This is a genomic window from Advenella mandrilli, assembly GCF_016595155.1.
In the GTDB taxonomy this organism is placed as follows: Bacteria; Pseudomonadota; Gammaproteobacteria; order Burkholderiales; family Burkholderiaceae_B; genus Advenella; species Advenella mandrilli.
In genome coordinates this window covers 57672-110424 of the sequence record NZ_JAENGP010000014.1, presented here as the reverse complement: position 1 = coordinate 110424, position 52753 = coordinate 57672, and the positions used below count along the sequence as shown (strand labels likewise).

Genomic DNA, 52753 nt, shown 5'->3' with positions numbered 1-52753 from the left:
GCGTACCTGTGTCATGTGCTGTCGGTGATTGCTGACTATCCGGTTAATCGCGTAGACGAGTTATTGCCCTGGCGAGTGCAGCTGTAAAAAACAAGTTTTAAGCTGTCAATACGGTATGGGGCGGAGCATTACATTGATTTTGCCACACATGACAACCGGTTTATCCCCGTGCATACGGGGAACACTTGTTGCGCATGGCATTGATGGATGTCGTGGCCGGTTTATCCCCGTGCATACGGGGAACACTTATGTGCATGTTCCTATAACAGCAGGGCAGGCGGTTTATCCCCGTGCATACGGGGAACACACGCCCTCCGGTTGTTGCCTGCCCAGTTCTCGCGGTTTATCCCCGTGCATACGGGGAACACAATTTCTTCATTATCAAATTCAGTCAAATCTACGGTTTATCCCCGTGCATACGGGGAACACATATCGTTGGGCTCATTGCATGAAGGGCAAGGCGGTTTATCCCCGTGCATACGGGGAACACGTCATTACACCCTATCATATCCTCAATGATGCCGGTTTATCCCCGTGCATACGGGGAACACCCACGTGGAACATTCGGGGTACTACTTGTTAACGGTTTATCCCCGTGCATACGGGGAACACTTGGTTGCACCGGCTAGGTCTTGCAAAAACTTCGGTTTATCCCCGTGCATACGGGGAACACTAGAAATTTTGGCAAATAATAAAATCAATAAACGGTTTATCCCCGTGCATACGGGGAACACCTGCATTCGCAAATATTCCTTTTCCGTTGCTGCGGTTTATCCCCGTGCATACGGGGAACACTTCCCGTGGGTCCCCCTGTGTCAGACTAGTTGGAACCTCAACCGATGTTAGAATTTAACTCATCCTAAGATGGGGGCAAAGAAAAGGTTCCTATGAAATACTCACCCGAACGCCGAGAAGCGATACTGGCCAAATTAATGGCTCCCCATAACCGAACGGTTGCTGAATTAGCCCAGGAAGAAGGCATTTCCGAAGCGACGCTTTACAACTGGCGTAAACAGGCACGTGATCAAGGCCGGTTATTACCAAACCAAGCCAGCACACCGGAAGGTTGGAGCTCGGCAGAAAAATTCAATGCCGTCCTGGAAACGGCAGCCTTATCCGAAACGGAACTGGCCGAATATTGTCGCCGTCGTGGCCTGTATGTTGAGCAAATACGTCGGTGGCGCAGCAGTTGTGAACAAGCCAATGACGTCAGTGCCAAAGCATCCGCACAGCAAGCAGAAATCACTAAAGCAGAACGTAAACGCATCAAGGAACTGGAGCGTGAACTGCGTCGTAAAGATGCCGCCTTGGCTGAAACGGCGGCCATCTTGGCCTTGCGAAAAAAAGTCCAGGCGATCTGGGGGGACGAGGAAAAATGACCAATGCCACAGATCGCCGCCAAATTGTTGAATTGGTCAATGAAGCACGGATGGCTGGCGCCCGACTGCAACGCATTTGCCAGGAGCTGGGTATTGGCCTGAATACTTACCGCCGCTGGTCAACAGGCACAGAGGATCAACGCCGGCATGCGGTGCATCCTTTACCTGCCCATGCGCTGACACCAGAAGAGCGTCAGACCATTCTGGATACCTGTCACCGTCCCGAGTTTGCCAGTCTGCCACCTGCGCAAATCGTGGCCCGGTTACTGGATGAAGAACAATGTTATCTGGCTTCAGAGTCCAGCTTCTACCGCGTCCTGCGTCAGGCGGGTGAACAGCATCGCCGTGGACGCGCGGCAGCACCACGCCATAAAGGTCCGCCCCGTCGTCATTGTGCCGATGAACCCAATGCTTGCTGGAGTTGGGATGTGACGTATTTGCCAACCTCAATACGGGGCCTATCCTTTTATCTGTACCTGATTATGGATATTTACAGCCGCAAAATCGTGGGCCACGAAGTCTTCGAGGCAGAAAACATGAATAACAGCGCCACCCTGATTCAGCGGGCCGTACTGCGTGAAAAATGTGCGCATAAGCCGCTGGTATTGCACGCGGACAATGGTTCGGCCATGAAAGGTTCCACCCTGTATGCCAAGCTGGACAGCCTGGGTATTACGCCGTCACACAGTCGACCTCGTGTATCCAATGATAATGCGTATTCAGAATCGCTCTTCCGTACCTGCAAATATCATCCACGGTTTCCAACCAATGGCTTTAACCAGATTGAAGATGCCCGCCAATGGGTTCATCACTTTGTGCGATGGTATAACGAAGAACATCGTCATAGCCAAATCCGCTATGTCACACCGGCTCAGCGCCATGCTGGCCAGGATGAGAATATCCTACGGGCTCGCCACGAACTGTACCAACAGGCCCAACGTGCCAATCCCGCCCGCTGGTCAGGTCAGACACGTAACTGGCAACCGATTGGAGAAGTCTGGCTCAATCCCGATAAAAACCTGAAGATCATTCAACAGGAAAAAACGTTAGAGGCGGCATGATTCACGTTCCAACTACCTTGACAAACACCGCGCCGGAGGAATTCCTAATAGTTCTGACACATCTGTCGTAAATTTCTCATTGGCTTCAAGCAATGCTTTCGCTGTCGCTACCACATCTAAGCAATGATAAGGCAACAAGTGATAATTAGCATTTTTTGATTTTCCCCGATCTAATTTACCTATATACCTATAGTAGCTTTTATCCATTTATAAAAAGTCGCTTCTTAAATTAATAATGCGATCCTATAATTTAGTTAATGTGGTTATTAGATTCTATCTTGAAACATATTTTACTTACAAGATTAAAAAAATTTAATATTTTTTTAACTTTTAGTAAATTCTCAAAATCCACCTAAAAATTCAATCACCATCAACCCTTGCCTTAACTGTGTGATTCATAGACATCATTTCAATATAATGGGTATTTATGAATAGAGAAATACAGCAGTGATTACAGTGGATTAGGTCATACAACGTGAGCAGCGATGCAGGCTTGGTATGTCGTCGTCGCTACATATCCAGTTCTACCTTAAGGAAATGGTGGCGACGCTATCAACAAAATGACATAAATGCCCTGATTAACAAAAGCAGACGCCCTAAAAGCTCACCTACAACTATGGTTGCTAATATTGAAGAGCAATTAATTTTATCTATGCTCTGTTCTCACAACCTTTGCGCCAGGAGAATTCAACGCAAATTCAGTCGCCTGCATGGAATCACTCTTGGAACTGCAACTCTTCATAACATTTTGACGAGAAATGAAGTAATAATGGCCATTGACACGTACGGCCTGCCTACGTTGATTGACGACCAGCTTGTTGGGGATGAAACGACATTCTATTGACATACCCGCGTCAGCAGTCATAGTGAATTTATTCAGAAATCGCGGGTATGTAATTATTTGGACTGACCCGCTTCAAGCCTCAAATTTGCTGTCGACATGCATGACAACCATCCGACTTGAATACAAAATCTCAATCTTCTCCAAATCAAACAACCAGTCATCAAAACACATCATTTCCCAAAACCCGCCGGTGGAAGGGTCTATCAGTTTAGACAGATCTGATTGATCCACTTGCTTGCCGGGTACGCCGCCTCCGGGCAACCCCACAACTTCTATCCGCCACGCAGGTCCGGCAAGATCATTATCAGCACGGTTTACAAACAAGTTGTGATATTCCCGCTGCGAACGCCATTCAAAATTATGTTTGGGTGGCATTATTATTCCTTATAAAAATTTCATTTACGTTATATGCATACTGTTACATCCATCATACCACTGGAGCGGCACAAAGTATCATTAACAAATGAAAACCGTCCCAACCTTGCTACATTGCATGGTACTTACAACCAGCGCCGTACTTTAGCCTTGTAATCCCTGTATTCCTGCCCAAACAGTTTTTCCATTGCCCGCTCTTCGGGAATAATCTGGAAACGGGTGATATACAGCACGTATGCCACTATACCCAACAAAGACCAGGCAGACGCCAGGTAAATGGCCCACGCCAGCAACAACAAAGCCATACCCAGGTACATCGGGTTGCGTGAATACTTATAAATACCCGTACACACCAAGGCCGATGATTTTTCAGGGCTCATGGGGTTCACCGTGGTTTTTACTTTCCGGAATGAAACAGCCCCCAAAAAATCGCATGTCAGGCCAATAAATGCCACGATGCCGGCAATACTCTGGCGTATCAGGGCGCCCTCTTCAATCCTCATAGCCGCCGGGCTCAATTGCCACATCAGAAGCCCGATGACAATCACAATGAGCGGTGGAGGAATTCTGGTTTCCAGCTTGTTCATGACAATATCCTTAATAAACTGCCCTCAGCAATGGCGCGATCTACTGCGCAAACCCTGGCCTTGAATTATTGTTTGTTTATGCATAAGCAAATAAAAACATGCCTGCCCAGGCAAAGGGTAACAAAAAACCCGCACTACCATAAGCAGTGCGGGTTTTTGCAAACAAGTTATTGCTTAAAGCAATAAAGCAGCTTACATGTTTTCGATCATTACCTGACCAAAGCCAGAGCAGCTAACCTGTGTTGCACCTTCTAGCAAACGGGCAAAGTCATAGGTTACTTTTTTGGACAGGATTGATTTTTCCATAGAAGAAATAATCAGGTCTGCCGCTTCAGTCCAACCCATGTGACGCAGCATCATTTCTGCAGACAGGATTTCTGAACCTGGGTTCACGTAGTCTTTACCTGCATATTTAGGTGCGGTACCGTGAGTAGCTTCAAACATGGCGATAGAGTCAGACAGGTTGGCACCAGGAGCGATACCAATACCACCAACTTGAGCAGCCAATGCGTCAGACACATAGTCACCGTTCAGGTTCAATGTGGCAATGACAGAGTACTCGGCAGGACGCAACAGAATTTGTTGCAAGAATGCATCAGCGATAGAATCCTTAACGATAATGTCTTTACCTGTTTTAGGATTCTTGAATTTGCACCATGGGCCGCCATCAATCAATTCAGCGCCAAATTCTTTTTGTGCCAATTCATAGGCCCAATCACGGAAACCACCTTCGGTGTATTTCATGATGTTGCCTTTATGAACGATGGTAACGCTTGGTTTGTCGTTATCAATCGCGTATTGAATGGCTTTGCGAACCAAACGCTGTGTACCTTCACGTGATACGGGTTTGATACCGATACCTGAAGTATTAGGGAAGCGGATTTTGGAAACGCCCAATTCGTTTTGCAGGAAAGCGATCAGTTTTTGAGTCTGTTCGGATTCAGCCGGGAACTCGATACCTGCATAGATATCTTCCGAGTTTTCACGGAAAATAACCATGTCTGTTTTTTCTGGCTCACGTACAGGTGAAGGAACACCTTTGAAGTAACGTACAGGACGCAAACATACGTACAGATCCAGCTGTTGACGCAATGCCACGTTCAGTGAGCGAATACCGCCACCAACGGGTGTAGTCAAGGGGCCTTTAATGGAAACAACGTAATCTTTAACGACTTCCATGGTTTCTTCTGGCAGCCAAACGTCTGGGCCATATACTTTTGTTGATTTTTCACCGGCATAAACTTCCATCCAGTGAATTTTACGTTTACCGTCGTACGCTTTGGCAACCGCAGCATCAACCACTTTCAACATGACTGGCGTGATGTCTGCACCAGTACCGTCACCCTCAATGAAAGGAATGATTGGTTGATCTGGTACATTCAGAGAGAAGTCGGCGTTAACCGTGATTTTTTCGCCCGCTGCCGGGACTTTAATATGTTGATAAGACATGTTGGCTCCGTAACCCACAATAAGACAATGAACCTAAAACCTGCAGCACGATAGGATATGGAACGCCGCAGGTCTTATATAAGACCTATAGTTTAACTGAAAAAGTTTACACCGTTTTAAAACATTCGCGATTTTTCAGAAATATTTCCTGATTCGGACAATTCTGAGGCAAAATAGCCTATAACCTATATTTTTTACCTTCACTATACCCCTATGTTCAACCCTTCCCGTGACCAGGTCAGAGACTTCTTTATAGATACCTGGAGCAAACACCAGAAAAAGCAAATTCTTACCCCTCTGGAGTCTATTGCCCTAAACTGGATACAGCAACACCCCGAATATCACCACATACTTGAAAACCCCGACGCCAAAAGCAGGGACTTTTCAGTCGACCAAGGTCAGGTCAACCCGTTTTTACACCTGTCCATGCACTTGGCCATCGAAGAGCAAATATCCATCAACAGCCCTCCGGGAATCAGGGATGTTTTCCAGGCTTTGGCTGCCCGCAGCAGCACGCACGATGCCGCCCACGAAATCATGGAATGCCTGGGAACCGTGTTGTGGGAAGCCCAGCGCCTGGGCAAACCCCTTGACAACGAGCATTATCTTGAGCTGCTAAAGCAGCGCGTGCATCGTCATTAATGCAGTGACTGATGTAATTATTGCCGCCGGTGGCTTAGCACACTGGGCAAGGTGGCCAGCCAGGCAGAAATATTGTCAATGTCGGCAGGCGTCAGGTTCTGAACCTGAAGCGCCATAATTGGATTTTTCCTGATATTGGCAGAAGGCGGTGCATTACGCGCCCCCCTGACATAGGCCATTAGGGCATGCTTCAAATAATCATCGTGCTGCCCGGCCAGAATGGGATACATGGGTGCCACCGAAGTAGCAGCATCGGCACCATGACAGGCCACGCATCCCTTTGTCTCAAACGCCGCTTTCCCGGCCTTCAGATCGGCCGCGTGCACAGTCCCTGACAGGGCCAGAACCATGCCCGACAACATTACATTTACCCGTTTCATGACAATGTCTCCGACTATTTGAGTTGTGCGTAATAGGCCGCCAGATCAAGCATGTCCTGTTCAGACAGGCTATGAGCAACGGCAATCATTGAAGGAAAAGTACGGGCGCCAGACTGGTATTCTTTCAGGGCAGCAACAATATACTCGGCATTCTGGCCTGCAATTTTAGGAACCCGGTACACCTCGGGAAAACTGGCCCGGTACCCCTCTATACCATGACAGCCAATACACATGAATATTTTGCCTTTTCCTGCCTCTATGTCTCCGACAGGGGCAGCCTGCTGCGCAAATGCCTGCGACACCGTTATACTGCAGGCCATAATGGCCAACAAATTTATGGTACGCTTTAACGATTGCTTCGTCATATATTGCTCTTTTGGGTGATTGTTAAAAATTTTAATTAAAAACAACGGATAGAGCTGCAATTGATTGATTTTACGATTCGTCCTATCAATTCAGTTTAGTATTAAGCCTTAATGTATTGAACCCCTATTTTTATGTTGCAGGATGGAAATGAATATACCTATAAACCCTAATGACTCAACAAAATTCTCAGGAACAGACCGTTATATCGCCACCGAAGACCTTAAGCTGGCGGTTAATGCCGCCCTTACTTTACAGCGTCCGCTGTTAATCAAGGGCGAGCCCGGCACAGGTAAAACCATGCTGGCCGAAGAGGTAGCACGGGCATTGGGACGCGACTTATTGCAATGGCATATCAAGTCTACCACCAAAGCCCATCAGGGGCTGTACGAGTATGATGCCGTATCCCGCCTGCGTGACTCCCAACTGGGTGATGAACGGGTCAAGGATATCCGCAACTACATTAACAAAGGCGTGCTGTGGCAGGCTTTTGAGTCAGAAAAACCCTGCGTTGTCCTGATTGATGAAATTGACAAGGCCGACATCGAGTTCCCCAACGATTTATTGCGCGAACTGGACCAAATGGAGTTTCATGTATACGAAACCCAACAAACCATTGTGGCCAAACACCGCCCTCTGGTCATTATTACCTCAAACAATGAAAAAGAACTACCCGACGCTTTCCTGCGCCGCTGTTTTTTCCACTACATCCAGTTCCCCGACCGTGCCACTCTAAAAGACATTGTCCATGTGCACTTCCCCGATATCAAGGCCGAAGTTTTGCGAGCCGCCCTTGATCATTTCTTCACCCTGCGCGAAGCACCCGGCCTGAAAAAGAAACCCTCCACGTCCGAATTTCTTGACTGGCTGTCGCTCTTGATTGCCGAAGACATCAGCGCCGGTAAAATTGATGCCCACGCGGCTACCGCGATTCCCATCATGGCAGGCGCCCTCTTGAAAAACGAACAGGACCTGAGCCTGCTGGAACGACTTTCCGCGATGGCCCAGAATATGCGTCGCTCATAAATCAGGCTACCCATGTTTATCAATTTCTTCTATCACCTTCGCAATCACAAGCTGCCGGTCTCCGTCAAAGAATACCTCACACTGCTCGAGGTCTTGCGTGAACAGGTCATGGCACCCACGTTGCATGACTTCTATCTGCTGTCACGCATGACCCTGGTTAAAGATGAAACGCTGTTTGACCGCTTCGACCAGGCTTTCTCCCTCTTTGCAAAAGGCGTCGAAGCCCAGTTGGCCGACAGCCAGGAAATCCCCCTGGAATGGCTGATGAACGAATTGCAAAATTCACTCACGCCAGAAGAAAAAGCAGCCATCGAAAAACATGGCTGGGAAAAGCTCATGGAGCTGTTCAAACAACGCCTTGAAGAACAGCAAGAGCGACATGCCGGCGGCAACAAATGGATCGGCACAGGCGGCACCTCGGCCTTTGGTAATAGTGGCTATCACCCGGAAGGCATTCGCGTGGGCGGAGAGTCCGCCGGCCACCGCACCGCCATCAAGGTATGGGATGAACGCCTGTTCCAGGAGTATGATGACCAGCAGGAACTGGGCACCCGCAACTTCAAGGTTGCCCTAAGACGCCTGCGCCGCTTTGCCCGCGAAGGAGCCGCCGAAGAGCTTGATCTTGATGACACCATCCGCAGTACAGCCCGCAATGCCGGCTACCTGGATGTCAAAATGGTTCCCGAGCGTCACAATAACGTTAAGGTCCTGATGCTGCTTGATGTGGGTGGCAGCATGGATGACCACATTGCCCGCGTAGAAGAACTGTTTTCGGCTGCCAGCAGCGAATTCCATCATCTGGACGTTTATTATTTCCATAACTGCGTTTACGAACGCGTCTGGCGCTATAACAGTAACGGGCGCCGCAACTACATGGACACCTGGGAATTACTTAGAAAATACAATGCCGACTGGCGTCTGATCCTGGTGGGCGATGCCACTATGAGCCCTTACGAAATCATGCATCCGGGTGGTTCGGTAGAGCACTACAATAAGGAAACCGGTGCCGCCTGGCTGCAGCGTCTTATAGAGCATTGGCCCAAATCCATCTGGCTCAATCCCGAACCCACCAGTTACTGGCCCTACCGGCAATCCATCGAGCTTATCCGCAATATTGTGCAAGACCGCATGTACGGGGTCACGGTTGCCGGCCTGGAAGAAGGGATGCGGTTCTTGTCCAAATAAGTCACTTCATTGTTAAAGCATCATCTGCCCAATCATTCAACTTGCCATGAGACATCGTCAGCCACTTTCGCTTTACTTTACTTTTTTATTACTGTCTTTTTTCCTTTTTATGTCATCACCCATTCCCGCCACAGGCGCCCCCACCCAACCGGTACAAATCCATAGTATCGAAGGCATTACCGAATACGAACTGGATAACGGTTTACGGGTTCTGCTGGCACCCGATCAATCCAAGCCCACCACCACGGTTAACATGACTTATCTGGTGGGTTCCCGCCACGAACAATACGGGCGTACGGGCATGGCTCACCTGCTTGAGCATTTAATGTTCAGGGGAACACCAGACACCCCCAATGCATTGGCCGAATTTTCAAAAAGGGGCTTGCATGCCAATGGCTCCACCTCGGCTGACCGCACCAACTATTACGCCAGCTTTGCCAGCAACCCCGAAACCCTGAAATGGTATTTGTCCTGGCAGGCCGATGCCATGCGACATGCAGCCATCCAGGAAGACGACCTGAATGCCGAGCGCGGCATCGTACTGAACGAACTTGAGCGCGGAGAAAACAGCCCTTTCCGGACCCTGACCGAAAAAATGCGTTCAACGGCCTACCAATGGCACAATTACCGCAACAGCACCATTGGTGCCCGCAGTGATCTTGAAGGCATGCAGGCCAGCGAACTGCGTGACTTTTACGACCGCTACTACCAGCCCGATAATGCGGTCCTGGTGGTGGCTGGCCAGTTTGACCCAGAACAAACGCTAAGCGAAATTAACCAGCTGTTTGGTTCCATTCCCAAACCCGAACGCACCCTGACCGAAGCGCCCACCGTAGAGCCCCAGCAGGACGGCGAACGCCAGATCATTCTTGAGCGCAGTGGCGGCATGCCTTTTATAGCCGCCACTTACCATATCCCGGCGTCTTCCAGTGAGCAATATATTTTGCTGGACCTGGCCGCCAATATTCTGGCCGACAGCCCATCAGGCCCGCTTTACAAGGAATTGGTAGAAAACAACCTGGCCACCGGCGTATTTGGCTTTGCCATGGCACACCATCATCCCGGACTGATCTTTTTTGGTGCCCAGCTTAATGACACCATGGACATTGCCAAAGCACAACAAACCCTGCATGAAGTGCTTGAACAAAGCGCCAAATACCCAATTACCCAAGCGCAGCTGGACCGGGCCAAAAACAATTGGCTAACCCAATGGGATGAGCTGTATGCCAGTACCGAGCAAATGGCAATTGGCCTTTCAGAAGCCATTGCCTCGGGTGACTGGCGGCTTTTCTTTCTGGAACGCGACCGGGTCAAAAACATCAGCCTGGAAGACGTCCAGCAAGCCATACACACTTATTTACTGGCCAGCAACCGCACCAGCGGACGTTACAAACCAACCGACAACCCGCAACGGGCACCCTTTGAAACCGTCCCCGATATTACGCAATTGCTCAACGAATACAAAGGTGATCCAACCTTTACACAAACCGACGCCTTCGACTCTTCGCCGGAAAACATCGACAAGCTGACTCAGCGTGAAGTGATCAAGCTGCCCAATGGCACCATTAGCACCGCCATGCTGGTCAAGCCAACCCGGGGCAATCGCGTCCAGGCCGATTATAAAATCCAGTTTGCCAATGCCCAGGCCATGAACGATATGGCCAGCCTGTCTGCGGCAGCGGCTTCATTAATACTTAACGGGACTGCCACCCTGTCACGCCAGGAAATCCAGGACCGCATAGACGCCTTGCAGGGCAACCTTCATTTCGGTATCAGTGGCAATCGCCTGATGGTGTCGGTTTCCACCCACAAAAAGCACTTTGCCGATTTGCTGCAATTTAGCCTTGAGCTTATCCAGCAAGCCAACTATCCCGTGAAAGAGGTTGATGAATACAAAGAACGGGTCATCACTTCTATCAGGAACGCCATGACCGAACCCGGTGCACTGGCCAACAACACCCTTAGCCGCCACGGCGATATCTGGCCCAAGGGCGATATCCGCTATGTTCCCACTTATGAGGAACTCATCAAAAACATCCAGGCCATTAATCCCAAAGCCCTGCGTGAGTTTCAAAACAATTTCTTTGGTGCGGGTGATATTGATATAGCCATCGTGGGCGACTTTGAGCCACAGCAAATCAACACCGTTCTTGAAGACAGGCTTAAAAGCTGGAAGCAGGCGCCAAACTATGAACGCATAGACATGCCCTACCATGCCGTAAAACCAGCCACCTTCACCATTGAGACCCCTGACAAGGCCAATGCGGTATATATAGCCAGGTTACCCATCGAACTGCAAAATGACCATCCGGATTATCCGGCCCTGTTCATGGCCAACTACCTGCTGGGCGCCACCGAAACGTCCCGCCTATGGACCCGTATCCGTACTCAGGAAGGGCTGTCTTACAGTATCCGCAGTTCACTGAATGTTTCCTCTTTCGAGCCATCGGGCGCCTGGTCATTACAGGCTATTTATTCGCCCGCTGAAAAGGAACGCGTCAAATCCCTGATTGATGAAACTATCCAGACCACATTGAAAGACGGTTTTACCGAAGAGGAACTGGCAGATGGCATCCGTTCGGCCCTTAACCTGCGTTCATTGGCCCGTTCACAGGATAGCGTCCTGTCTTCTACCTGGTTGAAATACCTCTCACTGGACCGCAGCTTTGAATGGAACCAGAAGTTTGAAGAAGCGATTCAAAACCTGACCACGGCACAGGTTCATCAGGCCATGAAGACCTACCTGAAACCAGACAACATATCTGAAGCCTTTGCCGGTGATTTTGCCGGTAAGGCAGACTGACGTTTCTGGCAAGACCTGTTCCATTACCCCCTCCTAAGGGGGGTGTTTACAGCAAGTATTGATAAAAAAATGCACGTTATGACAACGTGCATTTTTTATTAACAGCAGCCGTTTTCTTTACCGCTGCCTAACTGAAAAACTTCTTGACCCGATCAGTCCAGGACTTGTTTTGGGGTGAGTGACGGTCACCACCATCATTAAGTGCTGTCTCGAATTTACGTAACAGGTCTTTCTGCTCTTCGTTCAGGCGTACTGGTGTTTCAACAATCACGTGGCAGTACAGGTCGCCGGGATAATTGGAACGAACGCCCTTGATCCCTTTGCCACGCAAACGGAATGTCTTGCCGGTTTGGGTGCCTTCGGGAATCGTAATTTCACCTTTTCCGCCCAAGGTTGGCACTTCAAGGTTTCCACCCAGGGTAGCAGTCACAAAGGGCAAAGGTACCTGACAGTGCAAGTCATCGCCATCACGCTCGAAAATACTGTGTTCTTTCAGGTGAATTTCTACATACAAATCACCGGAAGGGCCACCATTAACACCTGGTTCACCATTACCGGCCGAACGGATGCGCATTCCTTCATCAATACCGGCAGGAATCTTGACCTGCAGGGTTTTATTCTTGCGTTTGCGGCCTACGCCATCACATGCCGTGCAGGGATCTTTAATTTCCTGACCGGAACCGTGACAGGTTGGGCAAGTTTGCTGAACGCTGAAAAAGCCCTGTTGCATGCGAACCGCGCCACTACCGCCACAAGTATGACAAGTCGTAGGCTTGGTACCTGCCTTGGCACCACTGCCATGACAAACATCACAATGCTCCCAGCTGGGCACACGAATTTCGGTATCAAAGCCTTGGGCAGCCTGCTCAAGGGTAATTTCAAGGCTGTAACGCAAATCGGCGCCACGGTAAACTTGTGGACCACCGCCGCGACGGCCACCACCAGCACCACCAAAGATATCACCAAAAATATCACCGAAGACATCACCAAAATTGCCGGCACCCGCCCCCATTCCTGCATTGGGATCTACACCTGCATGGCCATAGCGGTCATAAGCTTCCCGTTTCTCGGGATCTGAAAGCATCTCATAGGCTTCCTTGATCTCTTTGAATTTATCTTCGGCCTCTTTGCTATCCGGATTGCGGTCAGGATGGTACTTCATTGCCAGCTTACGGTAAGCTTTCTTGATTTCCTCATCCGTGGCGTTTTTGGCGACACCCAGAGATTCATAATAATCACGCTTTGCCATTATTTATACGCCTTTATAACTCTTTAAATTTTCCATATATTAAAAAACAATACCCGGTTAAGCCTTTTAAGACAGAAACCGGGTATACGTGCTCACATTAATGCGATCACTTATGCGTCACGCTTGACTTCTTTAAAGTCGGCATCAACCACATTTTCATCAGCGGGCTGGGCACCTTCAGGTGCCTGGCCAGCCTGGGCCTGCATGTCTGCGTACATTTTTTCACCCAATTTCTGGGAGGCAGTCATGAGGGCCTCTGTTTTGGCATCAATCGCTTCCTTGTCACCATCCTGCAGTGTTGCTTCAAGATCTTTGATCGCTGTTTCAATGGCTTCTTTTTCAGCTTCTTCCAACTTGTCACCGTATTCAGTTAGTGATTTGCGGGTAGAGTGAATCAGGCCATCAGCCTGGTTGCGTGCCTGTGCCAGTTCAGCAATACGGTGATCTTCTTCGGCGTTGGCTTCCGCATCTTTAACCATGCGTTCGATTTCTTCCTCGGACAAGCCTGAGTTGGCCTTAATGGTAATTTTGTTTTCTTTGCCCGTGCCTTTGTCTTTGGCAGACACGTGCAAAATACCATTGGCGTCAATATCGAACGTGACTTCAATTTGCGGCACACCACGTGGTGCTGGTGGAATGCCTTCCAGATTAAATTCGCCCAAGCCCTTGTTACCCGCCGCGATTTCACGTTCTCCCTGGAATACCTTGATGGTTACTGCAGGCTGGTTATCGTCGGCAGTAGAGAAAACCTGTGAAAAACGGGTAGGAATCGTGGTGTTTTTCTGGATCATCTTGGTCATTACACCGCCCATGGTCTCAATACCCAGAGACAATGGGGTAACGTCAAGCAGCAACACGTCGGTACGGTCGCCAGACAGGACTGAACCCTGAATGGCCGCACCAGCGGCAACCGCTTCGTCGGGGTTGACGTCTTTGCGTGGCTCTTTACCAAAAAACTCTTTGACCTTTTCCTGCACTTTAGGCATACGGGTCATACCACCAACCAGAATAACGTCATCAATGTCGCTTACCTTGACACCGGCATCCTTGATGGCTACACGGCAAGGTTCAATAGTGCGGTTGATCAGCTCTTCAACCAGTGCCTCAAGTTTGGCACGGGTGATTTTCAGGTTCAGGTGTTTTGGACCGGAAGCGTCTGCCGTAATGTAAGGCAGGTTGATTTCGGTTTGTGCGGTTGAAGACAGTTCGATCTTGGCTTTCTCGGCCGCTTCTTTCAGGCGCTGCAAGGCAAGAATGTCTTTGGACAGGTCTACGCCCTGCTCTTTCTTGAATTCGCCAATGATGTAATCGATAATGCGTTGGTCAAAGTCTTCACCACCCAGGAAGGTGTCACCGTTGGTAGACAGCACTTCAAACTGTTTCTCACCGTCCATATCGGCGATTTCAATGATGGAAACGTCGAAAGTACCACCACCCAAGTCATAAACCGCAATTTTACGATCGCCTTTTTCGGCTTTGTCCATACCGAAAGCCAATGCAGCTGCGGTAGGCTCGTTAATAATACGCTTGACTTCAAGGCCGGCGATGCGACCGGCATCTTTGGTGGCCTGACGCTGGCTATCGTTGAAATAGGCAGGCACGGTAATCACCGCCTCGGTGACTTCTTCACCCAGGTAGTCTTCGGCCGTTTTTTTCATTTTACGCAATACGTCGGCAGAAATTTGGGGAGGCGCCATTTGTTTACCTTGCGCTTCTACCCATGCATCACCGTTATCGGCCTTGATAATGCTGTAAGGCATCAGGTCGATATCTTTTTGGACCGCTTTTTCATCAAATTTGCGCCCAATCAAACGCTTGACCGCAAACAGGGTGTTTTTAGGGTTGGTAACGGCCTGACGTTTTGCCGGTGCGCCAACCAATGTTTCGCCATCTTCCATGTAGGCGATGATTGAAGGCGTTGTACGTGTGCCTTCGGCGTTTTCAATAATTCTGACTTTGTCGCCGTCAAGAACGGCTACACAACTGTTGGTTGTTCCCAAGTCAATACCAATAATTTTGCCCATTATGCTTACCTTAATAATAGCTAATCTGAAATTTTGTAAAAATCCTGTTTTTTATTTAAAACAGGATTGTTGGATATTCTTAATATGGGGATAAAAAAAACATTTTCAAGACAATAAAATTATTTTTTTAATACCCTTCATTTTATTTTTACTATTGACCGGTTTATTACTTGCCGGCTGAAACCATTACCAGTGCTGGACGCAAGACACGATCGGCAATTGTGTAGCCTTTTTGAAGTGACTGCAAAACACAATTGGCCTCAACGTCTTCGGATGGTACTGATGAAATGGCCTGATGCAGGTTGGGATCAAATTTATCACCAACGGCGGGTGCCACTTCTTTAAGATGATTACGTTCAAAAGCCTGGGTTAACTGGCGCAAGGTACTTTCCACGCCTTCTTTCAGGGCTTCCAGTGTCTGATTTTCAATGGCCAGGGCCGCTTCAAGACTGTCTTTTACCGGAACCAGGCTTTCAGCAAAGCTTTCGGTACTGAATTTTCTCGCTTTGGCCACATCTTCTTGCGAACGCCTGCGGATATTTTCCATTTCGGCATGGGCACGCAAGAGCTCGTCATGGTACTGGCTAACCTTGGCTTCCAGCTCCGAATATTTTTCAGACAGGTTTTCTTCCATCAGTACGGTTTCTTCCAAGGTATCCTCTTGGTTTGCATCGGTTGGCTGCTCAATTTCTGGATTTTGCGGCTGTTCCGGATTTTTTGAATCTTGAGGATTATTCTCTTGTGACATTCGGTTCTCCAAACATGAGTGTAAATTGAATGAGGCGTAGATTGAGGCAAACTTCGGGATTTCAAGGGGCGTATTTTACAAAAAAGCCAGCCTGCTGCAAAAATCCTGCCCGTGCAACAACCCGGGCCAGGCTTTTAGTCGCATGAAAACAATTTGGCAAACTTTCCCGACAAGAATGAAAGCGCTTATTACAGTGCCTGGTCTGACTGCGCCGGGCACCACCCTTGCAGGTGACGTTTTATGATCCCGTCCAAACCGTTAATCCATTGTTCATCGCTGTTCAGGCAAGGGATATACCTAAACTGTTCACCGCCAGCCTGCTGAAATGCACCGGCACACTCAAGCTGGATTTCTTCCAGGGTTTCAAGGCAATCGGCCACAAAGCCCGGACAGATAACATCAACCCGCTTAACGCCCTTGGCCGGATAAGCCTCAAGGGTTGCCTGTGTGGCCGGCTCAAGCCATTTTTCCGCGCCAAAGCGGCTTTGAAAACTGGCATCAATCTTGACGCCCTCGCCAGCCAGCGCCTGCCTTAACAAATGAAGCGTGCCCTCGCAGTCTTTGAAATAAGGGTCTCCCTGATTAACACTGCGCTGGGGCAAACCATGAAAACTTAACAATAAACGTTGCGGCTTGCCGTTGAGCTGCCAGAACGCCTTAATTTTACTTACCAACGCATTGATATAGCCGGGTTCATGATAAAAACGCTTGATGAACCGGAATTCGGGCTGGTCACGAAATCCAGCCGCAATACTGGCGATTTTATCCAGGATGGTGGCCGTCGTACTGGCCGCATATTGCGGGTACATGGGGACCACAAGAATACGTTCACAGTTTTGCTGGCGCAAGTCTTCCAGTGCCGATGCCAATGAGGGCTTGCCATAACGCATGGCCAGCGCTACCGGCACTGGCAAATTCTGACTTGCAAAACCTTCGGCAATTTTTTGGGCCTGGGCAAGGCTGTGAACCAGCAATGGTGACCCGCCTTCCATCCAGACTTGCTGGTATTTATGCACCAGCCTTCGAGAGCGAAAAGGCAATATCACGCCTCTTAAAATGGGTTGCCATAGCACTGCTGGCAGCTCCACCACCCGTCTGTCAGAAAGGAACTCAGCCAGATAGCGCCTGATATCCCTGGCAGCAAAAGACGAAGGGGTGCCAAGATTGACCAGTAATACGCCCGCTTTCATCTCCTGACAGGTTTGGTTAACGATATTATTCTGATCATGCTTTTTTTCAGGTTCAGGCATATTTTGCATAAAGTAATGGTTAGTTAATACTGGCTTAAAACATTGGATAAAAGCCTGGCGGTAATATCAACAATGGGGATGACTCTGTCGTAAGACATCCTGCTGGGGCCAATAACGCCCAATGTGCCAATGATTTTACCATCTACGCCATAGGGAGCAGTTATGACCGAGACGTTTTCCATAGGAACCAACCGGGAATCGCCACCGATATAAATTTGCACACCCTGTGAACGGCTTGAGATATCCAGCAATTGGATCAGGTCGCTTTTTTGTTCAAACAAATCAAACATTTTTCGCAAGTGATTCATGTCCGATGTCATATCAGTGACACCCAGCAAGCGTCGCTCGCCCGAAATAAGCACGTTGTCTTTTTCGGAAGCGTCGGTGCCGGCATCAACGGCGGCCTGCATCAGCTGCGAAATATCTTCTTTTAAGGCGGCCAGTTCACGAGCCAGCTCGGTGCGTATCACCTCAAAAGACTTGCCCGAAAAATGCTGGTTGAAAAAGTTGCCGGCCTCTAGTAGCTCATGCTCGGCGTAATCGCGTGAGGCAGAAAGAATCCGGTTTTGCACGTCGCCATCGGGGGTCACGAGAATCAGCAAGATGCGTTTTTCAGACAGGCGGATAAATTCAATATGACGAAAAACCTGGGAACGTTGCGGCGTTAAAACCACACCGGCAAACTGGGTTAAATTGGACACCAGTTCAGCCGCTGCATTCATCGCCTTACCCGGTGAGGCATGCAACAGGACATCCTTGATTTCACGATTGATTTTTTCAGGCGACAGGGTTTGGTAGTGACGAACCGCCAGCAGGCGGTCTACAAACATACGGTAACCCTTGGGCGTTGGCACCCGCCCGGCCGACGTATGCGGACTGTGAATAAGACCAAGCTCTTCAAGGTCTGCCATGACATTGCGGATGGTGGCCGGAGAAAGCTCAAAGCGCTTTGATAACGTGCGAGAACCAACCGGTTGCCCATCTTCAATGTATTGTTCAATTAAAGCTTTTAGTAAAGCACTAGCGCGTTCATCCATATTACGATATCTTATAAATTCACACTTACATGTATGATATTTTTTACCCACGACACAATCGTAGTATTCAGGAACATGCTGAAATTACGGTTAAGATGTCGTAATATCCACATTCACCCTATTGTATATTGTTTTTGACATGCATTTTTCAACCGTCGCACTTATTGGCCGATATCAGGATTCTGGCATGGATGCCCCCTTACGGGCATTGGCAGACGTCCTGACCAATGCCGGGCGTTCTGTACTGATAGAAGAAGAAACCGCCATCAATACAGGGGTGGCCGAACTGCCTGCCGCGACAATCGAAGAAATTGGTAACCAGGCCGACCTGGTTATTGTGATGGGCGGAGACGGCACCATGCTGGGTGCAGCCCGCCAACTGGCGCCCTACAACATCCCGCTCATTGGCATCAACCACGGACGTCTGGGTTTCATTACCGACATCCCTCTTCAAAATGCCCTGCAAGCCATCCAATCTGTTCTGGACGGGCATTTTACCCTTGAATCCCGCGCCCTTCTGGAAGCCTCGGTGGTGCGTGACGGGCAAACATTAACCACTGCGCTGGCCCTGAATGATGTGGTGTTAAACCGTTCAGGCCGCAGCGGCATGATTGAAATCAGCGTAGAGCTTGACGACCAGTTCATGTACAAGCAGCGCTCCGATGGCCTGATCATTGCCACCCCTACCGGCTCCACCGCATACGCCTTAAGCGCCAATGGCCCCATTTTGCATCCTGGGGTCAATGCTTTTCTGCTGGTACCGGTTGCGCCGCAAACCCTGTCAAACCGCCCCATTGTTATTCCCACCAGCGGCACCCTGAAGCTCACGCTCACTGAAATCGGCCGTGCCGAAATGGGTGCCAGCGTGCATTTTGACATGCAAACCTGGTCCAACCTTCAACTGGGCGACCAGATTACCGTTAAAAAAGCCCAACACCAGATTCAGTTTCTGCACCCTAAAGGCCTTAGCTTTTTCTCTACCCTGCGCAAGAAACTGCACTGGAACATCATGCCCGAGTCCTAAAGACAAGGTTAAACTCACTCATGCTGCATTCATTACATATTCGCGATTTCGTTATTGTTGATCAGGTTGACCTTTATTTTGAACAAGGGTTTACGGTTTTTTCCGGCGAAACCGGTGCTGGAAAATCCATCCTGATTGATGCACTGGCTCTGGCGCTTGGCGGCAGGGCCGAAACCCATTCCATCCGTGAAGGCGCCGATAAAACCGATATCAGCGCAATTTTTAACTGCCCCGAAACCCTGCGTGACTGGCTGCAAGAGCAGGAAATGGACGACAACGAGCTAGTACTGCGCCGGGTGCTTGACCGCTCGGGCAAAAGCCGGGCTTTTATCAATGGCGTTCCCGCCAATCTTGCCCAATTGCGTACCCTGGGCCAGCATCTGGTTGACATTCATGGCCAGCACGCCCACCAAAGCCTGCTTAAAAACAGTGCCCAGCGCGAAATGCTTGATGCCCACGCCAACAATACCAACCTGCTGCAAACCCTGTCGCAGCAATGGAAACAATGGCAAAACGACATTCGCCAGTACAGGCAGTCACAAGAAAACGCGGCCCAGCAAAATCTTGAGCGTGAACGCCTGGAATGGCAATTGCAAGAAATAGCCAAATTGCAACTGGGCAAAAATGAGTGGGAAACCGTTAGCACCGAACATAACCGCCTGGCGCATGCCTCTTCTTTGCTCGAAGGTGCATCACAAACCCTGAGCGCACTGGATGGCGAAGAGCAATCGCTGCTTTCAGAGCTGAACGGTGCCACCCAGCGCATTGCCCAATTACTGAAAAACGATCCTGCCCTGCAGGGCATTTACGATGCCCTTGAGTCGGCCCGGATTGCCTGCGCCGAAGCGGCCTCTGACCTGAACAGTTACCTTGACAAGGTAGACCTTGACCCACTGCGCCTGGCCGAACTGGAAACCCGCATGCGCAATATTTTTGATACGGCCCACAAATTCAGGATAGAACCCGAACAGCTTTACGACCTTCAGCAAGAGCTTGACGCCAATCTGGCCCATTTCAATAAAATCAGCAATCTTGAAGCGCTGGAAAAAAGCATCGCGCAAAACAAGTCCGCCTATATGGAAACAGCCCAAATGCTGTCAAAGGCACGTAAAAAAACCGCCGCCACGCTTGGCAAAGAAGTCACTCAGGCCATGCAAACCCTGGCCATGGAAGGCGGCACCTTCGAGATCCAGCTGCAACAGTCCGACCCCGGTCCGCATGGCCTTGAACAGGTTGAATTTAATGTGGCCGGTCATGCCGGCACAACACCACGTCCTTTAGCAAAAGTGGCATCAGGCGGAGAACTGGCCCGCATCTCGCTGGCTTTGTCGGTCATGGCTAACAAGGCAGGCAGGGTACCTACCCTGATCTTTGATGAAGTGGATACCGGTATTGGCGGCGCCGTGGCCGAAGTGGTTGGAAAACTGCTACGTGAGCTGGGGGGCCGCCATCAAGTGTTGTGCGTCACACACCTGCCACAGGTGGCTGCCTGTGCCCAACAACACTTTCAGGTTCAGAAAAGCCAGAAAAACAAAACGACGCATTCGGAAATCGTTTTACTGGATGAACAGGAAAGAATCAATGAAGTTGCCCGCATGCTGGGTGGCGTCAAAATTACCGAAACCACCCGTGATCATGCAAGGGAAATGCTGAATATTCAGGCGTGATCCCCCCTATTGCAAGGGGAAAGAAGGTGTTATTTCAAGTGGTTTTTGGAGGGGTGCTTGGCATCACATTCTGCGCAAGTGCCATACAAAACCATTGAGTGACTTTCAAGATTAAAGTTGTAATCTTTAGCAATTTTGTATTGCCGTTTTTCAATTTCAGGATCAGTAAACTCGTCTACTTTTCCGCAAACGGAACACACCAGATGGTCGTGATGATCGCCGTCGTCAAGCTCGAAGACAGCCTTGCCGTTGTCGAACTGGCTGCGCGTTAAAATGCCGGCTTGCTCAAACTGGGTAAGCACACGATAAACGGTAGCAAGACCAATATCGACATTTTCACCAATCAATAAACGGTAAACGTCTTCTGCACTTAAGTGACGTGCTTCTGATTTACGGAATATATCCAAAATCTTAAGGCGTGGAAAAGTTGCCTTAAGGCCCATGTTTTTCAATTCGGTCTGATCGTTGATTTGATCGTTCATATCACCCACACTAAATCATGCTGACTCAGCATCATAGTCAAATTTAGCTACAAAAAAAGCGCTTATTGAATAAATTTCCAAATATTTCAGTGCAATCAATCCCATTATTGCCCAGAACTATTATCATAACACTTTTAAATGTCCAAATTTTCATAGGATATTCACCCAAGTCATGAATAATACTGCACTTTTCCTACGTCTTCGTAAAGGACTGTTTGTCTCTGCCCTTGCACTTACTGCACTAACCGGCTGCTCATCAGGGAAATGGGGGTTTCCTTATATTAATCCCGTACAACAAGGCAACTGGATTACAGAAGAAAACGTGGCACTATTACAAAAAGGCATGACCCCCGATCAGGTTCGTTACGCCCTGGGCTCACCCACCCTGACCGACATTTTCCGTCCGGACCGCTGGGATTACCCCTACCACTACCAACCTGGTTATGGCGAACCGGTCACACGCAATTTTTCAGTCTGGTTCGCTAATGGCGTTCTGGATCGCTGGGAAGGTGACAAACAACCCAATTTCCAGCCTTACGAGCAAAAAGCAGCTGCCCGCACGGTAGAAGCAACAGCCAACACCGCAGAAGCGGCTGCCAGCCAGGTAGAAACGACCCCCTTGGAATAAACCGTTTTCTGCAGCCACCAATAATTATCAAAACCAAAGGTTAGTTACATGCGTATAGCTATTTCCGGAGCCAGCGGCCGCATGGGCCGCATGCTCATTGAAGCCGTTTTTGAACACCCCGAACTTGAACTGGCTGTTGCCCTTGATCATTCGGGTAGCCAACACCTGGGCACCGATGCGGGTGCTTTTTTAGGTAAACCAACCGGGGTTATCATTACCGACGACTTGTCGGCCCTGCAAAACAGCGATTGCCTGATTGATTTCACCCGCCCCGAAGGCACCCTGAAACACTTGCAGGCTTGCAGCCAGTACAAAACCAAAGCTGTTATTGGCACTACCGGTTTTGATGCCGCTGGCATTCAGGCCATAGAGGCCGCCGCCCAACAAACCGCTGTCGTTTTTGCCCCCAACATGAGTATTGGCGTTAACGCTACCTTGCGTTTACTTGAGCTGGCCGCACAATTGCTAAATACCGGCTACGATGTAGAAGTCTACGAAGCCCATCACAAGCACAAGGTGGATGCCCCTTCGGGTACCGCATTAAAAATGGGTGAAGTGATTGCCCAAACCTGGGGCAAAAACCTGGACGATATTGCCGACTGGGCCCGCCACGGTCACACCGGAGAACGCGAAGATGGGAAAATTGGCTTTTCAGTCGTGCGCGGCGGTGACATTATTGGTGATCATACCGTTATGTTTTGCGGCACCGGTGAGCGTATTGAAATTACGCATAAATCCTCCAGTCGTGCCACGTATGCCCAAGGCAGCCTGAAAGCCGCCCTGTTCCTGCAAAAACACGACACCGGCCTGTTCAACATGCAAGATGTCATTCAGGGCTAAGCCCAGTTTTTACCCACAGCCGTTAAAAACCGGCCTACTCCTCCGCTAAACCGATAGGTTAGCGGTGGAGTCTTTGCGACCCATAAGTAAGCACTCCCGCTGCCTTCTGGCTGGCGTTTTAGTACCCGGCACCCACAAAAACTGGTTCTGGCTCCAGCAAAACACCAAATTTATTCATGACATCATTGGCAATTGCCTTTGCGATGGCGGTAATATCGGCCGCGCAGGCTTTACCCGTATTAATAATCACCAAAGCCTGCCTTGCATGCACGCCAGCATTACCCAATTGCCGCCCTTTCCAGCCGCACTGGTCTATCATCCAGCCCGCTGCCAGCTTATAACAGTCGTTAGGCTGCTCATAAGCAACCAGATCTGGGAATTGTTGTTTCAACGGCCAATATTGCTGCGCTGGAATAACCGGATTTTTAAAGAAACTGCCCGCATTACCCGTTACTTTTGGATCGGGCAGCTTACGTCGGCGTATATCGCACACAGCCTCAAGAATGGCTTGTGCCGTCAGCCCGGGCTGTAAACTTTCATATTGCTGCAGATCGGGATACGACAACACCGGTGTCCATTGCTTGGGCAGACGAAACCGTACTGCCGTGATAATCAGCCCTTTACCTTCTTCATGTTTGAATAGACTGTCGCGATAGGCAAAACAGCATTGCCCGTTATTGAACACACGTTCTGTTTGCGTAAGCGGGTCATAGGCCAACACAGAGTCCAGGCGGTCTTTCAGCTCTACTCCATAGGCACCAATATTTTGTACGGGTGCCGCACCTACCGTACCGGGTATTAACGCCAGATTTTCCAGGCCATACCAACCTTGCTGTATGCAATACACCACAAAATCATGCCAAATTTCACCTGCGGCGGCTTCAACCAGCCACTCACTGGCACTTTCCTGAACAAGATTAATCCCTTTGAGTTGGTTATGAACAACGATTTGATCAATTTGTTCACTTAATACAACATTACTGCCACCACCAAGAATGAAGTAGGGAGCGCCCGATTTCAACAGGCCCAAGACACCCTTCAAATCCGTTTCATTACAAAGACTTATGTAGTTTTTTGCCCATGATTTCAACCCCAGGGTATTAAAACAGCTTAGGTCTTTTTGTTGTATAAAATCCATATTTCCAACTATTTAAATAATGTTCTTTGACATTATAAAGAAATAAATGCTATTATTTCGTCTTTCTTAAGCACTTCTTGCTTATTTCAAAAAACAGGCAAATAAAAAAGCTTGCAAAACGAAAAAAGATTGCTTATAATTTAAAACTTCACTTAATTAGAACACATTCTAAATTAGTGAAAAATGCGGGAGTAGCTCAGTTGGTAGAGCGCAACCTTGCCAAGGTTGAGGTCGCGAGTTCGAGACTCGTCTCCCGCTCCAATATTTTAATTTGCAGGTTACGCCTGTAAATATGCAAAAAGGACCTTTCGGTCCTTTTTTTGTTTCTGCCACATGCTTGGTTTGCCACACTTACCACCCGTTGCAGCTATGCCAGGCTGAACCTGGATTGATAAAATTCAGCCCGCCTGCCAGGCTACTTATTTAGCCTTGTTTTCTTCTTTTTCATTTTGCTTGCCATTTAACGGCAAAAAACCGGCATTCATCTGTTTGAGCATGTCGGTAAACATATTATTCCAAGGCATGGCATTTGCATTTCCCGCTACCCCTGCAGACTGCTGTTGCCACTGTTGTAATATTCCCGTCAATCCGGACATGAACAACTTCTGGTTTTCAAGAGCCTGCTGTGCCAAAGCACGATTGCAATTCGCACATTGCGACAAACCCTCCATTAAATCATTAAGTGTTTGGCCCTGTAACTGCCCATTGCCATTGTTTGCCTGAAGCAGCTTTTCCATATTCTCCCTGCCCTCACCAAAGGCTTTAGCCACAAACTCGCTCCAGCGCTGATTATTCTCCTGAAGCAGTTTTCCCATCTGTTGGGATAATTCCAGATTTGCACTGAACAAATCCTGCGGGAACTGATTACCTGAACGGGTTGATGCTTTGATATTACTAACCATGAGAGTCTCCATAAGTGTAAAAAAATTAATATCATTAAAGAGCGTGAGTTTTTATTATTAACACCACCTAACCCGACACCCTGCCCCTTCCTATATACATTATTGTGTATAAAGTATACCCGTAAGTTTAGTAAAAAATACTTTACAAAACAATGCGTTACATCAAAGCAGGGGTAATTGCCCAGTTAATCACGCACTCCAGTGCCCTGCTCGCAGAATGCACAAAGAAATATGCCCACAGAAAAAAATGATGTTATTTAACAACAAAAACATAAAGAAAACGCACTTTAATGGAATTTTGTTGTTTTTTATTGGAAATAAGCAACATTTCATATTAACGATGCTATACTTATTCTCTTATTAAGTCTTAAGCACTGAATGACAACGATTGCAATATCCGATCCAATCAGTTGCATGCACTAAAGGGCGCAGTAGCAAAGCGGTTATGCAGCGGATTGCAAATCCGTCCAGAGCGGTTCGACTCCGCTCTGCGCCTCCAGTCAAAGATTTTTAATATGCGGGAGTAGCTCAGTTGGTAGAGCGCAACCTTGCCAAGGTTGAGGTCGCGAGTTCGAGACTCGTCTCCCGCTCCAAATTTCAAAAAACCCAGACTTCGGTCTGGTTTTTTTTTACCTATTTGCAAGCGATCAACATGACTTTGAAATCTCCTGATAATGGTCGCGCCATACATCCAGCAATACTAATAACGGGATATTTTCATGTGGTTGATCATCCACTTTCTTATCATTACGGGACTATCGGTTCGCGTCTTGCTCAGGCTGCATCGTGATCCGGCGTCACGCGTTGCCTGGATCCTTTTCATCATGGCCCTGCCCTACATTGGCGCATTAACCTATCTGATGCTCGGAGAAGTCCGGCCCAACAAGGGACTGGTTCGCAAAAAGCCTTCTGACAACACCTTGCCGTCCTTTTTCAAGCAAACGCCAAGCGATAATATCCCGGTCATCAGCTCGGCCGGGTTTTCAATGGGAAAATCAATCAGTGGCTTTAACCCGGTTGGCGGCAATAGCGGGTATTTGCTTGAGAACTCGAATGCCACTATTAATGCCATCGTCTCGGATATTGATGCCGCCCGGGAACACGTACATCTTCTGTTCTACATATGGCTGGCCGACACTAACGGACTAAAGGTGGTTGATGCCCTGATACGGGCCGCCCAACGTGGCGTTACCTGCCGCGCGATTGTTGACGATCTGGGCTCACGCAACTTTATTCGCAGTGAACACTGGATGGCAATGAGCAATGCTGGCGTGCAACTGGCGCGTGCCCAGCCCATTGGCAACATTATGATTCGCATCCTGAAAGGACGCGTTGACATTCGCAATCACCGAAAAATTGTTGTCATTGACAATCGGATAACGTATTGCGGCAGCCAGAACTGCGCCGATCCTGAATTTGCCGTCAAAGCAAAATACGCCCCTTGGGTTGATGCAGTAATTCGCCTGGAAGGCCCTATTGTCCGGCAAAACCAGCATCTTTTCCTGACCGATTGGCTGACCTGCACCAATGAAGATTGCCGTGAACTGGCGCAATACCCCATGACGCCTGCGGAACCGGGTTTCCTGGCCCAGGTAATTGGGACCGGGCCCGAGAATCATTATTCCGCCACGCCAGCGCTTTTTGCAACATTAATGTTCAGCGCGCGCAAGCAACTGATTATTACCACCCCCTATTACGTGCCCGATGATTTCATGCAAGCCGCACTTTGCAGCAGCGCCCGCAGGGGAGTGGCTACCAGCCTTGTCTTGCCTGCCCGTAATGACAGCTGGTTTGTAGGCGCGGCAAGCCGAAGCCATTATCAGGAATTACTGGAAGCGGGCGTTCACATTCATGAATACACGGGTGGCTTGCTACACGCAAAAACACTAACCGTTGATGGCGAAATAACCTTAATTGGCTCGGCAAACATGGACCGACGCAGTTTTGAACTGAACTTCGAGAACAATATCCTGCTTCAGGATAAAGACTTGACACAGGCCATCTGCCGCAGACAAGAAGAATATATCGCCCAATCCAACCCGGTTAGCCAGGCCGATGTGGATGCATGGAGCTTGCCCTATCAGCTGCGCAATAATGTCATGGCTATACTTAGTCCTGTACTGTAATGGCCTATTAAACCCGATCAATAGAAGATGCCTGATTGAAAACCGCAGTCACAGACAGCACCAGCACGGCCAGGATTAACGGTGCAAATGAAACCCAAAGCACCATGTCCCAACCATAAGAAACCAGCAAAGTACCCGAAGCGAATGAGCCGACGGCCATGGTGCCAAAGACGATAAAATCATTAAACGATTGCACCCGTGTGGCTTCTTCTGGCCGGTGGCATTCCAGCACCATAGCTGATGCCCCCACGAAACCAAAGTTCCAGCCAACACCCAGTAAAATCAGGCTCAACCAGAAATGCGCAACATCGATGCCCGCCAAACCGGTCATTACCGACATGGCAATCATTAACAAACCGGCCGTTACCACACGTCCGGCGCCAAAGCGCGTTATTAAACGCCCGGTAAAAAAACTGGGTAAGTACATGGCAATAACATGCCACTGCATACCCAGATTAGCCGCATCCTGGGTATGACCACACATTTGCATGGCCAATGGCGCCGATGTCATGATGAAATTCATGAGCATGTAAGACACTGCGGCACAAATAATCGCGGTAATAAAGCGCGGTTGGCGCACAATGAAGGAAAGTGGTCGCCCACCTGCCACTTTTTTGGCTGACGGCTGGGGTAAACGTACGCCAAACAATACCACCGCAGACAAGGCGGCCACTACTGCCTGCACGATATAAGTAATCGCAAACGTAAATGGCTGCCACAAGTCCATGGTATAAGTAACCAGTTGCGGCCCAATAACACCGGCCGCCACGCCACCGCCCATGACAAAAGAAAGAGACCGGGCCCGCATTTTTGGTTCTACACCATCGGCGGCGGCAAAGCGAAAAGAGAGCACCACTGCCGCATAGGCACCGCCAAAAAATGTCGCCAGGCAAAACAGCCAGAACGAGCCCAGCACCACTGCCAGCGCTGACAGCAAGCCCACCAGCACACCGCACCCCGTACCCGCCAGAAAAGCCATGCGACGCCCATAACGACGGGCAATAACACCCATAGGCAGGATACAGGCGGCCATCCCTACGACAAATACAGTAATGGGCAGGGTTGCCAGAGATTTATCGGGCGCCAGTATATTGCCAACAATTGAGCCGGTGGCATAAACAACCACTGAATTGGCACCCGCCAGGGCCTGCGCCACGGTAAGCCGGGCAATATTCCCGCGTTGCTGGCGCAGGGACAAAACAGGCATGTTGTCTTCCAATGAAGCGGTTTCGGTATGCGACAAGATTGACCCCAGTTCTAGTAAATATAACAGGAACGATATGACCTGAAAAATCCCGTGCTGATTGCTTTACAAGTATTTGAGCATCTGGCAGATTTTTCATGCATACATATCGAAACATAAAACTCCATATTACTAAATTTCATAAATATATATAAATAAAACATAAGAACTCGATGATAATATTCTATATTTACAACAAACTGCCATCACTCACCACATGCTAACCTCCCGCACTGCCCACAGAAAACAAAAAATCGGTCTCATCCTGGGAAGCGGGTCCGCGCGGGGATGGTCACATATCGGGGTCATACAGGCGCTGGAAGAGGCGGGTATAAAACCGGACATTATTTGCGGGACTTCTATTGGTGCCCTGGTTGGTGCCGCCTATGCCGCAGGTGAAATAGAGGTTTTCAGAAAATGGGTCTTGGGGCTGAGCATCAGCAATGTGCTTTCTTTCATGGATATCCGCCTGAACGGCGGGGTCCTGAAAGGCGAAAAGCTCATGAATTTTTTCAAAAGCCACTTCATGGACAGAAACATAGAGGAACTCACGCTGCCCTTTGGCTCGGTGGCCACTTCGCTAACCACCGGCAATGAAATCTGGATGCGCGAAGGATCTACGGTCGATGCCGTCAGGGCCTCTATTGCCCTGCCCGGCTTGTTCACCCCCGTTATACAGGATCAGGATATCCTGGTCGATGGTGGCCTGGTTAATCCGGTACCGGTTTCCCTGGCACGCGCCATGGGCGCCGACTTACTGATTGCCGTAGACTTGAACTCGGACCTGGTTGGCCGACATTTTTACAACCCGCCCGAGTCCGCATTTTCTTTTGGCAGCAATGCCTCCGAATGGCTTCGCAGGATCCAGCAAAATTTTGGCCTGCCAGGCAACCTCCCCGAAGAAACCACCGCGCAAATGAAAACCCCGTCTTTACTGGATGTCATTGCATCAAGCCTGAATATCATGCAGGCGCAAATCACCCGCAGCCGGATGGCCGGAGAACCGCCACATATTATCATTTCCCCACAACTGGCTCATTTGGGTTTATTGGACTTTCACCGTGCCGCAGAAGCCATTGAAGAAGGACGTCGTGCCGTAGAAATGTGCCTGCCCGCGCTAGATAAACTGAAAAAGAAAAACAGGATCTGAATACTCTTTACCAATTTTCTTGACCGGCCCCGCTTTATGGCCTGTATAAGCAAACCTCTTGCAGATTAAATACCGCAAATGCGGTTTTGTGTCGTCCTATTGCACCAAATCCTGCCCTGTCAAATGTTTTTTTCTGGCAAATCGGCTATCCTTATTGCGATTCATAAAACGAAACAAGGATAGCACTATGAAATTCAAAAATTATTTAATAACAGCACTCATCTCTTTGTTTGCCCTTACCGGCTGCCATACTGTACAGGGACTTGGCGAAGACATTTCCGCAGGGGGCCAGGCTATCGAAAGAGCCGCGCAATAATCAACAATTAACGTACCAAGCAGTTTTGCAATATCTGCCATCACGCATTTATGCTCCCTGCCTGCTGGCATCAAGCTTTCTGCCACAACAATGTCAAGGACTGAATCCTGTTAATCGGGAATTCAGTCCTTTTAATTAATACCCCCCCCGCTTTTGGCCGCTTACCGAAACCTGTATAACAAGGCTACAATATGCTCACCGTGTTGCCTGCAACAACAAAACGCGAAAGGAATAATTATGGATAAAAACGTGTTGGATGCCATCAAAAAATGGCCTGATGTTCCTGCGGTCTATGGCTGGTTATCACTTGACCTGAGCGGAAAATGGAAACTTCACCCTGCCGGCTCATATCAGCCTGGCAAGCCGGGAGAGTCCATTAGCAGCCCCCAAATCAACAATTTCATTAACCGCAATTATGCCGCCACTGAAAAAGGCGAATGGTTTTTTCAGAATGGCCCGCAGCGTGTTTATGTCTGCCTTGAGCATGCGCCCTATGCGTTGCACCTGGCCGAAGACGGCCTCACGCTTGACACCCATACCCTGCAGACGGTACAAACCATACACGCGTGGTATCTGGACGAACAAGGCTTTCTGTATGCACAAACAAATCTTGGTGCAGCGATTATTTGCGGACGGGATACCCCCCAGGTTATTGACTGCTTTTCAATTGGCCCCCCCAATGACCCTGACGGCAAGCAAGATAGCCTGTCAGAAAAGCACCTGCTTGAACTTAGGCAGGGACAGCAACTGGATGTCAGTTACCGGCAACACCCCGAATACAGTGCCCCCTTGCAACAAATTAACAGCAAGCTGATACCAGAGAAAATGAATTTTATTACCCGGCCCATGGCGGAATAATTTTTAACCAGCCATTGTCAACTTAAGCAATAATCCATGTATTATTGTATGTATACACGAATTACCCGTAATTTATGACTTATCACGAATCTTCTTTTTATTTTCCGGCACCGGTTGAGCAACGATTTTGCACACAATGCGGCTCTGTTCTTTCCCGTAAAATCCCACCCGATGACAACCGTGTGCGTGATATTTGCGATAACTGCGGTGCCATCCATTATAAAAACCCACTGGTTGTCGTGGGTACCATTCCTGTCTGGGAAGATAAAATCCTGCTCTGTCGCCGCGCCATCGAACCTCGTTACGACAAATGGACATTACCCGCTGGCTTTATGGAACTTAGCGAAACCAGCAGCTTGGGCGCTGTGCGTGAAACCACGGAAGAAGCCGGTGCTGACATCACGCTTAAACAACTTTTTACCATCATAGATGTTGCAGGCGTCAATCAGGTACACATGTATTTCCTGGCCGATGCTAATAGCCCAAAACTGGATCCCGGCCCCGAAAGCCTGGAAGCCCGTTATTTTGGCATTGATGAAATCCCCTGGGACGAGCTTTCATTCCGGACCGTTACCCAAACGCTCAAACGTTATATCGAAGACAAGGAACGCGGGGTTTTCACCACCCACTATCTTTCTTTATCCTAAGCAATGACGCTTCCCTGGCTTGACCTGCAAACCCCGTTTCCCCCGCCCGAATATGCCCTTGACGAACCCGACGGACTGCTGGCCTATGGTGGAGATTTATCCATCTGTCGCATGATCAGCGCCTATCGCCAGGGTATTTTTCCCTGGTATTCCGAACCACAGCCTATCCTGTGGTGGGCGCCCTCCCAACGTATGGTGCTCAAGTGCAAAGATTTCGTCATTTCGCATAGCCTGAAGAAAAAACTCAGGCAAATTGCCAAACAGGAAACCCTGCCCAATCCTGCCATTCAAGTCAAGGTGGATACCGCCTTTGTCCAGGTCATGCAGGCCTGTTCCGCCCCCCGGAAAAACCAGGGTGGCACCTGGATCAGCCAGGCCATTATCAATGCTTACGCAAACCTGCACGCACTTGGCCTTGCCCATAGCATTGAAACCTGGATTGATGGCAAGCTGGCTGGTGGCTTTTACGGTGTTTCAATCGGAAAAATGTTTTATGGTGAATCCATGTTTTCCAACGTAAGCGACAGCTCCAAGATTGCACTGGCCTATGCGGTCCGTTTTCTGGCACTCCATGGTATTGAATGGATAGACTGCCAGCAGGAAACCAGACACCTGGGCAGTCTTGGTGCGGCACCTGTTTCACGCCAGGCATTTATGGAACACCTGAAAAAAACCATTTCCCAAACTTCACCCCCCTGGCAAGCAGGAATATTATGCTCAAATGGTCATATCTATTGAATCCGGCTTGGTTATTTGGGTATATTTAACCCATGAGCGAGATTCATGACCCCAACCTGCACATATTGCATTACTACTTAACAGCCTCCTACCCTTGCAGTTATCTTGAAGGCAGGACAGCCCGTTCCCGGGTGGTAGCACCGGGTCATCTGGTTAATGCCAACGCCTATGCCAGCTTGTTAAGAACCGGTTTTCGTCGTAGCGGCCTGTTCACTTATCAGCCCCAGTGTGATCATTGCCAGGCTTGCACATCGGTTCGTATTAATACGGTCGCTTTCAAACCCAACGCCAGCCAAAAACGCACCATGAAGCGTCATCGTGACCTGTCTGCCCGCACAGTGCCTCTGCAGTGGTCCGATGAGCATTTTCTTCTGTATAGCCGTTACCAGCATCAACGCCACCCTGGCGGTGGCATGGACGACCAGGGACGCGAACAATATGAGCAATTCCTGCTAACCAGCCACGTCAACACTGAACTGCTCGAATTCCGTTCAGCCGATGGTGTCCTGCGCATTGTTTCAATTATTGATATTAGTGATGACGGCCTGTCTTCCGTTTATACCTTTTATGATCCCGACTACCCGGGCAGCCTGGGCACCTATGGCATTTTATGGCAGATAGAACAATGCCAACAGCTTGGCCTGCCCTGGTTATATCTGGGATACTGGATCAAGGAAAGCCCTAAAATGTCCTATAAAACACAGTTTCGGCCTATTCAGCAATATATCAATAAACAATGGATTGAGTATATTCCCGGGCAAGAATAGTTTTAAGTAAAAATAAGCATTAAAATGGGCAAATTCCATTTTTTCTCATCGTCATGTTCAATACATTCAAACTTTATCCATTTGTTCGCCCGCTGCTGTTTTCATTAGACGCCGAAACGGCTCATGAAATGACATTGAAATCATTGCAAAAAGCCCACCAGTGCAAGGTTACCCGCGAATTGCTAAAAGGCAACCGCACTCTGCTTCCTACCACCTTAATGGGCCTGCCACTGCGCAACCCTATAGGGCTGGCAGCCGGACTGGATAAAAACGGGGAATGCATTGATGCCCTGGGCCAACTTGGTTTTGGCTTTATTGAAGTAGGCACGGTAACCCCCCGCGCCCAGACCGGTAATCCCAAACCCCGCATGTTTCGTCTGCCCCAGGCGGACTCCCTGATTAACCGCATGGGCTTTAACAATCATGGGCTGGATACGTTCCTGCAAAATGTCCAAAACAGCGAATGGCGCGAAAAAAGAGGGGTTCTTGGCCTGAATATCGGAAAAAATGCCGACACCCCCATTGAGAATGCGGCCAGTGACTACCTGATCGGCCTTGAAGGCGTTTACCCTTTTGCCGATTATGTCACCATTAATATCTCTTCACCCAACACCAAAAACCTGCGTGCATTGCAGGGGGGTGACGAGTTAAGTGATTTATTGCGGCAAATTGCCGACAAACGCAAAGAATTGGCCGACCGTTACGGTCGCCGGGTGCCGGTCGTTGTCAAAATCGCTCCCGATCTTGAGGCAGAACAAATCCAGGCGATTGCCCATATTTTGCCGCGCTTCGAGATTGATGGGGTTATTGCCACCAATACCACGCTTTCACGCGACGCTGTTCAGGGCCTTAAACACAGCGAAGAAAGTGGTGGCCTGTCGGGCCCTCCGGTTCATGAACTGTCACTCAAGGTTATTGAATCGCTCAGAAAGGAAATGGGCACAGATTTTACAATTATTGGCGTTGGTGGCATTAATTCAGGTAAGCAGGCACTTGAAAAAATCAATGCCGGTGCCAATGCAGTACAACTGTATACCGGCCTTATTTACCAAGGCCCCAAACTCATTGCCGATTGTGTGGATTCGCTTAGAAATTGCGATGTTTTTATGCGTAAATAAACCTTTGCACCAAGACCTGCTTTCATCAAGCAGGATCTTACAAACATTTCGCAAAAAAAAAGAGCCCTGAAGAAGGGCTCTTTTTACTGCCTGGTTATAACAAATTAGTTACGACCACCAGCGCGAGCAGCTGTTTTAGCAGCATTTGCTACGTTGTTGGCAGCTGCTGTTGTGGCAGCAGTAGCAGACTCTGTTGCCTTGATAGTGGCATTAGTAGCTGCAGCCAGGTTGCCTTCGGCAACTTCAACGGCCTGTTTGGCAGCTTTGTTCAAAGAATCATAAGCCGTGTTGGCGGTTGCCAGAGAAGATTTCAGCAAAGCAACGGCACTTTCAGAACCGGTAGGTGCATTTTTAGCCAGTTGATCGATGCTTTCAGCGATTTGCTGTTGGCCTTCGGCAACTTGGGTTTCTGTCAGTTTGATCAATTCGTTGCTAAGATTTGAGAAAATGTCATAGACATTTTTTGTGTAAGCAACGGCTTTTTCAGCGTTAGGCTGAGCCATGGCAGAAACGAAAGCAACCGCTTCCTGTGGATCTTTCAATGCAGAAACTTGTTGAGATTGCTCGGCAGCCTCACCCAAAGAAGCCTTGATGACTTTCAGGTTCAGGTCAACCAGTTTCTCGAAACCACCAAAGATTGAACCTTGTACGGCAACGAAAGTGTTAACGGCTGATTTTTGACGATCTAAAATTTGTTGTGGGATTGCGCTCATGATATATCCTAGGTAAAAATAAATAAGTTTGTGTAGTAAAGAAGCTGTTGCATGATAAGTTGAACAGCCGGTTGCAATATCATATTCAGGAAATTACTGCCAACCTATTTATATTGCACCGCACAATTCAAATTATACGTCTTTCCTGTTACCGGTCAAGCTATTTTTGTGCATTGCACAAAATAATTACAAAAAACTAAAAAACCCAACCATTTGAAATATAATTGTTTTTTATTAAGTCTTGATGACAGGCTTTTTATATCACGCATTTTTAACGGCCTATTTATGACTCTCTTTGTGACACTCATATCCCAAATCTGACGAAATTTTGGCCGCGGTATCAATGAGCAGCTCAACCCACTCATCGCGCATCCGCTCTGAAGGGGAAGAAATGGACAGGCCGGCAACCAATTTACCACTATCGTCAAAAACCCCCGCTGAAATACAACGTACGCCCAGCTCAAGCTCTTCGTTGTCTCTGGCATAACCGTGACGACGCACAAAAGCCAATTCCTTTTCAAGACGTTCAAGATTGGTAAGGCTATTACCCGTGGTACCGCCCAGCCCGGTACGTAATGCGTAAGCACGTACATTACGGGGTTCGGTCGCAGCCAGAAAAAGCTTGCCTACCGAAGTAAGGTGCAATGGCGCACGACCACCAATGGCCCGAACCACCTGCATCCCTGAACGCTCGCTCCAGGCCCGGTCTATGTAGACAATATCATCGCCCTGCTGGATAGACAAATTGATGGTTTGCCCGGTAAGCCGATGCAAGGTATGCATATGTTCATGGGCAATTTCCCTGACATTCAACCGGTCTTTGACCAGGGAGCCCAGCTCTAGCAGACGCATGCCAAGCTGGTACATGCCGTTATTAACCCTGTCTACATATCGGCCGGCAGCAAGATCATTCAGGATCCGGTGTGCCGTTGACGAGTGTAAGTTGGACAGGGCGGCAATCTTTTTCAGGGAAGCAGGCTCATCCTGCTCGGCCAGGACATCAAGCAATTTCATGGCCCGCTCAAGGACCTGAATAGTAATGTCAGAAGAAGAGGATTTGACCGATGGTACGATTGGACTCTTGGCAGTCATGCTTATAACTTTGTATGTTGCGATGCAATATATTTTATCCCATCATGTGAAAAGAAGCTATGCTTATCTTTTTACTTACGACACACATCGCTTCTTATAGGCCCTTCCTGGACAGCACCACCTGTGTTAGACACTGAAGCGTCCCCCGGCTCTGAGGATTTCTCCTTTTAAATAGGAAAATGCCTCTTGCACGGCAGGTGATGGTCCTTTCACACCCAGATCGACAAAGGGTGGGTTATTATCCCTGGCCACGGTGGGCAGACTGAATGTCCTGACACCCGGCCAGTTGATTTCAATAAATTCCAGTGCCGACGTAATGCGGGACTCTGGCAATGAGTAGGCCAGAATGGAATGTTCTTCAAGACGCTGAAGGTGATGATACTGCTCATAGCGTTGGTCAAGCGTCCATTCAATCATGGGCCAGGCCATTTCAGGAAAACCAGGCAGGAAAGTGTGGTCCTGAATAAAAAACCCCGGAATTTTATTATAAGGATTGGGCACAATTTCAGCACCGTTGGGAAATACGCCCATGGCCAGCCGGCGCTGGTTTTCGGGTGTTCCCATGTCTATGCTGCCACGGCCTTGTTTGGCCAGTTCCTGAAAACGCGAGGTAATCAGCTTGGCGGCAATAGGGTGCAGTTCCAGTTCGACACCCAGTGCCAAAGCAACGGCATCACGGGTTTTGTCATCGGGAGTGGCGCCAATGCCGCCACAAGAAAACACAATATCACCGGACGCGAAACTGCGTTTATATTCCTGCACAAGCGTATCAAGGTCATCTGGCAAAAAACGGGCCCATGACAATTGCATGCCCCTGTTGGACAGCATCGAAATAACTTTCGACAAATGCTTGTCTTCCCGACGTCCGGAAAGGATTTCATCACCAACAATAAACAAACCTATTTTTCTTATCGAGTTATTACCCATGTTTTTCACCTTCTGGGCTGCTTGGCCCAAATACCAGATAAAGCATTATTGATTCTGCACAGCAGTTAAATTTTGACTTAAAAACAATTATTGCTTTATGATGATAAGCCAATCGGCAACGGAAAAAAAGTATCTGGGGTCTTGCCTGCGTTGTTTTTTATGTTTGCCTGCCTTTTTTCGACTATTATTGATTATGTTAATTCAAAATCCAAGTCAACACGCTTCTACAATCGTTAACAAACTGCATAATCCCAACGTCTGGCTTATTGCATGCTATTGCGCACAATGGTGTGACACCTGCAAAGAATACTTTAATGCATTTACAGAATTAAGCCACCGCTTTCCCCAGCACCTGTTTGTTTGGGTAGACATAGAAGAAGAGCCCGATCTGCTTGATGATATTGATATTGAAAACTTTCCGACGCTATTGATTCAAATTGAAGGAAAGAATCATTTTTTTGGCACCCTGCTGCCCTACATCAGCCACCTGGAGCGAATATTGCAAAATATCCGCCCCGATAGCCCTGCTCAGCCAAACGGCCCCGCTTCGTTCAGTCGTTTGATTCAGCAGACTTAATATTTTTCTTGGGTCGTCCACCCAATAAAATGGCCAGCTGCGGCTGCTTGGAAGTCGCCTGGTGCTCTATCCATTTTTGTTCCTGCTGCTGTCGCTGGGCCTCTTTTTGCGGATCTTTTACCGATGGTTCATAAGGCCTGAAGAAAAAATCGTCGATGGGTGCCGGCCGTGAACCGGGGAAAGTTCGCTTGAAGCGTTCGCCTTTGCCACCACGACTACGCGAATCATTACTGGCGTGAGCACGACTCTGGGAAGCCTCAGGAATATTCAGGGCACCACGCGGCACTTTAACCTTAATGAGTTTTTCTATATCTTCAAGCAGTTTTTCTTCGTGATCGGTATACAGGGCAATGGCCTCACCGGAAGCCCCCGCCCTACCCGTACGCCCAATACGATGCACATAATCTTCAGGGTTAAACGGAAGGTCTACGTTAATCACACAAGGCAAACCGGCCACGTCAAGTCCGCGGGCCGCCACATCGGTAGCCACCAGCACGGCGGTTTCGCCCGATTTGAAAGATTCCAGTGCCTTGATACGTTCTAGCTGGGATTTATCGCCATGAATGGATTCTGCCTTGATGCCTTCTTTGACCAGTTCACGCGTTAAACGGCTGGCGCCAATTTTTGTATTGACAAAAATAATGACCTGGCTAAGGTTACGCGACTTGAGCAAATGCAATACCGCTGCCTGCTTTTGATGGTTAGACACCGGGTAAGCGATCTGGGTCACGTTTTCAGCTGTGGCATTTTGGGGGGCCACATTGATTTCAATGGGAGACTTCAGGAAAGAGCGCGCCAGCTTTCTGATTTCTCCACTAAACGTGGCGGAAAACAGCAGGCTTTGCCTGGATTTTGGCAACAGTTTAACGATACGCTCCAGATCAGGCAAAAAGCCCATATCCAGCATTCTGTCCGCTTCATCAAGAACCAGGGTGTTAACCTGGGACAAATTGATGGTTTTCTGTTCTATATGATCTAGCAAACGGCCTGGTGTAGCAATAACCAGTTCGCATCCTTTGCGCAACTCTTCTTTTTGGGCAGCAATATCTACACCACCAAACACCACGGCCACACGCAAGGGACAACTTTCGCTGTAACGCTTGACACTATCCGCCACCTGATCAGCCAATTCACGGGTGGGCGCTAAAATAAGCGCACGCACCGGATGCCTGGCAGGCGAAGTACTGTTACTGGCATAAGGCATTAAACGGTGCAACAGGGGTAATGTAAAGGCTGCGGTTTTACCGGTTCCGGTTTGGGCCGCGCCCATGACATCACGGCCATCGATAATAGCGGGTATAGCCTGAGCCTGAATAGGGGTGGCGACTGTATAGCCACTGGCTGAAATGGCGGTTAAAAGGTCTGGATGCAGACCAAATTCACTAAAAGACTTCACACTTTCAGCATTGGCATTAGAGGTATCCGTCATTGGGTCCTGAACAATAAAATAAAATATTCGTGCTTGCAATAATATGCAAAAAATAACAATTAACTGCTTATTTTACTACTCTGGCATCTCATAATAGCCAATTCAGGAAAGTCATGGCCGAATTTATCAAAAAACCCAGCGCAATAGCCACAGGGTACCCATGCCAACAGCAATTAACACCAAAATACTGCGGAAGCGGAAAAATGCCAATCCGGCAACGAGACCCGCAAACAATTCGGGGCCTACGCGAGGTATTTCGCCCTGGGCCCAGGGTAGCAGACTGGGCACAATGATGGCAACCAAAGCGGCCACCGGCGCATAACGCAAACCGCTTTTTACATTGTCAGACAAAGGGATATAACCACCAATCAGCAAGTAACCAACCCGGGTAATAAAAGCACACAACACCATCAGGGCGGTTGCCTTCAAGACGTATTCAACACTCATTTTGCACCGCCTTTTTTGGTTTTCCTGCCCTGCTTACCATACTTTTCAGCCAGCACACCGGCCACCACGCCCACCACAATTGCCATAAACAGGCCAAGCCTGAAAGGCAACTGCTGCCCCACCCAGGAGGCAGCCCCCGCCGCCACAACGGTAACCAGCATGGGGTGGGTCCGGACCATGGGAATCACAATAGCCAGCAAGGTGAAAACACCGGCATACTCAAGCGACCAGGAGCCTGGAATATAACTGCCCACATAAATACCCAAAACGGTTGACACCTGCCATACCAACCATAACAGGACAGACGCCGACATATAGTAGCCATAATACATGCCTATCCGGCCAGGCCGCTGCGCACGGAAGCGATTCATGAACAGGACAAACCCGACATCGGTTAAAAAATACCCGGCTACCATCCGCCGCAAAACTGAAAAATGCCTGAAATAAGGATATAGACTGGCGCCAAAAATAATAAATCGCAGGTTAACGATCATTGCCGCAAAAAAAACCACCCACAGCGGCGCATTCAGGGCCATTAATGGTGCCACAGTCAGCTGCAGGGAGCCGGCATATACCAAAAAAGAAATCAGCACGGCCTGCCAGGCAGCAAGCCCATAATTAACCATGGCGACCCCTGTCACAAACCCCCAGACTGACAAGGCGAACAGATTAGGCGCAATATGCCTGCCGCCCATGAGCCAGGACAGTTTTTTTATTGAAAGCCGGGCGGGCAGTGATTTTTCACCCGTTGATAACTGCACAGACAAAACGACTTCCTTGTACAATGATTGAAATTATTAACCGTAGACCGAATTCTAGCAAAGCACAGACGTTTTCATTAAAATAAGATCAGGTTTCATTCAGAAACAGGCTTATTTAGCCGCGTTTGCGTCCAAGCCCTGTATTCGTGAAGATTTAATGTTTCGGCTATTGCATGCCCAGAAGGAAAAAAATGTCATCTCAAGCAACACAAGAACCCATTATTGTTACTGCACAAGACCTGCCTTTACATTGCCCCGGCCCCAACGCCCCCCGCTGGAGCCTGCATCCGCGCGTTTTCCTTGACGTCACCAAAACCGGTGATGTCAGTTGCCCGTATTGCGGCACCCACTACAAACTGAAAGAAGGCGAAAAAGTGCATGGGCACTAAAACATCCGACACCATCAAACGCAGTGTGTTTACCAGCCCTGCCGAAGTCGAGCAGTCTTTTTATGAAGCGTTGCGTGAGGCTGACCTGAACAAACTCATGCAAACCTGGGCTGATGATGAAGACATTGTCTGCATCCACCCCAATGGTGAACGCCTGGTTGGCTCCCAGGCCATCCAGGCCTCATGGAAAGAAATTCTTGCCAAGGGGCCGCTTAGCATCGAGGCAAAAATACCAGTTATTTTTCATCATGGCATGATCGTTATTCATACTATTCTCGAAAGGCATTATTTTGCCACCACAATGGGCCAGAAAGAATTGCTTTGTCATGTCACCAATATTTTCCAGAAAAATCTCGGCGGCTGGCATCTCATCTTGCACCACGCTTCGCTGGCTCCCCCCGATACCGCCCTTGACGAATTGCATCCAACCACCAGTATGCTGCTACATTAACCCCTACAACACCTGTCAACCTTGAATACCCAACTGGATCTTAGTGCTTGCCCTTCTCCGAAGTGGTTGCCCGACGGACAATCACAAACCATTTTTGCGGCGCGGTTCGTGCCCCGGCCAAAAATTGTCTATGCACGTGAAAGAATCACCACGACAGACAATGACTTCATTGATATAGACTGGAATATTCCTGGCCTGCACCCGCTTGCACCAGACAATGACAGGCCTGCCGCCCCCACTGTTTTTCAGCAAGAGCCACTTACACCCCCACCCTTGCCGGGCACACAACCTGCCCTGATCTTGTTTCATGGCCTGGAAGGTAGCAGCCAAAGCCATTATGCCCGTGCCATTTGCCATTATTTCCGGCAAAAAAACTGGGTCGTTGCGGTTGCCCATTTTCGTGGCTGCTCAGGAGAACCCAACAAGTTGCCCCGCTCCTACTTTTCAGGGGACTCGGCCGATATCGACACCATTTTCCATCATGTTCGCCAGCGTCTGCCCAATGCCCGCTGGCATGCCTGCGGCATTTCAATGGGTGGCAATGCACTGCTGAAATACACCGGAGAGCAACAGGAAAGCCTGGGCTGGCTTCAGGCAGTAGCAGGTATATCCGTGCCCCTGGACCTGCTGGCCACCGGTCAGCAATTGGAAACCGGATTTTTTGGCCGTTTTGTGTATACGCCCCATTTCCTGCAAACCATGAAAAAGAAAATCCGGGAAAAAGACCGGCAATTTCCCAATGCGATTAATATCCATAAAATCTTGCAGGCCAAAACCCTGTTTGATTTTGATGATGCCTATACGGGCCCGGTACATGGTTTCAAGGGTGCCCTTGACTACTGGACCCGTTGTTCAAGCAAACCATTCCTTAAAGATATCCGTATTCCCGCACTGGTATTGAATGCCAGAAACGATCCTTTCATTCCAGAAACCTCGTTACCTGGCATTAAGGACGTTTCCACATACGTCACCCTGCATCAGCCCAAAACAGGCGGCCATGCCGGGTTTTCTACCGGACCCTTTCCCTCAAGCTTTGAATGGTTGCCACACCGGCTGGAGAAGTTTTTCTGCCAGGGCTGTTAACAGCCTGCGCTGCAACTGCCACTACCCGTATTTGTTTTTACCGCATCTGTTTTTAAATACCGGATTCCAGCCGTTGCTAACCCGCTGATTTGGCCACTCCGGCCGGCAAACGCCCCACTTCCTTGCCCCTGAATGTGGAGCGTAGACGTCCGCTGGCCGACAACCGCATCATATTGGCTAGTGCCACCAGCAAACCAAAGGACTCTACCAGGGCGGCTGGAATCCACATGGTCAGGCCACCAATACTTTGATCTTGCAGGGCGCTCATGGGCAATGCCCTGCCGCAAAGATCAAACAGGGGATATAAATCAACCGAGGTAAAGGCAATATAAGCGCCAGCCACCATTTGCGGCAACATGGTCAGGGCGGGGGACAGCACACGGGCTCCCGGTGACATGACGGCGGGCGAACCGCTCTTGACGCACCACTGCCCCAAGCGGCCCAACCTTGTTTTGGCCGTCAGTAATGGCGGATGGGAGGGGCGACGGTCAAGCACCAGATTCCAGTACATAAACCCGCTAATAACCACCGACCAGTTCATGAGCCGATACAGTTTCCAGTCGAGCATGGAATAAAACTGGATGGTGGGATCAAGCCAGACCAAAACCAGCATAATAAACAGGATTGGCACAAAAATCTTGTTGGTCAGAAGGCCTTCAATGAAGCGGCCGGGAAAGGTTTGGCGGAAGTTTTTCAGCCAAACCCTTGCCGGCAAAGGCAAGCCCGCACGCATGACCTGACCGGGATAGGCCGCCATGACAATAAGCGGACCCAAATGGTGCAACACCACATGCTGTATGCGGTGGATGAAAAACATGCGTTCGGCGTAGTAGTCGATATGCGTGTGCAAAGACAGGTAAATCATGAAAAACCCGATCCAGAACAGCCATTTTCGGGTACGGGTAACCTTGTGCACGGCAGTTCCACGCATGAACAAAATAGCACATACAAGAAATACGATGACCAAGGTGGGAGAAAACTCCCATGGCTGTAGCCAATGCATCAGGTCCAGATTCATAAACCAACCGATCAGAAAAAAATTAATTAAACTATTATAATCATGCAGATAGCGTATTGTAATAGTTGTTGATCCCTTTTCGGGATAATCGTTAAAAGCGCGAAAAAATGCAATTGTCGCCGAACGGCTTAAAAGAAGCGCTAAAATAAACCATCATGAAAGAATTTGATTTTGATATTGCGATCCTGGGCGCAGGCCCGGCCGGCTGTGCGCTGGCCAGTACATTGGCTTCTGTCAGCCAGGGTTCTTTACGCATTGCCCTTTTCCAGGGCACCAACAAGCGGCATGACCCGGCCAAAGATACACGGGTTCTGGCCCTTAATTACGGCAGCCAGGTATTTCTTGAAAAACACCGCATTTGGCCAGCGCACAGCGCTATCATAGAAACCGTCCATGTTTCACAAAAAAACCGCCTGGGCCGCACGCTTATTTCAAACCAGGATTTTGATGTCCCCATGCTGGGCAGTGTGGTTGCCTATGCCGATTTATACCGCAAACTGCAAGAACGGTTGCAACAGCTACCCATCACGGTGCTAAGCGGTGCCCTGGCCAGTGCGACACAGGAAAACAACAACGCCCCGGTTATTGTCACGCAAGGCGAAAATACCTGGCGCACCCGCATCGCGATCCAGTGTGATGGTATTAAACCCAAAGGCATCCATCGCGACTATAACCAGCACGCACTTATTACCTCGGCGCGGGCCCAATTCCCCAAACCGGGCTGGGCCTGGGAACGTTTTACCCGTGAAGGCCCCCTGGCCGTCTTGCCACACCCCATTTTCAAAGATGCCCAGTCTATTGTATGGTGCACGTCACCCGCGCGTGCTCAAGAACTGGTTCAACTTGATGACGCCACTTTTTCCCAAACCCTTACCGAGCATTTTGGTGAGCGGCTGGGTTTGCTAACCGTACTAGAGAAACGCGCGGTGTTCCCGCTTCATTTAAGCGCCAGCAAAAATACGGTTAACGGGCATATCGCCACACTTGGCAATGCGGCCCAAACCCTTCACCCGGTAGCCGGACAAGGCCTGAACCTGGGGCTTCGCGATGTCGCCACCCTGGTGCATTGCCTTAAGCCCTGGATGCTTGACACCCACCAGGATGCCTGCCCTTTCCTGAAAAAATTTGCCAACAGCCGTCAATTTGACCGCAGGCTAACCTGTGAGTTAACCGATTTTTTACCCCGTATTTTTTCAACCGGCAATCCGCTGGTAGAACACGCCTGCGGTTTAAGCCTGCTGGGTATGGACCTTCTCAAGCCATTGCGTCAACCCCTGGCCCTGCATCTGTTACAGGGTTTCAGAAACTGAATTTTCAGGCAAATCGCTCATTTTTTACTCAGCGACAGTCCAATTGGTTAAAATCTACGCATGCATATCGGCCCCTGGCACCTTCCCAATCCTGTTTTTGTCGCCCCCATGGCGGGGGTGACCGATCGTCCTTTTCGCCAGCTTTGCAAGCGACTGGGCGCCGGTTATGCCGTGTCAGAAATGGCCGCCAGCAACCCAAAACTCTGGAACAGTGTCAAAACCTCAAGACGCCTCAACCATGAAGGCGAAATAGATCCCATCGCCGTTCAGATTGCCGGCGCAGACCCTGACATGATGGCCGAGGCCGCCGTCTTCAACATCCAGAAAGGTGCGCGCATTATCGACATCAACATGGGCTGCCCCGCCAAAAAAGTCTGTAGTGTTGCCTCGGGTTCTGCGCTATTGCGCAATGAGCCCCTGGTTGCCCAAATTATAGAGCGTGTCGTTAAGGCCTGTACCCCGTACAATGTACCGGTTACCCTTAAAACAAGAACCGGGTGGGACCGGGAAAACAAAAACGCCTTGCGCGTGGCCCACCTTGCCGAAAACCTGGGCATTGCCGCCTTAACACTGCATGGCCGCACACGATGCGATTTGTACACGGGCCAGGCCGAGTACGATACAATCGCCCAGGTCAAAGCAGAAATTTCAATTCCCGTGATTGCAAATGGGGATATCACTGATCCCCACAAGGCAAAATACGTACTAGACTACACCAAAGCAGACGCCATCATGATTGGCCGTGCCGCACAGGGCAACCCCTGGATCTTCCGGGAAATCAATCATTTTCTTGATACCGGCCAATTACTGCCAAAGCCCGGGTACGGGCACATGAAAGCCGTCCTGCTTGAACACCTGCATCATCATTACACCTTCTATGGTGAATATACCGGGGTTCGATCGGCCCGCAAGCATATCGCCTGGTACATCAACAAACTGCCTGAAGCAGCCTCTTTTTGTGACAGGATGAACCGAATCGACAATAGTCATGATCAGTACACGGCCGTAGAGCAATGGTTTGATCAATTGATTATCCGCCAAGGGCAGCAACCGGCAACCCGCCTGGTGCACTGAAAATACCCTTGTATTTTTATATCCAATAATATAATTCCACTAATATCGTTACGCCATGAATAATACTCAAAATCTTCAAGAGTGTGTCCGTACCAACCTAGAACTGTATTTCAAGGAACTCGGTGACAGCAACCCGAGCAATCTCTGGGAAATGGTCAACAGTTGCGTTGAAAAGCCGCTGCTTGAAGTTGTTATGCAAAAAGCCAACAGCAACCAATCCAGGGCGGCTGAAATGCTTGGCATCACTCGCAATACCCTGCGTAAAAAACTTATTACACATCACTTAATCTAATTAATATGAAACTTTCAACTGCCTTACTTTCGGTTTCAGACAAAACCGGCATCGTCGAATTTGCCCAAGCACTTTCCCAACGTGGCATCAAACTGTTGTCCACCGGTGGCACCGCCGCCTTGCTGAAACAGGCCGGACTAACCGTTACCGAAGTTGCCGAACACACCGGTTCTCCTGAAATTCTTGACGGCCGGGTCAAAACCCTGCATCCCAAGATTCACGGTGGCCTGCTGGGTCGACGGGATGACGACATCCACCTGAACACCATGAAAGAACACAATATTGACCCTATCGATCTGCTGGTGGTCAATCTGTATCCTTTCCGTGAAACCATTGCCAAGCCCGGTTGCAATTTTGCTGACGCGATTGAAAACATCGACATTGGCGGCCCCGCCATGCTGCGTGCCGCTGCCAAAAACCATGGTACTGAAGCCGGTGGCGTGACCGTCGTGATTGACCCGTCCGATTACGATCAGGTCTTGCAGGAAATTGACGCAAACGGCCAAACCTCTTATGCCCTGCGCCTGAAACTGGCCAGCAAGGTGTATGCTCACACCGCGTCCTACGATGGTGCCATCACCAACTACCTGACCAGCCTGGCCGATGCCGCCCCAGCTCAAGAAACCGAACCGGCCCGCAAACAATGGCCGTCCGTGCTAACCGTACAGGTTCAGCAACACCAGGCATTGCGTTATGGCGAGAACCCGCACCAGTCTGCCGCCTTCTACATTGACCCCAATGCTCCCGAAGGCTTGCTGGGACGCTATCGCCAGTTGCAGGGCAAAGAACTGTCCTATAACAATATTGCCGACTCCGATGCGGCATGGGAATGCGTACGTACCTTCGAGGCACCCGCCTGCGTGATTGTCAAGCACGCCAACCCCTGCGGTGTTGCCGTTGCCGAATCCGCTATTGCCGCTTACCAGAAAGCTTTCAAGACTGACCCCACATCCGCTTTTGGCGGCATTATTGCCTTTAACCGTCAGGTCGATCTGGCTACCGCACAGGCCGTCAGCGAACAATTCATGGAAGTCCTGCTGGCTCCTTCTTATACGGCCGAAGCCCTGGAATTGCTGGCCGCCAAGAAAAATGTCCGCGTCCTTGAGCTGGCAATAGGCAATGGTAAAAACGATTTTGACATCAAACGCGTGGGCGGTGGCTGGCTGGTCCAAGACCCGGATGCCTTCGAGCTTGATACCAGCACCCTGAAAGTAGTGACCAAGAAGCAACCCACCGAACAGCAAATGCAAGACCTGCTGTTTGCCTGGAACGTCGCCAAATTCGTCAAGTCAAACGCCATCGTATTTTGTGCCGATGGCATGACCATGGGCGTAGGCGCCGGCCAAATGAGCCGTATCGACTCTGCCCGCATCGCTTCCATCAAAGCGGAAAACGCTGGCCTGTCCCTGAAGAACTCTGCCGCTGCGTCTGATGCTTTCTTCCCGTTCCGTGACGGCCTGGACGTTATTGTTGCCGCTGGTGCCAACTGCATCATTCAACCGGGTGGCAGCATCCGCGACGATGAAGTGATTGCCGCCGCCGACGAACAGGGTATTGCCATGGTCTTTACCGGCACCCGCCACTTCCGTCACTAATCCGCAATGCGCATACTTGGTATTGATCCTGGCCTTCGCCGCACCGGTTTCGGTGTGATTGAGGCCAGCGGTATGCGCATTCAATATGTGGCCAGCGGAACCATTGTGGTTCCCACCGACCTGCCCCTGCACCTACGCCTGAAAGCCATTCTGGATAACATTCGTGAGGTTATCCAGACCCACCGGCCAGACGACTCGGCACTGGAAAAAGTGTTTGTTAATGCTAACCCGGTATCCACGCTGTTACTTGGGCAAGCACGCGGAGCCGCCATGTGCGCGCTGGCGGACAGCGACCTGAATGTTAGTGAATACACGGCTCTGCAAATCAAGAAAGCCGTGGTGGGCAATGGGCATGCCAAAAAAGAACAGGTGCAATTAATGGTTCAGCACTTACTTTCCCTGAATGGTTTGCCCTCATCTGACTCGGCCGACGCCCTGGCCTGTGCCATTTGTCATGCCCATGCCAATCCCCTGTCACAAAAACTCAAGTCTCACGAAGAAAGCCAGCTAAGCCATCAACCCCGCATGCGGGCTGGCAGGCTGATTGGTTAACCTTTTTATAGTGCATTATTATGATTGGACGTCTTACCGGAACCCTTATCGAAAAACTGCCTCCCACCATCTGCCTTGATGTCAATGGGGTCGGTTACGATATTGATGTTCCCATGAGTACTTTGTACGATTTGCCCGAATTGGGTGCCAAAGTGACCCTGTTCACGCATTTGGCGGTCCGGGAAGATGCCCATACCCTGTTTGGTTTCCTGCATGCCGCAGAAAGAAGTACTTTCCGTGCCCTGATCAAAGTCAGCGGCATTGGCTCGCGTACCGCCCTGGCCCTGCTTTCAGGCATGAGCGTCAGTGACCTGGCTGCGTCTATCGCCAACCAGGATGCCGCCTTACTGCTTAAGGTTCCGGGTATTGGAAAAAAAACCGCCGAGCGCCTTTTGCTTGAACTGCGCGGCAAACTGGGAGATACTCACTCCACCCAAACAAACCCAGCAAACCATAGCCAAACCGATATCCTCAATGCCTTGATCGCCTTGGGATATTCAGAGCGGGAGTCACAAGCTGCGCTTAAAACGTTGCCGGTTGAAATTACCGTTTCAGATGGCATCCGAATGGCTTTGAAATCATTAGCAAAATAATTTATTAAATTTACATTATCAAATTTCAAGGAAATAATATGCATCCCCAATGGTTTAAAAAAGTTCTTGTTGCCACCGCCATCGGCAGCCTGTGTTTTTCAAGCGCAGCGATGGCCGAGAAAACCCTGAAAATGGCTTATGCCCTTTCCAAAGACTCCCATTACGGTGCGGGTGCCAACGCCTTTGAAGAGTCTATTGGCAAAAGCACCAACGGTGAAATTAAAATTGAACAGTTTGCCAACAGCGCGCTGGGCGGTGAGCGTGAAGTCATTGAAGGCCTGCAAATCGGTACGGTGGATGCGGCCATTTTATCTACTGGCGCCACCCTTAACTTTGTGCCACAAACCGGTGTTTTCGACATTCCTTTCCTGTTCCGTGACCTGGACCATGCCCGCAAAGTGCTGGATGGTGATATCGGCAACAAACTGCTGGCCGAATTCCCCAAACGTGGCCTGGTGGCCCTGGCATGGGGTGAGCAGGGCTTCCGTCACCTGACCAACAGCAAACATGCGGTCAAGACACCGGCAGACCTGAAAGGCCTGAAAATCCGTACCACCGAAAACCCGATTCACATTACCGCTTTCAAGGAACTGGGCATGTTGCCAACCCCCATGGCCTGGCCTGAAGTGCAAACCGCCCTGCAGCAAGGCACCATTGATGGCCAGGAAAACCCGCTTTCCGTGATCGTTTCCGCCAAGCTGTCCTCCCAGCAAAAACACCTGTCCCTGACCGGACACGTATATGGTCCTGCCGTGATTGTGGTTTCCCCCATGGTTTATGACAGCATGTCTGACGAAGACAAGGCAAAACTCAAGGAAGCCGGATTGGCTGCAGCAAAGAGCATGCGCGATTTCGTTGACAATGTAGAAAAAACAGGTCTTGAAACACTGACCAAAGAAGGCATGGAAATCACCCAGGATGTTGATCGTGCCGAATTTGCCAAAATTGTTCACAATGTCTATCCTGAATTCCACAAGAAATTCTCGAAAGAACTGATTGAATCCATCCAGAACACAAAATAAGTTTTTTCTTTTCCTGCGGGGCTGAATGGTTTTTCAGCCCTAACTCTTCAAATTGCCATGAAATCGCTCACTCAATTACTGGACAAGTCTGTCTTCAGACTGGTGTCCATAATGGCGCAATTGCTGCTGCTCTCTGCCGTGATTGCCTCATTCCATCAAGTTGTCAGCCGCTTTGTCTTTGAATCACCCGCCGACTGGACCGAAGTCTGGACCCGCTGCGCCATCATTTGGGTTGTATTGCTGGGCCTGGTACTGGCCTGTCGCCAGGGTGCCATGCTGAAAGTGGAAATACTTGAAAATGCCCTGAATGAAAAACACAAACGCTGGCTGGCGACCTTGGTCATGATTATTACCAGCACCTTCCTGGGTATCCTGACCTGGGTGGGTGCCATGGCTGCCTACCGCTTCCGGTTCCAGACCATCGCAGGACTGGAATTCAGTATCGCCTGGATTTATGCCGCCATTCCAATCGGTTCATTTCTGGCCCTGATCGCCGTGATTATTCACTGGTCACAGGGGTCAGCTGAATCCAACGATGAAATCGCCGCTTTGTAAGGCGCGTTGCATTCGTTATCGCTCAATATTCAGGTTGGTTTTATGTCTCAATTAATGATTATTTCAATGCTGCTGTTCTTTGTCCTGACAGTACCAGTAGCTATTTCCATCGGTCTTGCCAGTATTGTCGGTGTCCAGGTTGCGGGTATTAACTGGCTGGTTATCGCCCAAAAAATTTATGCATCGCTAGACTCTTACCCGCTGGTGGCCATTCCCTTCTTCATTCTGGCCGGCAACCTCATGGAAGCGGGAGGCATATCCACAAGAATGGTCAATTTCGCCAAAAGCCTGGTGGGCAACATGCAAGGCGGTCTGGCGTGCAGTTGCGTGATTACCTGCATGATCTTTGCCGCCGTGGCCGGTTCAAGCGTGGCAACCACCTTTGCCGTGGGCGCCATCTTAATTCCCGCCATGGTCAAGCATGGCTATCCCAAACCGTTTGCCGCTTCTTTGCAAGCCACATCCGCCGAGCTTGGGGTTATTATTCCGCCATCCGTGCCCATGATCCTGTTTGCGGTTTCCACCGAAACCGATGTGGGCGAATTGTTCATTGCCGGTATTCTGCCCGGTATCCTGATTGCCCTTGCCCTGGTACTGTATGTATGGCTATATGCCAAACGCCATGGCTATGGCAAAAACGATGGCGAAGGCCGCCTTGGCATATGGGAATCCTTCAAGCAGGCATGGCTGGCCCTGCTTATGCCCGTGATTATTCTGGGCGGCATTTATGGCGGGATCTTTACCCCTACCGAAGCATCGGTGGTAGCCGTCGTTTATGCCCTGATCGTCAGTATCTTCATTTATCGCACGATTGGCTTTGGGCAGCTGTCGGAAACCTTCCGTAAAACCGTGATTGCCACTGCCGTCATCATGTTCGTGATTGCCAATGCCGGTCTTTTCGGGTTCCTGCTAAACCGTGCCGGTGTACCTAATGCACTGGGTGAGTGGCTCAGCATGCTGTTTAGCGACAAAGTCGCCTTCTTGCTAGGTGTCAATATTGCCTTGTTCTTCATTGGCATGTTCATCGAAACCTCGGCCTCTATCGTGGTCCTGGCCCCGTTGCTGCTTCCCGTTGCCATTAAATTTGGCGTTGACCCCACCCACTTCGGGATCATCATGGTGGTTAACCTGGCCCTTGGCATGATTACCCCACCCTTTGGCGTTAACCTGTTTGCTGCCTGCACGGTAGCCAAACTGCCCATTGAAAAGCTGATAAAACCATTGCTGCCTTTTGTCGGTGTCACGGTATTGTGCCTGATGATTATCACTTATGTACCGGAAATTTCGCTGATACTACGTGACCTTGCCTATCGCTAAGCCATTAAAAACGGGCCTTATGGCAACATCTGGCCAGCCCTGAACAAAAGACATCGCTGTATGGACATACAGTCTCCAAAAGAGATTACAATACAGCGATGTCTTTTTCCATTATTGCGCAGCACGACCATGGCCATTTTTAACGATTCTTTATCCAGCAGCCCTCCCGCCAGGATTGTTTCCCCACAAGCCAGCTCACCTAATGAGGAATCGGTAGAACGTGCCCTGCGCCCCAAATCCCTGGCCGAATATACCGGCCAGCACCGGGTGCGCGAACAGCTTGAAATTTTCATCACCGCTGCACGCAAACGCCAGGAATCCCTGGATCATGTCCTGCTGTTTGGCCCTCCGGGGTTGGGCAAAACCACGCTTGCCCATATTATTGCCCATGAAATGGGCTCCCAGTTACGGCAAACCTCGGGTCCCGTTCTGGAACGCCCAGGAGACCTGGCCGCCCTGCTCACCAATCTTGAAGCCAACGATGTGCTTTTCATTGATGAAATCCATCGTCTGTCGCCAGTGGTTGAAGAAATCCTTTACCCTGCCCTAGAAGACTTCCAGATTGATATCCTGATTGGCGAAGGCCCGGCCGCACGCAGCGTCAAGATAGACTTGCAACCCTTTACCCTGGTGGGTGCCACGACCCGGGCAGGCATGCTCACCAACCCCTTGCGCGACCGTTTCGGGATTGTTTCCCGGCTGGAATTCTACAACACCGAAGACCTGACCCAAATTGTCAGCCGTAGTGCCGCTTTGCTTAATACCCCCATGACCGAAGACGGTGCCCGGGAAATTGCCCGCCGCGCACGGGGCACGCCACGCATTGCCAACCGCCTGCTGCGCCGGGTGCGCGATTATGCCGAGGTCAAATCGGATGGTGTGATTACGGTTGAGTCGGCCAGCGCCGCCTTAAGCATGCTGGAAGTTGACCCGCAAGGGCTGGATTTAATGGATCGCAAGCTGCTGGACACCATCATTCACAAGTTTGATGGCGGCCCGGTTGGGGTTGATAACCTGGCCGCTGCCATTGGTGAAGAGCGAGACACCATTGAAGATGTGATTGAACCTTATTTAATCCAGCACGGTTACCTGCAAAGAACCCCACGCGGACGCATTGCCACGCTAACCACATGGCGCCACCTGGGGCTGCAACCCCCTTCACGCGGTGAAGACGGCAAACTGTTTTAAGCCTGCATTTCCTCAAGAAATTCAATAATCGCTTCGCCGTAGGCATCCAGCTTATGCGCCCCCACCCCGCTGATAAAACTTAAATCTTCAAGCGTTTCCGGGTTATTCAAGGCGATCTGCCGCAACGTGGCATCATTGAAAATCACATAGGCCGGCACTTCGTGTTCCCGGGCAATGGCCAGCCGCCATTTTTTAAGCTGAACGAAGCGTTCCTCGGCTTCGGGCGGAAGACTGATGACCGGCTTTTTGGCTTTGGGCATAATGTTGCGCGACTTGGAGGCCATGCGTTCGGACTCCTGGCGTAGCATGAGCACCTCTTCGC

General features: G+C 49.6%; 55 protein-coding genes, 3 tRNA genes, 1 pseudogene and 1 CRISPR repeat array (1 of these 60 running past the window's edge). Of the genes and pseudogenes, 36 read left to right on the top strand and 23 right to left on the bottom strand.

Annotation, left to right across the window (positions count from 1 at the left end; all coding sequences use genetic code 11):
• Together JHL22_RS12710 and JHL22_RS12705 are read left to right on the top strand one after the other, a co-directional pair.
• Window positions 1–87 (top strand): transposase domain-containing protein (locus tag JHL22_RS12710; RefSeq protein ID WP_200235981.1); only part of this gene is annotated, 87 nt, incomplete at its 5' end.
• A gap of 69 nt (window positions 88–156) precedes the next feature.
• Window positions 157–795: a CRISPR direct-repeat array (repeat unit 29 nt; unit sequence CGGTTTATCCCCGTGCATACGGGGAACAC).
• A gap of 92 nt (window positions 796–887) precedes the next feature.
• A pseudogene (locus tag JHL22_RS12705) lies at window positions 888–2440 on the top strand (IS3 family transposase).
• A gap of 12 nt (window positions 2441–2452) precedes the next feature.
• Here the strand turns inward: JHL22_RS12705 and JHL22_RS16220 are convergent.
• The gene (locus JHL22_RS16220; protein WP_200238117.1) at window positions 2453–2647 is read right to left on the bottom strand and encodes an HD domain-containing protein; all 195 of its coding nucleotides are present in this window, start codon (window positions 2645–2647) and stop codon (window positions 2453–2455) included.
• Between the two features lie 268 nt (window positions 2648–2915).
• Between JHL22_RS16220 and JHL22_RS12695 the strand changes: the two genes are divergently transcribed.
• The gene (locus JHL22_RS12695) at window positions 2916–3284 is read left to right on the top strand and encodes a helix-turn-helix domain-containing protein (RefSeq protein ID WP_200238115.1); all 369 of its coding nucleotides are present in this window, start codon (window positions 2916–2918) and stop codon (window positions 3282–3284) included.
• 72 nt (window positions 3285–3356) lie between these two features.
• Here the strand turns inward: JHL22_RS12695 and JHL22_RS12690 are convergent, their stop codons facing one another.
• From JHL22_RS12690 to icd, 3 genes are all read right to left on the bottom strand, one after another.
• Entirely contained in the window at window positions 3357–3659 is a 303-nt protein-coding gene (locus JHL22_RS12690) for a hypothetical protein (RefSeq protein ID WP_200238113.1), read from the bottom strand.
• 125 nt (window positions 3660–3784) lie between these two features.
• Window positions 3785–4246 carry a methyltransferase family protein gene (locus tag JHL22_RS12685; protein WP_200238110.1) on the bottom strand — a complete coding sequence of 154 codons (462 nt, stop codon included), beginning with the start codon at window positions 4244–4246 and terminating at the stop codon, window positions 3785–3787.
• 192 nt (window positions 4247–4438) lie between these two features.
• Window positions 4439–5695 (bottom strand): NADP-dependent isocitrate dehydrogenase, encoded by a 1257-nt coding sequence (gene icd / locus JHL22_RS12680; protein ID WP_200238108.1) that lies wholly within the window; start codon window positions 5693–5695, stop codon window positions 4439–4441.
• Window positions 5696–5908: 213 nt separating this feature from the next.
• On the opposite strand from icd, the gene JHL22_RS12675 reads away from it, so the two are divergent.
• Complete coding sequence (locus JHL22_RS12675; protein WP_200238106.1) at window positions 5909–6337, top strand: DUF1841 family protein; 429 nt, start codon at window positions 5909–5911, stop codon at window positions 6335–6337.
• Window positions 6338–6354: 17 nt separating this feature from the next.
• Here the strand turns inward: JHL22_RS12675 and JHL22_RS12670 are convergent, their stop codons facing one another.
• Together JHL22_RS12670 and JHL22_RS12665 are read right to left on the bottom strand one after the other, a co-directional pair.
• Window positions 6355–6717: a c-type cytochrome gene (locus JHL22_RS12670; RefSeq protein WP_200238103.1), complete on the bottom strand. Its 363-nt coding sequence runs from the start codon at window positions 6715–6717 to the stop codon at window positions 6355–6357.
• A 14-nt stretch (window positions 6718–6731) separates the two neighbouring features.
• Window positions 6732–7082 (bottom strand): c-type cytochrome, encoded by a 351-nt coding sequence (locus tag JHL22_RS12665; protein ID WP_200238101.1) that lies wholly within the window; start codon window positions 7080–7082, stop codon window positions 6732–6734.
• Between the two features lie 148 nt (window positions 7083–7230).
• Between JHL22_RS12665 and JHL22_RS12660 the strand changes: the two genes are divergently transcribed.
• The 3 genes from JHL22_RS12660 (at window position 7231) to JHL22_RS12650 (ending at window position 12094) form a co-directional block, all read left to right on the top strand.
• The gene (locus tag JHL22_RS12660; protein ID WP_234041276.1) at window positions 7231–8106 is read left to right on the top strand and encodes an AAA family ATPase; all 876 of its coding nucleotides are present in this window, start codon (window positions 7231–7233) and stop codon (window positions 8104–8106) included.
• Between the two features lie 12 nt (window positions 8107–8118).
• Window positions 8119–9291: a vWA domain-containing protein gene (locus JHL22_RS12655; RefSeq protein ID WP_200238097.1), complete on the top strand. Its 1173-nt coding sequence runs from the start codon at window positions 8119–8121 to the stop codon at window positions 9289–9291.
• Window positions 9292–9400: 109 nt separating this feature from the next.
• Window positions 9401–12094 carry a M16 family metallopeptidase gene (locus tag JHL22_RS12650; RefSeq protein ID WP_234041275.1) on the top strand — a complete coding sequence of 898 codons (2694 nt, stop codon included), beginning with the start codon at window positions 9401–9403 and terminating at the stop codon, window positions 12092–12094.
• Window positions 12095–12221: 127 nt separating this feature from the next.
• On the opposite strand, the gene dnaJ is transcribed toward JHL22_RS12650, so the two are convergent.
• The 5 genes from dnaJ to hrcA all read right to left on the bottom strand — a co-directional run bounded on the left by dnaJ (window position 12222) and on the right by hrcA (window position 18402).
• Window positions 12222–13343 carry a molecular chaperone DnaJ gene (gene dnaJ / locus JHL22_RS12645; protein ID WP_200238091.1) on the bottom strand — a complete coding sequence of 374 codons (1122 nt, stop codon included), beginning with the start codon at window positions 13341–13343 and terminating at the stop codon, window positions 12222–12224.
• 110 nt (window positions 13344–13453) lie between these two features.
• Window positions 13454–15367: a molecular chaperone DnaK gene (gene dnaK, locus JHL22_RS12640; protein ID WP_200238088.1), complete on the bottom strand. Its 1914-nt coding sequence runs from the start codon at window positions 15365–15367 to the stop codon at window positions 13454–13456.
• Window positions 15368–15533: 166 nt separating this feature from the next.
• Window positions 15534–16115: a nucleotide exchange factor GrpE gene (gene grpE / locus JHL22_RS12635; RefSeq protein ID WP_200238086.1), complete on the bottom strand. Its 582-nt coding sequence runs from the start codon at window positions 16113–16115 to the stop codon at window positions 15534–15536.
• 188 nt (window positions 16116–16303) lie between these two features.
• On the bottom strand, window positions 16304–17365 hold the full coding sequence (hemH, locus tag JHL22_RS12630; protein WP_234041274.1) for a ferrochelatase: 1062 nt from the start codon (window positions 17363–17365) through the stop codon (window positions 16304–16306).
• A 23-nt stretch (window positions 17366–17388) separates the two neighbouring features.
• On the bottom strand, window positions 17389–18402 hold the full coding sequence (gene hrcA / locus JHL22_RS12625; protein WP_200238083.1) for a heat-inducible transcriptional repressor HrcA: 1014 nt from the start codon (window positions 18400–18402) through the stop codon (window positions 17389–17391).
• Between the two features lie 139 nt (window positions 18403–18541).
• Here hrcA and JHL22_RS12620 point away from each other — a divergent pair, with 139 nt between their 5' ends.
• Both JHL22_RS12620 and recN read left to right on the top strand, forming a co-directional pair.
• Complete coding sequence (locus JHL22_RS12620) at window positions 18542–19426, top strand: NAD kinase (RefSeq protein ID WP_200238080.1); 885 nt, start codon at window positions 18542–18544, stop codon at window positions 19424–19426.
• Window positions 19427–19446: 20 nt separating this feature from the next.
• Entirely contained in the window at window positions 19447–21093 is a 1647-nt protein-coding gene (recN, locus tag JHL22_RS12615) for a DNA repair protein RecN (protein ID WP_200238078.1), read from the top strand.
• A gap of 29 nt (window positions 21094–21122) precedes the next feature.
• On the opposite strand, the gene fur is transcribed toward recN, so the two are convergent.
• Complete coding sequence (gene fur, locus JHL22_RS12610) at window positions 21123–21563, bottom strand: ferric iron uptake transcriptional regulator (protein ID WP_200238134.1); 441 nt, start codon at window positions 21561–21563, stop codon at window positions 21123–21125.
• A gap of 184 nt (window positions 21564–21747) precedes the next feature.
• Here fur and JHL22_RS12605 point away from each other — a divergent pair, with 184 nt between their 5' ends.
• Window positions 21748–22203: an outer membrane protein assembly factor BamE gene (locus tag JHL22_RS12605; protein WP_200238076.1), complete on the top strand. Its 456-nt coding sequence runs from the start codon at window positions 21748–21750 to the stop codon at window positions 22201–22203.
• A 48-nt stretch (window positions 22204–22251) separates the two neighbouring features.
• Window positions 22252–23043 (top strand): 4-hydroxy-tetrahydrodipicolinate reductase, encoded by a 792-nt coding sequence (gene dapB, locus JHL22_RS12600; protein WP_200238074.1) that lies wholly within the window; start codon window positions 22252–22254, stop codon window positions 23041–23043.
• 118 nt (window positions 23044–23161) lie between these two features.
• Here dapB and murB read toward each other — a convergent pair whose 3' ends face one another.
• On the bottom strand, window positions 23162–24181 hold the full coding sequence (murB, locus tag JHL22_RS12595) for a UDP-N-acetylmuramate dehydrogenase (RefSeq protein WP_200238072.1): 1020 nt from the start codon (window positions 24179–24181) through the stop codon (window positions 23162–23164).
• A gap of 185 nt (window positions 24182–24366) precedes the next feature.
• Here murB and JHL22_RS12590 point away from each other — a divergent pair.
• Window positions 24367–24442: transfer RNA gene (locus tag JHL22_RS12590), tRNA-Gly, on the top strand.
• 158 nt (window positions 24443–24600) lie between these two features.
• Here JHL22_RS12590 and JHL22_RS12585 read toward each other — a convergent pair.
• On the bottom strand, window positions 24601–25083 hold the full coding sequence (locus JHL22_RS12585) for a hypothetical protein (RefSeq protein ID WP_200238070.1): 483 nt from the start codon (window positions 25081–25083) through the stop codon (window positions 24601–24603).
• A 425-nt stretch (window positions 25084–25508) separates the two neighbouring features.
• Here JHL22_RS12585 and JHL22_RS12580 point away from each other — a divergent pair.
• The 3 genes from JHL22_RS12580 (at window position 25509) to cls (ending at window position 27209) form a co-directional block, all read left to right on the top strand.
• A tRNA-Cys gene (locus JHL22_RS12580) sits at window positions 25509–25582 on the top strand.
• An 18-nt stretch (window positions 25583–25600) separates the two neighbouring features.
• Window positions 25601–25676 (top strand) — tRNA-Gly (locus tag JHL22_RS12575).
• 126 nt (window positions 25677–25802) lie between these two features.
• On the top strand, window positions 25803–27209 hold the full coding sequence (gene cls, locus JHL22_RS12570) for a cardiolipin synthase (protein WP_200238068.1): 1407 nt from the start codon (window positions 25803–25805) through the stop codon (window positions 27207–27209).
• Between the two features lie 7 nt (window positions 27210–27216).
• On the opposite strand, the gene JHL22_RS12565 is transcribed toward cls, so the two are convergent.
• A complete protein-coding gene (locus JHL22_RS12565; protein ID WP_407926777.1) occupies window positions 27217–28416 on the bottom strand; it encodes an MFS transporter in 1200 nt (399 codons plus the stop codon).
• 253 nt (window positions 28417–28669) lie between these two features.
• On the opposite strand from JHL22_RS12565, the gene rssA reads away from it, so the two are divergent.
• From rssA to JHL22_RS12530, 7 genes are all read left to right on the top strand, one after another.
• Window positions 28670–29602, top strand: coding sequence for a patatin-like phospholipase RssA (rssA, locus tag JHL22_RS12560; protein WP_200238065.1), 933 nt, complete (start codon window positions 28670–28672; stop codon window positions 29600–29602).
• 187 nt (window positions 29603–29789) lie between these two features.
• Window positions 29790–29918, top strand: coding sequence for an entericidin A/B family lipoprotein (locus tag JHL22_RS12555; protein ID WP_200238062.1), 129 nt, complete (start codon window positions 29790–29792; stop codon window positions 29916–29918).
• A gap of 237 nt (window positions 29919–30155) precedes the next feature.
• The gene (locus JHL22_RS12550; RefSeq protein WP_200238059.1) at window positions 30156–30776 is read left to right on the top strand and encodes a DUF2946 family protein; all 621 of its coding nucleotides are present in this window, start codon (window positions 30156–30158) and stop codon (window positions 30774–30776) included.
• Window positions 30777–30850: 74 nt separating this feature from the next.
• On the top strand, window positions 30851–31423 hold the full coding sequence (locus tag JHL22_RS12545; protein ID WP_200238057.1) for an NUDIX hydrolase: 573 nt from the start codon (window positions 30851–30853) through the stop codon (window positions 31421–31423).
• Between the two features lie 3 nt (window positions 31424–31426).
• Window positions 31427–32161, top strand: coding sequence for a leucyl/phenylalanyl-tRNA--protein transferase (gene aat / locus JHL22_RS12540; RefSeq protein WP_200238054.1), 735 nt, complete (start codon window positions 31427–31429; stop codon window positions 32159–32161).
• A 32-nt stretch (window positions 32162–32193) separates the two neighbouring features.
• Window positions 32194–32928 carry an arginyltransferase gene (locus JHL22_RS12535; protein WP_200238052.1) on the top strand — a complete coding sequence of 245 codons (735 nt, stop codon included), beginning with the start codon at window positions 32194–32196 and terminating at the stop codon, window positions 32926–32928.
• Window positions 32929–32981: 53 nt separating this feature from the next.
• Window positions 32982–34046 carry a quinone-dependent dihydroorotate dehydrogenase gene (locus JHL22_RS12530; RefSeq protein WP_200238049.1) on the top strand — a complete coding sequence of 355 codons (1065 nt, stop codon included), beginning with the start codon at window positions 32982–32984 and terminating at the stop codon, window positions 34044–34046.
• 104 nt (window positions 34047–34150) lie between these two features.
• On the opposite strand, the gene phaP is transcribed toward JHL22_RS12530, so the two are convergent.
• The 3 genes from phaP to JHL22_RS12515 all read right to left on the bottom strand — a co-directional run bounded on the left by phaP (window position 34151) and on the right by JHL22_RS12515 (window position 36778).
• Window positions 34151–34759, bottom strand: coding sequence for a TIGR01841 family phasin (phaP, locus tag JHL22_RS12525; protein ID WP_200238047.1), 609 nt, complete (start codon window positions 34757–34759; stop codon window positions 34151–34153).
• Between the two features lie 279 nt (window positions 34760–35038).
• Window positions 35039–35851 carry an IclR family transcriptional regulator gene (locus JHL22_RS12520; RefSeq protein WP_200238045.1) on the bottom strand — a complete coding sequence of 271 codons (813 nt, stop codon included), beginning with the start codon at window positions 35849–35851 and terminating at the stop codon, window positions 35039–35041.
• Window positions 35852–35977: 126 nt separating this feature from the next.
• On the bottom strand, window positions 35978–36778 hold the full coding sequence (locus tag JHL22_RS12515) for a competence/damage-inducible protein A (protein ID WP_200238042.1): 801 nt from the start codon (window positions 36776–36778) through the stop codon (window positions 35978–35980).
• Between the two features lie 97 nt (window positions 36779–36875).
• Here JHL22_RS12515 and JHL22_RS12510 point away from each other — a divergent pair, with 97 nt between their 5' ends.
• Window positions 36876–37355, top strand: coding sequence for a thioredoxin family protein (locus tag JHL22_RS12510; protein WP_407926774.1), 480 nt, complete (start codon window positions 36876–36878; stop codon window positions 37353–37355).
• Here JHL22_RS12510 and JHL22_RS12505 read toward each other — a convergent pair.
• From JHL22_RS12505 to JHL22_RS12495, 3 genes are all read right to left on the bottom strand, one after another.
• Window positions 37330–38784 (bottom strand): DEAD/DEAH box helicase, encoded by a 1455-nt coding sequence (locus tag JHL22_RS12505; protein WP_200238039.1) that lies wholly within the window; start codon window positions 38782–38784, stop codon window positions 37330–37332. The two genes, JHL22_RS12510 and JHL22_RS12505, sit on opposite strands and share 26 nt — an antisense overlap.
• Window positions 38785–38910: 126 nt before the next feature.
• Entirely contained in the window at window positions 38911–39231 is a 321-nt protein-coding gene (locus JHL22_RS12500) for an AzlD domain-containing protein (protein WP_200238036.1), read from the bottom strand.
• A complete protein-coding gene (locus JHL22_RS12495) occupies window positions 39228–39992 on the bottom strand; it encodes an AzlC family ABC transporter permease (RefSeq protein WP_329610670.1) in 765 nt (254 codons plus the stop codon). Before JHL22_RS12495 ends, JHL22_RS12500 begins: the two co-directional genes overlap by 4 nt.
• 191 nt (window positions 39993–40183) lie before the next feature.
• Here JHL22_RS12495 and JHL22_RS12490 point away from each other — a divergent pair, with 191 nt between their 5' ends.
• From JHL22_RS12490 to JHL22_RS12480, 3 genes are read left to right on the top strand one after another with little or no spacing between them, the layout of a single operon-like run.
• Window positions 40184–40381: a zinc-finger domain-containing protein gene (locus JHL22_RS12490; protein WP_200238033.1), complete on the top strand. Its 198-nt coding sequence runs from the start codon at window positions 40184–40186 to the stop codon at window positions 40379–40381.
• A complete protein-coding gene (locus JHL22_RS12485) occupies window positions 40371–40832 on the top strand; it encodes a YybH family protein (RefSeq protein ID WP_200238030.1) in 462 nt (153 codons plus the stop codon). The genes JHL22_RS12490 and JHL22_RS12485 overlap by 11 nt, the downstream gene beginning before the upstream one ends.
• A gap of 12 nt (window positions 40833–40844) precedes the next feature.
• Window positions 40845–41915, top strand: coding sequence for a YheT family hydrolase (locus JHL22_RS12480; protein ID WP_407926776.1), 1071 nt, complete (start codon window positions 40845–40847; stop codon window positions 41913–41915).
• Between the two features lie 76 nt (window positions 41916–41991).
• On the opposite strand, the gene JHL22_RS12475 is transcribed toward JHL22_RS12480, so the two are convergent.
• Window positions 41992–42933 (bottom strand): cytochrome c oxidase assembly protein, encoded by a 942-nt coding sequence (locus JHL22_RS12475; protein WP_200238022.1) that lies wholly within the window; start codon window positions 42931–42933, stop codon window positions 41992–41994.
• A 155-nt stretch (window positions 42934–43088) separates the two neighbouring features.
• Here JHL22_RS12475 and JHL22_RS12470 point away from each other — a divergent pair, with 155 nt between their 5' ends.
• The 10 genes from JHL22_RS12470 (at window position 43089) to ruvB (ending at window position 52431) form a co-directional block, all read left to right on the top strand.
• Window positions 43089–44243 carry an FAD-dependent monooxygenase gene (locus JHL22_RS12470; protein ID WP_200238019.1) on the top strand — a complete coding sequence of 385 codons (1155 nt, stop codon included), beginning with the start codon at window positions 43089–43091 and terminating at the stop codon, window positions 44241–44243.
• Between the two features lie 60 nt (window positions 44244–44303).
• A complete protein-coding gene (gene dusB / locus JHL22_RS12465) occupies window positions 44304–45317 on the top strand; it encodes a tRNA dihydrouridine synthase DusB (protein ID WP_200238015.1) in 1014 nt (337 codons plus the stop codon).
• Between the two features lie 55 nt (window positions 45318–45372).
• Window positions 45373–45609: a helix-turn-helix domain-containing protein gene (locus JHL22_RS12460; RefSeq protein ID WP_200238012.1), complete on the top strand. Its 237-nt coding sequence runs from the start codon at window positions 45373–45375 to the stop codon at window positions 45607–45609.
• A gap of 5 nt (window positions 45610–45614) precedes the next feature.
• Window positions 45615–47204 (top strand): bifunctional phosphoribosylaminoimidazolecarboxamide formyltransferase/IMP cyclohydrolase, encoded by a 1590-nt coding sequence (purH, locus tag JHL22_RS12455; RefSeq protein ID WP_200238009.1) that lies wholly within the window; start codon window positions 45615–45617, stop codon window positions 47202–47204.
• Window positions 47205–47210: 6 nt separating this feature from the next.
• Window positions 47211–47756 (top strand): crossover junction endodeoxyribonuclease RuvC, encoded by a 546-nt coding sequence (gene ruvC / locus JHL22_RS12450; protein WP_200238006.1) that lies wholly within the window; start codon window positions 47211–47213, stop codon window positions 47754–47756.
• Between the two features lie 20 nt (window positions 47757–47776).
• Window positions 47777–48349 (top strand): Holliday junction branch migration protein RuvA, encoded by a 573-nt coding sequence (gene ruvA, locus JHL22_RS12445; protein ID WP_200238003.1) that lies wholly within the window; start codon window positions 47777–47779, stop codon window positions 48347–48349.
• 38 nt (window positions 48350–48387) lie between these two features.
• Entirely contained in the window at window positions 48388–49371 is a 984-nt protein-coding gene (locus JHL22_RS12440; protein WP_200237999.1) for a TRAP transporter substrate-binding protein, read from the top strand.
• Window positions 49372–49428: 57 nt separating this feature from the next.
• Complete coding sequence (locus JHL22_RS12435) at window positions 49429–49926, top strand: TRAP transporter small permease (protein WP_200237996.1); 498 nt, start codon at window positions 49429–49431, stop codon at window positions 49924–49926.
• A gap of 42 nt (window positions 49927–49968) precedes the next feature.
• Window positions 49969–51243: a TRAP transporter large permease gene (locus JHL22_RS12430; RefSeq protein ID WP_200237993.1), complete on the top strand. Its 1275-nt coding sequence runs from the start codon at window positions 49969–49971 to the stop codon at window positions 51241–51243.
• A 129-nt stretch (window positions 51244–51372) separates the two neighbouring features.
• Entirely contained in the window at window positions 51373–52431 is a 1059-nt protein-coding gene (gene ruvB / locus JHL22_RS12425; RefSeq protein WP_200237990.1) for a Holliday junction branch migration DNA helicase RuvB, read from the top strand.
• On the opposite strand, the gene recQ is transcribed toward ruvB, so the two are convergent.
• Window positions 52428–52753 carry the end of a DNA helicase RecQ gene (recQ, locus tag JHL22_RS12420; protein WP_200237987.1) on the bottom strand. It continues 1504 nt past the right edge of the window, so the window shows 326 of its 1830 coding nt (coding positions 1505–1830); its start codon lies beyond the right edge, outside the window; its stop codon occupies window positions 52428–52430. The genes ruvB and recQ overlap by 4 nt on opposite strands.

Excerpts from the sequence above, each read along its gene's own strand:
- JHL22_RS16220 (WP_200238117.1), bottom strand. The coding sequence starts at position 2,647 with ATGGATAAAAGCTACTATAGGTATATAGGTAAATTAGATCGGGGAAAA.
- JHL22_RS12690 (WP_200238113.1), bottom strand. The coding sequence starts at position 3,659 with ATGCCACCCAAACATAATTTTGAATGGCGTTCGCAGCGGGAATATCAC.
- JHL22_RS12685 (WP_200238110.1), bottom strand. The coding sequence starts at position 4,246 with ATGAACAAGCTGGAAACCAGAATTCCTCCACCGCTCATTGTGATTGTC.
- icd (WP_200238108.1), bottom strand. The coding sequence starts at position 5,695 with ATGTCTTATCAACATATTAAAGTCCCGGCAGCGGGCGAAAAAATCACG.
- JHL22_RS12675 (WP_200238106.1), top strand. The coding sequence starts at position 5,909 with ATGTTCAACCCTTCCCGTGACCAGGTCAGAGACTTCTTTATAGATACC.
- JHL22_RS12670 (WP_200238103.1), bottom strand. The coding sequence starts at position 6,717 with ATGAAACGGGTAAATGTAATGTTGTCGGGCATGGTTCTGGCCCTGTCA.
- JHL22_RS12665 (WP_200238101.1), bottom strand. The coding sequence starts at position 7,082 with ATGACGAAGCAATCGTTAAAGCGTACCATAAATTTGTTGGCCATTATG.
- JHL22_RS12660 (WP_234041276.1), top strand. The coding sequence starts at position 7,231 with ATGAATATACCTATAAACCCTAATGACTCAACAAAATTCTCAGGAACA.
- JHL22_RS12655 (WP_200238097.1), top strand. The coding sequence starts at position 8,119 with ATGTTTATCAATTTCTTCTATCACCTTCGCAATCACAAGCTGCCGGTC.
- JHL22_RS12650 (WP_234041275.1), top strand. The coding sequence starts at position 9,401 with ATGTCATCACCCATTCCCGCCACAGGCGCCCCCACCCAACCGGTACAA.
- dnaJ (WP_200238091.1), bottom strand. The coding sequence starts at position 13,343 with ATGGCAAAGCGTGATTATTATGAATCTCTGGGTGTCGCCAAAAACGCC.
- dnaK (WP_200238088.1), bottom strand. The coding sequence starts at position 15,367 with ATGGGCAAAATTATTGGTATTGACTTGGGAACAACCAACAGTTGTGTA.
- grpE (WP_200238086.1), bottom strand. The coding sequence starts at position 16,115 with ATGTCACAAGAGAATAATCCTCAAGATTCAAAAAATCCGGAACAGCCG.
- hemH (WP_234041274.1), bottom strand. The coding sequence starts at position 17,365 with ATGCCTGAACCTGAAAAAAAGCATGATCAGAATAATATCGTTAACCAA.
- hrcA (WP_200238083.1), bottom strand. The coding sequence starts at position 18,402 with ATGGATGAACGCGCTAGTGCTTTACTAAAAGCTTTAATTGAACAATAC.
- JHL22_RS12620 (WP_200238080.1), top strand. The coding sequence starts at position 18,542 with ATGCATTTTTCAACCGTCGCACTTATTGGCCGATATCAGGATTCTGGC.
- recN (WP_200238078.1), top strand. The coding sequence starts at position 19,447 with ATGCTGCATTCATTACATATTCGCGATTTCGTTATTGTTGATCAGGTT.
- JHL22_RS12605 (WP_200238076.1), top strand. The coding sequence starts at position 21,748 with ATGAATAATACTGCACTTTTCCTACGTCTTCGTAAAGGACTGTTTGTC.
- dapB (WP_200238074.1), top strand. The coding sequence starts at position 22,252 with ATGCGTATAGCTATTTCCGGAGCCAGCGGCCGCATGGGCCGCATGCTC.
- murB (WP_200238072.1), bottom strand. The coding sequence starts at position 24,181 with ATGGATTTTATACAACAAAAAGACCTAAGCTGTTTTAATACCCTGGGG.
- JHL22_RS12585 (WP_200238070.1), bottom strand. The coding sequence starts at position 25,083 with ATGGTTAGTAATATCAAAGCATCAACCCGTTCAGGTAATCAGTTCCCG.
- cls (WP_200238068.1), top strand. The coding sequence starts at position 25,803 with ATGTGGTTGATCATCCACTTTCTTATCATTACGGGACTATCGGTTCGC.
- JHL22_RS12565 (WP_407926777.1), bottom strand. The coding sequence starts at position 28,416 with ATGCCTGTTTTGTCCCTGCGCCAGCAACGCGGGAATATTGCCCGGCTT.
- rssA (WP_200238065.1), top strand. The coding sequence starts at position 28,670 with ATGCTAACCTCCCGCACTGCCCACAGAAAACAAAAAATCGGTCTCATC.
- JHL22_RS12555 (WP_200238062.1), top strand. The coding sequence starts at position 29,790 with ATGAAATTCAAAAATTATTTAATAACAGCACTCATCTCTTTGTTTGCC.
- JHL22_RS12550 (WP_200238059.1), top strand. The coding sequence starts at position 30,156 with ATGGATAAAAACGTGTTGGATGCCATCAAAAAATGGCCTGATGTTCCT.
- JHL22_RS12545 (WP_200238057.1), top strand. The coding sequence starts at position 30,851 with ATGACTTATCACGAATCTTCTTTTTATTTTCCGGCACCGGTTGAGCAA.
- aat (WP_200238054.1), top strand. The coding sequence starts at position 31,427 with ATGACGCTTCCCTGGCTTGACCTGCAAACCCCGTTTCCCCCGCCCGAA.
- JHL22_RS12535 (WP_200238052.1), top strand. The coding sequence starts at position 32,194 with ATGAGCGAGATTCATGACCCCAACCTGCACATATTGCATTACTACTTA.
- JHL22_RS12530 (WP_200238049.1), top strand. The coding sequence starts at position 32,982 with ATGTTCAATACATTCAAACTTTATCCATTTGTTCGCCCGCTGCTGTTT.
- phaP (WP_200238047.1), bottom strand. The coding sequence starts at position 34,759 with ATGAGCGCAATCCCACAACAAATTTTAGATCGTCAAAAATCAGCCGTT.
- JHL22_RS12520 (WP_200238045.1), bottom strand. The coding sequence starts at position 35,851 with ATGACTGCCAAGAGTCCAATCGTACCATCGGTCAAATCCTCTTCTTCT.
- JHL22_RS12515 (WP_200238042.1), bottom strand. The coding sequence starts at position 36,778 with ATGGGTAATAACTCGATAAGAAAAATAGGTTTGTTTATTGTTGGTGAT.
- JHL22_RS12510 (WP_407926774.1), top strand. The coding sequence starts at position 36,876 with ATGATGATAAGCCAATCGGCAACGGAAAAAAAGTATCTGGGGTCTTGC.
- JHL22_RS12505 (WP_200238039.1), bottom strand. The coding sequence starts at position 38,784 with ATGACGGATACCTCTAATGCCAATGCTGAAAGTGTGAAGTCTTTTAGT.
- JHL22_RS12500 (WP_200238036.1), bottom strand. The coding sequence starts at position 39,231 with ATGAGTGTTGAATACGTCTTGAAGGCAACCGCCCTGATGGTGTTGTGT.
- JHL22_RS12490 (WP_200238033.1), top strand. The coding sequence starts at position 40,184 with ATGTCATCTCAAGCAACACAAGAACCCATTATTGTTACTGCACAAGAC.
- JHL22_RS12485 (WP_200238030.1), top strand. The coding sequence starts at position 40,371 with ATGGGCACTAAAACATCCGACACCATCAAACGCAGTGTGTTTACCAGC.
- JHL22_RS12475 (WP_200238022.1), bottom strand. The coding sequence starts at position 42,933 with ATGAATCTGGACCTGATGCATTGGCTACAGCCATGGGAGTTTTCTCCC.
- JHL22_RS12470 (WP_200238019.1), top strand. The coding sequence starts at position 43,089 with ATGAAAGAATTTGATTTTGATATTGCGATCCTGGGCGCAGGCCCGGCC.
- dusB (WP_200238015.1), top strand. The coding sequence starts at position 44,304 with ATGCATATCGGCCCCTGGCACCTTCCCAATCCTGTTTTTGTCGCCCCC.
- JHL22_RS12460 (WP_200238012.1), top strand. The coding sequence starts at position 45,373 with ATGAATAATACTCAAAATCTTCAAGAGTGTGTCCGTACCAACCTAGAA.
- purH (WP_200238009.1), top strand. The coding sequence starts at position 45,615 with ATGAAACTTTCAACTGCCTTACTTTCGGTTTCAGACAAAACCGGCATC.
- ruvC (WP_200238006.1), top strand. The coding sequence starts at position 47,211 with ATGCGCATACTTGGTATTGATCCTGGCCTTCGCCGCACCGGTTTCGGT.
- ruvA (WP_200238003.1), top strand. The coding sequence starts at position 47,777 with ATGATTGGACGTCTTACCGGAACCCTTATCGAAAAACTGCCTCCCACC.
- JHL22_RS12440 (WP_200237999.1), top strand. The coding sequence starts at position 48,388 with ATGCATCCCCAATGGTTTAAAAAAGTTCTTGTTGCCACCGCCATCGGC.
- JHL22_RS12435 (WP_200237996.1), top strand. The coding sequence starts at position 49,429 with ATGAAATCGCTCACTCAATTACTGGACAAGTCTGTCTTCAGACTGGTG.
- JHL22_RS12430 (WP_200237993.1), top strand. The coding sequence starts at position 49,969 with ATGTCTCAATTAATGATTATTTCAATGCTGCTGTTCTTTGTCCTGACA.
- ruvB (WP_200237990.1), top strand. The coding sequence starts at position 51,373 with ATGGCCATTTTTAACGATTCTTTATCCAGCAGCCCTCCCGCCAGGATT.